The organism is Sphaerisporangium sp. NPDC005288 (assembly GCF_040607475.1).
GTDB classification, from domain to species: Bacteria; Actinomycetota; Actinomycetes; order Streptosporangiales; family Streptosporangiaceae; genus Sphaerisporangium; species Sphaerisporangium rhizosphaerae.
In genome coordinates, this window is sequence record NZ_JBEXGT010000002.1 from 229,039 (window position 1) to 286,709 (window position 57,671).

Annotated in this window: 44 protein-coding genes (2 of these 44 only partly in view); 18 read left to right on the plus strand and 26 right to left on the minus strand. The window is 71.7% G+C overall.

The features are described from left to right. The 3 genes in view from ABZU32_RS02960 to ABZU32_RS02970 are tightly spaced (each overlapping or abutting the next) and all read left to right on the plus strand, a layout consistent with a single transcriptional unit that may run on beyond the window. Positions 1-420, plus strand: the end of a protein-coding gene (locus tag ABZU32_RS02960; RefSeq protein ID WP_354916301.1) for a YihY/virulence factor BrkB family protein. The gene continues 585 nt to the left of window position 1, outside the view; 420 of the gene's 1,005 nt are visible here — the last part of the coding sequence; its start codon lies off the left edge, out of view; it ends in the stop codon at positions 418-420. Continuing rightward, a complete protein-coding gene (locus ABZU32_RS02965; RefSeq protein ID WP_354916304.1) occupies positions 417-1,259 on the plus strand; it encodes a phosphatase PAP2 family protein in 843 nt (280 codons plus the stop codon). Before ABZU32_RS02960 ends, ABZU32_RS02965 begins: the two co-directional genes overlap by 4 nt. Next, entirely contained in the window at positions 1,243-1,983 is a 741-nt protein-coding gene (locus ABZU32_RS02970; RefSeq protein ID WP_354916307.1) for a phosphatase PAP2 family protein, read from the plus strand. Before ABZU32_RS02965 ends, ABZU32_RS02970 begins: the two co-directional genes overlap by 17 nt. An 85-nt stretch (positions 1,984-2,068) precedes the next feature. On the opposite strand, the gene ABZU32_RS02975 is transcribed toward ABZU32_RS02970, so the two are convergent. From ABZU32_RS02975 to ABZU32_RS03005, 7 genes are all read right to left on the minus strand, one after another. Next, the gene (locus ABZU32_RS02975; RefSeq protein WP_354916310.1) at positions 2,069-3,859 is read right to left on the minus strand and encodes an ATP-dependent DNA helicase RecQ; all 1,791 of its coding nucleotides are present in this window, start codon (positions 3,857-3,859) and stop codon (positions 2,069-2,071) included. A gap of 176 nt (positions 3,860-4,035) precedes the next feature. Then, positions 4,036-5,697 (minus strand): PH domain-containing protein, encoded by a 1,662-nt coding sequence (locus ABZU32_RS02980; RefSeq protein ID WP_354916312.1) that lies wholly within the window; start codon positions 5,695-5,697, stop codon positions 4,036-4,038. Beyond that, positions 5,694-6,191 (minus strand): PH domain-containing protein, encoded by a 498-nt coding sequence (locus tag ABZU32_RS02985; RefSeq protein ID WP_354916314.1) that lies wholly within the window; start codon positions 6,189-6,191, stop codon positions 5,694-5,696. Before ABZU32_RS02985 ends, ABZU32_RS02980 begins: the two co-directional genes overlap by 4 nt. Before the next feature lie 86 nt (positions 6,192-6,277). Next, entirely contained in the window at positions 6,278-8,629 is a 2,352-nt protein-coding gene (locus ABZU32_RS02990) for a glycoside hydrolase family 3 N-terminal domain-containing protein (protein ID WP_354916317.1), read from the minus strand. Between the two features lie 134 nt (positions 8,630-8,763). Then, a complete protein-coding gene (locus ABZU32_RS02995) occupies positions 8,764-9,330 on the minus strand; it encodes an NlpC/P60 family protein (RefSeq protein ID WP_354916320.1) in 567 nt (188 codons plus the stop codon). 204 nt (positions 9,331-9,534) lie between these two features. Further along, positions 9,535-11,913 carry a glycoside hydrolase family 9 protein gene (locus ABZU32_RS03000; protein WP_354916324.1) on the minus strand — a complete coding sequence of 793 codons (2,379 nt, stop codon included), beginning with the start codon at positions 11,911-11,913 and terminating at the stop codon, positions 9,535-9,537. A gap of 243 nt (positions 11,914-12,156) precedes the next feature. Beyond that, a complete protein-coding gene (locus ABZU32_RS03005) occupies positions 12,157-15,060 on the minus strand; it encodes a glycoside hydrolase family 48 protein (RefSeq protein ID WP_354916327.1) in 2,904 nt (967 codons plus the stop codon). Positions 15,061-15,638: 578 nt separating this feature from the next. Between ABZU32_RS03005 and ABZU32_RS03010 the strand changes: the two genes are divergently transcribed. Continuing rightward, entirely contained in the window at positions 15,639-16,586 is a 948-nt protein-coding gene (locus tag ABZU32_RS03010) for a DUF6158 family protein (RefSeq protein ID WP_354916330.1), read from the plus strand. Positions 16,587-16,697: 111 nt separating this feature from the next. Here the strand turns inward: ABZU32_RS03010 and ABZU32_RS03015 are convergent, their stop codons facing one another. From ABZU32_RS03015 to ABZU32_RS03045, 7 genes are all read right to left on the minus strand, one after another. Beyond that, the gene (locus tag ABZU32_RS03015) at positions 16,698-18,032 is read right to left on the minus strand and encodes an ice-binding family protein (protein WP_354916333.1); all 1,335 of its coding nucleotides are present in this window, start codon (positions 18,030-18,032) and stop codon (positions 16,698-16,700) included. Positions 18,033-18,555: 523 nt separating this feature from the next. Then, positions 18,556-20,232, minus strand: a complete 1,677-nt coding sequence (locus ABZU32_RS03020) for a cellulase family glycosylhydrolase (protein WP_354916336.1) — start codon at positions 20,230-20,232, stop codon at positions 18,556-18,558. Positions 20,233-20,797: 565 nt separating this feature from the next. Then, positions 20,798-22,276 (minus strand): protein kinase, encoded by a 1,479-nt coding sequence (locus ABZU32_RS03025; RefSeq protein WP_354916339.1) that lies wholly within the window; start codon positions 22,274-22,276, stop codon positions 20,798-20,800. 10 nt (positions 22,277-22,286) lie between these two features. After that, a complete protein-coding gene (locus ABZU32_RS03030; RefSeq protein WP_354841646.1) occupies positions 22,287-23,294 on the minus strand; it encodes a LacI family DNA-binding transcriptional regulator in 1,008 nt (335 codons plus the stop codon). Between the two features lie 774 nt (positions 23,295-24,068). Continuing rightward, positions 24,069-24,497: a large conductance mechanosensitive channel protein MscL gene (gene mscL, locus ABZU32_RS03035; RefSeq protein ID WP_354841649.1), complete on the minus strand. Its 429-nt coding sequence runs from the start codon at positions 24,495-24,497 to the stop codon at positions 24,069-24,071. 286 nt (positions 24,498-24,783) lie between these two features. Then, the gene (locus tag ABZU32_RS03040) at positions 24,784-24,975 is read right to left on the minus strand and encodes a DUF397 domain-containing protein (RefSeq protein WP_354916342.1); all 192 of its coding nucleotides are present in this window, start codon (positions 24,973-24,975) and stop codon (positions 24,784-24,786) included. A gap of 139 nt (positions 24,976-25,114) precedes the next feature. Beyond that, entirely contained in the window at positions 25,115-25,960 is an 846-nt protein-coding gene (locus ABZU32_RS03045) for a helix-turn-helix transcriptional regulator (protein ID WP_354916344.1), read from the minus strand. A gap of 383 nt (positions 25,961-26,343) precedes the next feature. Here ABZU32_RS03045 and ABZU32_RS03050 point away from each other — a divergent pair, with 383 nt between their 5' ends. The 4 genes from ABZU32_RS03050 to treZ all read left to right on the plus strand — a co-directional run bounded on the left by ABZU32_RS03050 (position 26,344) and on the right by treZ (position 33,241). Further along, positions 26,344-26,655: a hypothetical protein gene (locus ABZU32_RS03050; protein ID WP_354916347.1), complete on the plus strand. Its 312-nt coding sequence runs from the start codon at positions 26,344-26,346 to the stop codon at positions 26,653-26,655. Positions 26,656-27,078: 423 nt separating this feature from the next. Then, complete coding sequence (gene glgX / locus ABZU32_RS03055) at positions 27,079-29,184, plus strand: glycogen debranching protein GlgX (protein ID WP_354916350.1); 2,106 nt, start codon at positions 27,079-27,081, stop codon at positions 29,182-29,184. A gap of 54 nt (positions 29,185-29,238) precedes the next feature. Further along, the gene (treY, locus tag ABZU32_RS03060) at positions 29,239-31,464 is read left to right on the plus strand and encodes a malto-oligosyltrehalose synthase (RefSeq protein ID WP_354916353.1); all 2,226 of its coding nucleotides are present in this window, start codon (positions 29,239-29,241) and stop codon (positions 31,462-31,464) included. A gap of 52 nt (positions 31,465-31,516) precedes the next feature. Further along, a complete protein-coding gene (gene treZ, locus ABZU32_RS03065; protein WP_354916356.1) occupies positions 31,517-33,241 on the plus strand; it encodes a malto-oligosyltrehalose trehalohydrolase in 1,725 nt (574 codons plus the stop codon). 79 nt (positions 33,242-33,320) lie between these two features. Here the strand turns inward: treZ and ABZU32_RS03070 are convergent, their stop codons facing one another. Further along, positions 33,321-33,860: a sigma-70 family RNA polymerase sigma factor gene (locus tag ABZU32_RS03070; protein WP_354916359.1), complete on the minus strand. Its 540-nt coding sequence runs from the start codon at positions 33,858-33,860 to the stop codon at positions 33,321-33,323. 165 nt (positions 33,861-34,025) lie between these two features. After that, the gene (locus tag ABZU32_RS03075) at positions 34,026-35,021 is read right to left on the minus strand and encodes a MerR family transcriptional regulator (protein ID WP_354916362.1); all 996 of its coding nucleotides are present in this window, start codon (positions 35,019-35,021) and stop codon (positions 34,026-34,028) included. A 122-nt stretch (positions 35,022-35,143) separates the two neighbouring features. Here ABZU32_RS03075 and ABZU32_RS03080 point away from each other — a divergent pair, with 122 nt between their 5' ends. Together ABZU32_RS03080 and ABZU32_RS03085 are read left to right on the plus strand one after the other, a co-directional pair. Further along, positions 35,144-36,430 (plus strand): deoxyribodipyrimidine photo-lyase, encoded by a 1,287-nt coding sequence (locus tag ABZU32_RS03080; RefSeq protein WP_354916365.1) that lies wholly within the window; start codon positions 35,144-35,146, stop codon positions 36,428-36,430. Continuing rightward, on the plus strand, positions 36,431-36,733 hold the full coding sequence (locus tag ABZU32_RS03085) for an MTH1187 family thiamine-binding protein (protein WP_354841681.1): 303 nt from the start codon (positions 36,431-36,433) through the stop codon (positions 36,731-36,733). Positions 36,734-36,759: 26 nt separating this feature from the next. On the opposite strand, the gene ABZU32_RS03090 is transcribed toward ABZU32_RS03085, so the two are convergent. The 4 genes from ABZU32_RS03090 to ABZU32_RS03105 form a co-directional block, all read right to left on the minus strand. Beyond that, complete coding sequence (locus tag ABZU32_RS03090) at positions 36,760-37,452, minus strand: FMN-binding negative transcriptional regulator (RefSeq protein WP_354916368.1); 693 nt, start codon at positions 37,450-37,452, stop codon at positions 36,760-36,762. Positions 37,453-37,538: 86 nt separating this feature from the next. Continuing rightward, positions 37,539-38,681 carry an ABC transporter permease gene (locus tag ABZU32_RS03095; RefSeq protein WP_354916371.1) on the minus strand — a complete coding sequence of 381 codons (1,143 nt, stop codon included), beginning with the start codon at positions 38,679-38,681 and terminating at the stop codon, positions 37,539-37,541. Beyond that, positions 38,678-39,673 carry an ABC transporter ATP-binding protein gene (locus tag ABZU32_RS03100; RefSeq protein ID WP_354916375.1) on the minus strand — a complete coding sequence of 332 codons (996 nt, stop codon included), beginning with the start codon at positions 39,671-39,673 and terminating at the stop codon, positions 38,678-38,680. Before ABZU32_RS03100 ends, ABZU32_RS03095 begins: the two co-directional genes overlap by 4 nt. A 3-nt stretch (positions 39,674-39,676) precedes the next feature. Then, positions 39,677-40,489: an ABC transporter permease gene (locus tag ABZU32_RS03105; protein ID WP_354916378.1), complete on the minus strand. Its 813-nt coding sequence runs from the start codon at positions 40,487-40,489 to the stop codon at positions 39,677-39,679. Positions 40,490-40,553: 64 nt separating this feature from the next. Between ABZU32_RS03105 and ABZU32_RS03110 the strand changes: the two genes are divergently transcribed. Then, positions 40,554-41,573, plus strand: a complete 1,020-nt coding sequence (locus tag ABZU32_RS03110) for a winged helix-turn-helix transcriptional regulator (protein WP_354916380.1) — start codon at positions 40,554-40,556, stop codon at positions 41,571-41,573. A gap of 107 nt (positions 41,574-41,680) precedes the next feature. Beyond that, positions 41,681-43,330, plus strand: a complete 1,650-nt coding sequence (pgm, locus tag ABZU32_RS03115; protein ID WP_354916383.1) for a phosphoglucomutase (alpha-D-glucose-1,6-bisphosphate-dependent) — start codon at positions 41,681-41,683, stop codon at positions 43,328-43,330. A 200-nt stretch (positions 43,331-43,530) separates the two neighbouring features. Here the strand turns inward: pgm and ABZU32_RS03120 are convergent, their stop codons facing one another. Beyond that, positions 43,531-44,178 (minus strand): hypothetical protein, encoded by a 648-nt coding sequence (locus tag ABZU32_RS03120; protein ID WP_354916386.1) that lies wholly within the window; start codon positions 44,176-44,178, stop codon positions 43,531-43,533. Between the two features lie 172 nt (positions 44,179-44,350). Between ABZU32_RS03120 and ABZU32_RS03125 the strand changes: the two genes are divergently transcribed. Both ABZU32_RS03125 and ABZU32_RS03130 read left to right on the plus strand, forming a co-directional pair. Then, positions 44,351-45,070, plus strand: coding sequence for a response regulator transcription factor (locus tag ABZU32_RS03125; RefSeq protein ID WP_354916389.1), 720 nt, complete (start codon positions 44,351-44,353; stop codon positions 45,068-45,070). A gap of 10 nt (positions 45,071-45,080) precedes the next feature. Beyond that, a complete protein-coding gene (locus tag ABZU32_RS03130) occupies positions 45,081-46,979 on the plus strand; it encodes a HAMP domain-containing sensor histidine kinase (RefSeq protein WP_354916392.1) in 1,899 nt (632 codons plus the stop codon). A gap of 135 nt (positions 46,980-47,114) precedes the next feature. Here the strand turns inward: ABZU32_RS03130 and ABZU32_RS03135 are convergent, their stop codons facing one another. The 5 genes from ABZU32_RS03135 to ABZU32_RS03155 form a co-directional block, all read right to left on the minus strand. Next, positions 47,115-47,792, minus strand: a complete 678-nt coding sequence (locus tag ABZU32_RS03135) for a uracil-DNA glycosylase (protein WP_354841707.1) — start codon at positions 47,790-47,792, stop codon at positions 47,115-47,117. Positions 47,793-47,895: 103 nt separating this feature from the next. After that, on the minus strand, positions 47,896-48,798 hold the full coding sequence (locus tag ABZU32_RS03140) for a carbohydrate ABC transporter permease (RefSeq protein WP_354916395.1): 903 nt from the start codon (positions 48,796-48,798) through the stop codon (positions 47,896-47,898). Beyond that, entirely contained in the window at positions 48,795-50,099 is a 1,305-nt protein-coding gene (locus ABZU32_RS03145) for a sugar ABC transporter permease (protein ID WP_354842354.1), read from the minus strand. Before ABZU32_RS03145 ends, ABZU32_RS03140 begins: the two co-directional genes overlap by 4 nt. Before the next feature lie 257 nt (positions 50,100-50,356). Then, a complete protein-coding gene (locus ABZU32_RS03150; protein WP_354916398.1) occupies positions 50,357-51,682 on the minus strand; it encodes an ABC transporter substrate-binding protein in 1,326 nt (441 codons plus the stop codon). An 83-nt stretch (positions 51,683-51,765) separates the two neighbouring features. Continuing rightward, a complete protein-coding gene (locus ABZU32_RS03155; protein ID WP_354916401.1) occupies positions 51,766-53,025 on the minus strand; it encodes an ABC transporter substrate-binding protein in 1,260 nt (419 codons plus the stop codon). 132 nt (positions 53,026-53,157) lie between these two features. On the opposite strand from ABZU32_RS03155, the gene ABZU32_RS03160 reads away from it, so the two are divergent. The 4 genes from ABZU32_RS03160 to ABZU32_RS03175 form a co-directional block, all read left to right on the plus strand. Next, the gene (locus ABZU32_RS03160; protein WP_354841717.1) at positions 53,158-53,664 is read left to right on the plus strand and encodes a PadR family transcriptional regulator; all 507 of its coding nucleotides are present in this window, start codon (positions 53,158-53,160) and stop codon (positions 53,662-53,664) included. A gap of 33 nt (positions 53,665-53,697) precedes the next feature. After that, on the plus strand, positions 53,698-54,468 hold the full coding sequence (locus ABZU32_RS03165) for an ABC transporter ATP-binding protein (protein ID WP_354916404.1): 771 nt from the start codon (positions 53,698-53,700) through the stop codon (positions 54,466-54,468). 203 nt (positions 54,469-54,671) lie between these two features. Then, complete coding sequence (locus tag ABZU32_RS03170) at positions 54,672-56,936, plus strand: FtsX-like permease family protein (protein WP_354916408.1); 2,265 nt, start codon at positions 54,672-54,674, stop codon at positions 56,934-56,936. A 164-nt stretch (positions 56,937-57,100) separates the two neighbouring features. Next, positions 57,101-57,671, plus strand: partial view of an SAM-dependent methyltransferase gene (locus tag ABZU32_RS03175; RefSeq protein ID WP_354916411.1) — the 5' portion only. It continues 284 nt past the right edge of the window; the window shows 571 of its 855 coding nt (coding positions 1-571); it begins with the start codon at positions 57,101-57,103; its stop codon lies off the right edge, out of view.

Sequence of the window (57,671 nt, forward strand, 5' to 3'; positions counted from 1 at the left end):
TGGAGCGACACGGCCCTCACGGCCTGGACGCTGCTGCGCTGGCCGGTCGGCTTCCTGCTGGCGCTGCTGTCGGCCTCGGTGCTGTTCCGCGCCGCGCCCCGCCGCAAGCAGCCCGGCCACACCTGGCTCGCCGCCGGAGGCGTCGTCGCGCTGACGCTGTGGCTGCTGTTCACCTGGGGGCTGACGTTCTACATCGAGCACACCGGTTCGTTCGGCACGACCTACGGCCCGCTGACCGCCGTGATGGCGCTGCTGCTGTGGTCGCTGCTCAGCTCCGTCGCGCTGTTCCTCGGACTGTCGTTCGCGGCGCAGCTCGAAGCGTGCCGGGGCGGGGTCGGGGACCCCATCGTCCCTGACCCCGGACCGAGCGGGACCGAACACCGCACGGGAGGCGACAAGGTGGGAGAAAGACGGTCATGAGCATCTTCACAACCGGGCGCCGGCTCGGGCACGCGATCGCCGATCAGGCCCGGCCGAAGGGACGCCGGCACGGCTGGGCCCGCAGGCGGATGGACAAGGACGCAAGGCTCGGGCTCCGCCTGAGCCTGGCCTCGGGAGCGCTGTTCCTGGTCCTGGTCCCGTTCACGCTCCTGCTGGTGCTGGTGAAGACCTCCTTCGGCCCGCTCAACCGGCTGGACGAGGGCGCGGCGAACTCCCTGCACGCCTACGCCGTCGACCACCCCGCGTGGGTGAGCTTCCTGCGGCTGTGGACCGACGTCTTCGGTCCCGGGCCGTGGCGGATCGTGGTCGGGGCCGCCGCGGTCTGGCTGGTCTACAAGCGCGCCCCCCGCCTGGCCGCCTGGGCGGTCACCACGATCACCGTCGGCGGGCTGCTCGGGCTGGCGCTCAAGGTGGTCGTCGCCCGCGCCCGGCCCCACCTGCCCAACCCCGTGGACCTGGCGCCCGGCTCCTCGTTCCCCTCCGGGCACGCCGTCAACGCGACGCTCGGCGTCGGCATCGTCCTGCTGCTGGTGATGCCGCTGCTCTCCCACCGGCAGCGGGTGGCCGCCTGGGTCGCGGGCGCGATCATCGTGCTCGGCGTGGCCTACACGCGCGTCGCGCTCGGCGTCCACTGGGTGAGCGACGTGGTGGCGGGCGTCGTGTTCGGCGCCGCCGTCGTCGCGGCGACCGCCGCGGCCTTCGAGACCTGGCGCCGCGACATCGGGCGCCGACCGGCCGAACCACACCGCGAAGGCGTGGAGCCGGAGGCTATGCAGGACATCTCAACGAAGGGAACTGCGCATGGTCACCGACACTAGAGTGGTGGCGAGCCGGGACACGGGCTGGTCACAGACCGCCGCGTGGACGCTCCGCCTCCTCCTCGCGCCTCTCGCGGTGCTGGCGGTGGTGACCCTCGGCGTCGGATGGCTCATCATCAAGCCGTTCCACAGCGAAGTCGCCGGCGAGATCGCGGTCAACCAGGGCTTCGCGGCCGACCGCACCCCGCTGTTCAACACGCTCACGCACTTCGGGTCGATGCTGTCGGACACCCCGGTGATCGTCGTGCTCACCGCGATCGCCGCCCTGACCTTCCGCTTCGCCTTCGGGCGCTGGCGCGAGTCGGTCTTCATCATCCTGGCCGTCTGGTCGCAGTCGATCGTCTTCCTGCTGGCCACGGTGTTCATCCAGCGCCCGAGGCCGACCGTCCAGCACCTGGACCCGGCGCCGCCCACCTCCAGCTTCCCCTCCGGGCACACCAGCGCCGCCGTCGGCTTCTACTGCGGGATGGCCCTGGTGCTCACCCTGCACGCTCATCGCCACACCGTGCTGAAGGTCCTGTTGTGGACGGTCGGCCTGGCCGCCCCGCTGATCGTCGCGGTCTCCCGGCTCTACCGCGGCATGCACCACCTGACCGACGTGAGCTGGGGCCTGGTCCTCGGCTTCGTCTGCCTCGCCGTAGTCGCCCACGCCATCCTCGGCACCCCCCTGCTCCCCGGCAGGAGATCCACCACCCGCCCGATCCCGGCCCCGCACGGCGGCTGACCCGCACCGCCGCGTAGCGAAGAAGACCCCCTGCCGTGTCCGTGGACGCGGCAGGGGGTCTTCTTCGCGAGGCGACGAGAAAGGTTCAGGGGACGGGGACGAGGAGGTTCTCGCGTTCTACGGCTTCGAGGGAAAGGGTTTTGTAGCCGACCTCCTCGAACAGGACCGTGACGCGGTCGGGTTCGCGGCTCATGACGACGCCCGGGCCCCACTCGCTGTGCCGGACCTTGGCGTGCATGGCGAAGGGCGTCTCGCCGGCGTGTTCCTCGGGGATGTTCTCGGTGGCCGTGCCGGCGCGGCAGGTGTCGCAGTTGCCGCAGGCTCGCTCGTACGGCTCGCCGAAGTACTCCAGCAGCGTCCGCCGCCGGCATCCGGTGGTCTCGGCGTACGCGCGCATCATGTCGATGCGGGACTCGTCCACCCGGCGCCGGGTCGCGTCGAGCTCGGCCGCCCGCGCCGCCGCGTCCTCGGGCGAGGGACCGTCCTCCACGGCGCGCAGGTCGCCCCGCTCGGTCACCGTGACCGCGCCCGTCCGCTCCAGCAGGTTCACCACGCCGGTCAGCTTGGAGGAGCCGACGTCGAGCAGGTCGCGCAGCTCCCGCGCCGGGACCACCCCGCCGTGCTCGCCGACCAGCGTCGCCACCCGCACCAGCATCTCCTCGTCGACCCGGCCGCCGGCGAAGAACCTGCGCAGGCCGAGGTCCTCGGGCCGGTAGAACAGTACGGCCGAGGCCGGCTCCTGGTCGCGTCCCGCCCGGCCGATCTCCTGGTAGTAGGAGTCGAGCGAGTCCGGCGGGTCGGCGTGCAGGACGTACCTGACGTCCGGCTTGTCGATGCCCATGCCGAAGGCCGAGGTGGCGACCACCACGTCCAGATCGCCGTCACGGAACAGCTCGTGGACCCGGTGCCGGTCGGCGGCCTTCATCCCCGCGTGGTAGGACTCGGCCCGCCGCCCGGCCTCGCGCAGCGCGGTGGCGTACTCCTCGGCGGACCGGCGGGTCGCGACGTAGATCAGGCCGAGGCCCGGACGGGCGGCGGCGTCCTCGATCAGGGCGCGGCGCTTGTCCTCCTTGCCGACGAACCTGCGCACCTGGAGGTCGATGTTCGGCCGGTCGAAGCCGCGCACGACCAGTTCGGCGTCCGGCAGGCCGAGAGAGGTGAGGATGTCGTCGCGCACCAGCGGCGCGGCGGTGGCGGTCAGCGCGACCACCGGCGGGTGGCCGAGCCGCTCGATCGCCTTGCCGAGCCGCAGGTAGTCGGGGCGGAAGTCGTGCCCCCACGCCGAGACGCAGTGCGCCTCGTCGATCGCGATCAGGGACGGCCGCGCCTCGCGCAGCCGGTCGATCACCTCGGGCTTGGCGAGCTGCTCGGGGGACAGGAACACGAACTCGGCGGTGCCCGCGTGCACCTGGTCGAGCGAGGCGTCGCTGGTGCCGCCGGACTGCGCCGAGTTCACCGCGACCGCGCCGCCCGCGTCGGCCTCGGCCAGCCCGGCGACCTGGTCGCGCTGCAGGGCGATCAGCGGGGAGACCACCACGGTCGGCCCGTCCAGCAGCAGGGCGGGGATCTGGTACACGGCCGACTTGCCGCTGCCGGTCGGCATGACGACCAGGACGTCCCGCCCGGCGAGCAGGTGCTCCATCGCCTCGCGCTGGCCCGGCCGCAGGTCCTTCCACCCGTACGCCTCGCGGGCCACCGTCCGCAAGCGCCTGCCGTCACGGCCGGAGGCCCTGCGCAGCGCCGTCCGCAGCCGCTCGCTCACCGTGATCCGGGTCTTGCCGCTCCCCGCCTTCGGCTCGGCCTTCTCCGAGGCCGCCGCGCGGGTGCGCCCGCCCTTCCCGCCGGACCCGCGGTCGCTACCGGGCTGTCTGCTCATGAAGGCTCGCTCCCCCCTCATCGTTCACCGGCCGCGACCCGGCGTTCACCGGTCGCGGCCGTCGCGGCGCCGTCCGCGGGCCGCACCCACCAGTGCCCCCGAAGGGGCCTCTTAAGCCGGTGACCGGCGGGTTCCACGGGGCGGCCGGGGATGGTCGACGCGCGAGGGACCGGCGGCTACCGCCGTGCCGGAGGGGACGCCGCCTCCGCGCCGCCCGGCGCGGCCGCGTCCTCCTGCAAGAACGGGGTCAGCAGACCGGGAATTCCCTGGTCGGCGAGGCGCAGGGCCTCACCGAGCTCGACGTCCCACACGCCGTACCCCTGGCGGCCGGCCGCCGTGGTCGCGGTGAGGGTGGCCAGGCCGGCGCGCCGCTGGAAGAACGACCTGCGGATGTTCCAGCCGATGACGCCGTCCAGGTCCAGGGCCACGCGGCGGCGCACCAGTGTGCCCCACCGGGTGACCAGGTGGCCCGGCGTCAGCGCGTGGCCGAGGGCGCGGTAGCGGTCGGCCGCGAGAGGCACGGTGGCGACCGTGCCGAGCAGGGCGAGCTGCCAGGCCCAGGCGGGCCACCCGTCCCACTCCCACAGCGCCGCGAGCGCCGCCGTCACCGGCAGACACACGGCGAGCGCCCGCGTGAAGCGGCGGCGGAGCGCGGCCGGGCCGTGCGGGGTGAGCTCTACCGCCAGCGGACCCGCGGTGCCGATCACCCGGCCCGCCACCGCCACGGCCTCCGCGCGCGGGGCGGGGGGCAGCAGCATGGAACCGCCGCGCTGCGCGCCGCGCCCGACCCGCAGGCCGGTGGCCACGGCGATCAGCCGCGCGCCGCCCGCCACGCGCAGCGGCAGCGGCTCGCTCACCTCGATGCCGCGCAGGCGGCGCTCCTCCAGGGTGGTGGCCCGTGTGGTGATCAGCCCGCGGGTGACGTGCAGCGTGCCGCCCGCCGTGCGGGTCAGGCGGAACCGCCAGAACGCCAGCACGTACCCGAGTGTGGAGGCCACCGCGACGAACACCGCGAGCATGGCCACCACGGCGGTGACCTGCGCCCACAGCGCCTCCTGGCCGAGCCGGTCGACGACCTGCCGCACCGGGCCCACCTGGAGCAGGTCCACGTTGCCCTCGTTCGCGATGCGGGAGAGGAAACCGGCGAGCACACCGGCGGTGATCAACCCGGACATGGTGAACGGCCCGTAGCGGATCCACGCGGGGTGAAGAGCCGCCAGCTCGGTCTCCGCCGCCGGGCGCCGGAGCCGCGGGACCTCCCGCGTCCCGGTTTCACGGCCGCCGGTCAGGTCACGGCCGTCCGGCGGTCCGGCGGGGATCGTCCCCTGACTCCCCTCGGCGGACGCCGCGTCCGCGGGCGGGCGGTGCAGGAGCTCCTCGCGCAGCCGGGCGACCTCGTCGGCGCGCAGCGCGTCCAGGCGCAGGGCGCCGCCGCGCTTGGTGTCGGTGCGGCCGGTGCCGATCTCCACCCGGGCCAGCCCCAGGAGGCGGTGCAGCATGTGGGAGGTCGCGTCCACGGTCCTGATGCGGTCGCGCGGCGCGGTGAGCACCTGCCTGCGCAGCAGGCCCTTGCGCACCTGCACGTACTGCGGGGTGACGCGGTAGGTGGTGGTGAACCACCGGAGCGTGCCCAGCACCAGCGTTAGCGCCAGGCCGGCCAGGCCCCACAGGCGCCCTCCCTGGTCGCCGCGACTGAACCCGGCGAACAGCAGGCCGACGAGGGCGGGCGTGTTGCGGATGGTCTCCTGCACGGGGTGGACGAGCAGCATCCGCCGGCTCAGCCGGCGCCACGGCGCCTCGTCCTTCGTGCTCGCCTCGTCTCTTCCCGAGGTGCTCACGTCGCGTCACCCGTCGTCGCCTCGGTGCGCGCGGTGAGCTCGTCGACCAGGCGACGCGCGGTGTCGCGGCCGAGGCCGTGGACGCGCAGCGGGCCCGCGGCCGAGGCGGTGGTGACGGTGACGTTGACCAGCCCGAACAGCTGCTCGAGCGGGCCGCGCTCGCTGTCGACCGTCTGGATGCGGGAGATCGGCGCGATGCGCCACTCCTGCCGGAGCCAGCCCGACTGGGTGTAGACGGCGTCGGCCGTCGTCTCCCAGCGGTGGACCTTGTAGCGCCACCAGGGCATGACGGTCACGTGGGCCACGGCGAGCACGGCCGTGACGGCGAACGCCACGACGTGCGGGCCGCGGTCACCGTCGTCGAGCAGCAGCCAGGCCACCTGCACGGCGGTCAGCACGAGCCACCCGAGGACGGCCCGTACCGTCCAGAACCAGATCGCGGTGCGGCTGACGCGGTGCCGGGGCGGCCGGAGGGAGAGATCAGCGGATTCCACGTCTCTACTCTGGCAGCACCACGGCACTGCGTCGCAGTGGGCACCATCCGGAAATCAAGCAGACAAATGTCATATACCGCCGAACGTCATGCCAGGGCGCACTGGGTGTTGTTGAGCGTGAAGGCGGCGGGGGCGGTGTTGGTTCCGCTGTAGGAGGCGCCGAAGCCGAAGGAGGCGGAGCCGCCGGGGGAGATGGCGCCGTTCCATCCGCCGTCGGCCGCCGTCACCTGACGGCCGTTCTGGGTGACCCGGGCGTTCCAGGCGTTGGTGACGCGCTGGTCGCCGGCGAAGGAGAAGGCCAGGGTCCAGCCGTTGACCGCCGCGCCGGTGACGCTGATCGTCACCTCGCCGTTGAACCCGTTCTGCCACTGGCTGGTCACCTTGTAGGCCACCTTGCACCCGAACCCGCCACCGGAGGTGGGCGTGGGTGTCGGCGTCGGGGTGGGAGTCGGCGTCGGGGTGGGCGTGGGTGTCGGTGTCGGAGTGGGTGTCGGGGTGGGGGTGGGTGTCGGTGTCGGAGTGGGTGTCGGGGTGGGGGTGGGTGTCGGGGTGGGCGTGGGTGTCGGCGTGGCGGTGGAGTACGTCAGGCCGTAGCCGTAGTCGAACAGGGCCGGCTTGCCGTCGCCCGCGTTGATGGGTTCCTGGGAGAACTGGCGCATCCACGTCATCGGCAGCTTGCCGGTGGGCGCGTAGTCGCCGAACAGCACGTCGGCGACGCCGCCCCCTTCGGTGCCGGGCAGCCACGCGGCCACCAGCGCCCGCCAGCCGTCGATCTGCGCGGCGATGTCCATCGGCCGCCCGGAGACCAGGACCACGATCACCGGCACCCCCGAGGCCCGCAGCCGCGACAGCGTGGCGAGGTCGGTGCTGTCCAGGGACAGCGACGACGGCCGGTCGCCCTGGCCCTCGGCGTACGGAGTCTCGCCCACCACGGCGATCGCGGCCCGGTAGGAGGAGTCGATGCCGCTCCCGTCCCGGTTGTAGGTGACGGTCGTGCCGGACCCGGCCTTCTCGCGGATGCCCTGCAGGATCGTCGTCCCGGTGGTGGTCGCGCCGGAGGACCCCTGCCAGCTGATCGTCCAGCCGCCGCTCTGGTTGCCGATGTCGTCCGCGCTCTTGCCGGCCACGAAGATCTTCCCGCCGGACTTGGCGAGCGGCAGCACGTTGCCGTCGTTCTTGAGCAGCACCTGCGACTTGCGCACCGCCTCGCGGGCCAGCGTCCGATGGGCGGCGCTGCCGACCGTGGAGGTGTAGGAACGGTCGGTCAGCGGCTTCTCGAACAGGCCGAGCTCGAACTTCTTGCGCAGGATGCGCCGGGTGGCGTCGTCGACGCGCGCGGTGGAGACCCGGCCGGCCTGCACCTCGGCCTTGAGTAGCGAGATGAACTTCTTGTAGTCGTTGGGCACCATCACCATGTCGATGCCGGCGTTGACGGCCGTCCTGACCTCCTCGGCGGTGAACCCGGACTGCCCGTCGAGCTGGTCGATGGCGGCCCAGTCGGTGACCACGAAGCCGGTGAACCCGAGCTCGCCCTTGAGCACATCGGTGATCAGGTAGCGGTTGCCGTGCATCTTCTGGCCGTTCCAGCTGCTGAAGGACACCATGACCGATCCGACGCCGCGGTCGACGGCGGCCTTGAACGGCGGCAGGTGGATGGCGCGCAGGTCGGCCTCGCTGATCTGGGTGTCGCCCTGGTCCTTGCCGCCGGTCGTGCCGCCGTCGCCGAGGTAGTGCTTGGCGGTGGCCAGCACGGAGGCGGGCCCGTTGAGCGCGGAGCCCTGGAAGCCGTCGACGATCGTCGTCATCTGGCTCACCAGCTGGGGGTTCTCGCTGAAGGACTCGTAGGTGCGCCCCCAGCGGTCGTCGCGGGCGACGCACACGCAGGGCGCGAACGTCCAGTCCACCCCGGTGCCCGAGACCTCCTCGGCGGTGGCCCGGCCGACGCGCTGGGCGAGGTCGGGGTCGCGGGTGGCGCCGAGCCCGATGTTGTGCGGGAAGATCGTCGCGCCTCCCACGTTGTTGTCGCCGTGCACCGCGTCGACCCCGTAGATCATCGGGATGCCGAGCGGGGTGGACAGCGCCTGCCGCTGGAAGTTGTCGTACATGTCGGCCCAGCCGGTGGCCGAGTTGGGGGAGGGCGCGGACCCGCCGCCGGAGAGCACCGAGCCGATGCGGTAGGTCGCGACGTCCGACACCGGGTTGAGCACGGCCCGTTCGGCCTGGGTCATCTGGCCGACCTTCTCGTCCAGGGTCATGCGGGACAGCAGGTCCTCCACCCGGGCGGAGACGCTCAGGCCGGGGTCCTTGTACGGCGGGTCGGCGAGCGCGGTGGCCGCGTGCGGCCGGTCGACGACGCCGAACGCGGCCAGGGCCAGCATCGCGACGAGGGTCGTCCTCAGGATCTTGCGCGCGTGGCGCGGCCGTGACACGGCGGTCATCGGTTCCTCCTCGATGTCGCCGTGACGGTAAGAAGCCGCCGCGCCGCAGGTCAACCGGGCGACCCGTCCACCCCCGGTGACCTGCGGGAACGCCAGAAACTTTCAGGTGGGGGCCGGCGTCGTCGCGGCCCGCGTCAGCCGTCGTAGCGGTAGTAGCCGGCCAGGTCGGGAAGCAGGCCGACCGGGTCGGTGCGGATCGTCGTGCCGGTGCGCAGGGCGTTGATCATGCGGCCGGCACCGATGTAGATGCCGACGTGGTGCGTCTTCACGGTCCGCTTGCGGATCTTCCCGTAGAAGACCAGGTCGCCGGGGCGCGCGGCGGCGGCCGGGACCTTGCGCAGGCGGCGGACGTGGTCGTCGGTGGTGCCGCCGCCCAGCACGTCCTCCTTGTAGGCGAGCTGGTACACCCACCGGGTGAGTCCGGAGCAGTCGAGGCCCTTGGTGGTGGCGGCGGGGCACGGCCGGATGGAGCCGCGGTAGCCCTGGCAGGTGCCGAGCGAGGGGCCCGGCCGGGCGCCGTGGCCACCGCCCCAGACGTACGGCACCGGCCCGCCCGGCCAGCGCGTCTGCCTCTGGCCTTCCTGGATGGCCATGGCGATGGTCACCACCCGGTTCGGCTCGCCGCCGACCAGCAGGGGAGCCGACCCCGCGGCCAGGACGAGAACGCCCGCGATGACGGCCGCGCGGACAGCCCGTGCCACGTGAACCCCCCGTTCCGCCGGTTACACGTCCTCACCATTCTCATCAAGCCGGTGGTAGGTGTTGGCGGATGTCCGGAAATGTCACCTCAGGGACACCTTGTGCGCCGCACGGCGAACGTCATGAGGCCCGGCCGGGCCCGTTGCAGGGCCCGGCCGGGCTGTGGTCTCGCGCTCCCAGGGCATATCGAGACCACGTATGGGGGGTCAGGCGGGCGTGCAGGTCACGGAGGAGGGGACTCCGCTGCCGCCGTTCGCCGTGAAGCCGAACGCCGTCGACCCGCCGGCCGCCAGGCCGCCGTTCCAGGAGAGGTTCTTCACCGACACGCCCGACCCGGACTGGGTGTAGGTCCCGCTCCAGAGCTGCGTGATCGTCTGGCCGCTGCTGGGGAACGTCCAGGCCACGGTCCAGCCGGTGATCGCCGCGCTGCCGCTGTTGCGCACGGTCACGTCGGCCTGGAAGCCGCCGCCCCAGCTGCTGGTGACCTTGTAGGCCGCCGCGCACGCCTTACCGGCCGTCGGGGTGGGCGTCGGGGTCGGAGTGGGCGTGGGCGTGGGAGTGGGAGTCGGGGTCGGCGTGGGAGTCGGCGTCGGCGTCGGCGTGGGAGTCGGCGTGGGAGTCGGCGTGGGAGTGGGGGTCGGGGTCGGCGTGGGGTCGGGGCCCGAGCCGGGCGCGTTGCCGTAGATCTTGGTGCCGCCCGAGTACACCGGGATGTTGGTCACGGTGACCGGCGTGGCGCCGGGGGTGGTGGCGACGCCGGTGTAGGACCAGTCGTTGGTGGGGTCCCACGACCCGGAGGAACTGGCGATGCGGAACTGGGCCTCCCGCCGCGACTCCGACTGCCCGGCGGGCGCGATGGTCGTGCCGGAGCAGTCGATCGTGACGTAGTAGACCTTGCCCGAGTACTGCGTCGGCCCGGTCGGCGCCTTGCACTGCGTGTAGGCCGAGGCCAGGGTGATCTGGCTCGGCGTGGTGTCGCCGTCCAGGGTGAAGTAGTAGCGGAACGACCCGTCGGTCAGCGCCCGCGCGGGCCAGGCCGAGTGGTTGACCAGCAACGCCTTGATCTCGGTGTAGGTGGAGCCGGTGGAGTTGAGCGACGCCTGCAGGTAGATCTCCGGCCCGTCCGGGGTCTCGGCCACCGGGAAGTTCGCGAGCGGCGTGCCGCCGTACTCCTTGTACAGCCGGGCGAGGGCGCCGGTGAAGGCGGCGTTGTAGTCGGTCGCCACCTCGTTCATCACGTAGTCGCTGCGGCTGTCGGCGTAGGCGTCGTCGTTGGACTTCGGCCCGCCGACCAGAGCGCCGTACAGGATGTGCCTGCTGTCGGCCGGCTCGTTGAGGCTGTTGGACCACGACCCGTGCGCGGTGCGGTGGTGGGGGTTCCTCGGCGGGTTCGCGCCGAAGCCCACCATGTAGGAGGACCTGCGCGGGTTGTCGCCCAGCGCGTAGTTGATCTGCCGGACCCCGAAGTCGTGGTAGCGGGTCTTGCGCGTGGCGTCGCTCAGCCAGTCGCTGTAGACCAGGGCGGCGAACGCGGTGTTGGCGGCGTAGCGCAGCGAGCCCCAGGTGTCCAGCACGGCCTCGCCGCCGGGGGAGTAGTTCACCTTGGCGCCGTTGACGCCGACGGTCCACCAGTCGAGCCAGCGGTTGGCGTCGTCGACGTACTTCTGCTTGCCGGTCAGCTTGGCCAGCAGCACGTACGCGCCGTAGGACTTGTCGTCCCAGGCGATCGTCCACTTGTAGGAGCGCGTCGTGCTCTGCGGCTCGGTGCCGAGGTTGTCGTAGTAGGTCTCCGCCTTGCTCAGGTAGGAGGCGTCGTTCGTGGCGCGGTACAGCCAGATCGCGCCCCAGACCAGCTCGTCGTTGTAGCCGCTCCACGACTTGTAGTAGCTCGCCGCGTCGGTGATGCAGTCGCTGTACACCTTCCTGACCGTGTCGGCGAAGGTGTACAGCTGCTTGGCGTGCGTGAGCAGCGTGTCGGCATAAGTCGGGTTCGTCGGGCGGAAGACCATGGAGGAGGCCGCCATCGCGGCCGCGGTCTCACCCGCGAGGTCGGAGCCGCCGCAGGAGGCGTCGATCTTGTAGGCCGGGCGCTCCATCGGCATCACCTCGGCCGGACCCCACCACGCGTGGTCGGTCCCGCCGTTGCCCACCTGGCCGTACAGCACGTTCGACGACGGATGGGCCTTGATGAAGTAGTCGTTGACCCACTTGAGGTTGTCCAGCAGGTACGTCAACTGGCCCGAGCTCTGGTAGGCGTCGCGGTACTCCACGGCGCCCCAGGCGAGCATCGTCGTGCTCGCCGCCATCGGGAGGCCGAACTTCACGTGGTCGCCGGCGTCGTACCAGCCCCCGGTGAGGTCCAGTCCGGCCGAGCGGCCGTCGTTCATCCCCGAGTCGCCGCGCCAGGTGACGCGGTTGCCGGCCGGCAGGTCGCCCGACCGCTGGGCCTCGTAGAAGAACAGCGACTTCTGCAGCGCCTCGCCGTAGTTGAAGGTGGCGGCGGCCGCCGGTGAGGAGAACACAGGGAAGAGCGTGGCCGACGCGGCGAGGATCGCCAGGCCGGTGAGCGCGCGTCTGAGGGACATCGATCGCCTCTCGAGCCGGGGAACTGGTGGAGCCGATATGGGTGCGCCGCGGGGGCGGTGGTGGTCGGCGGGGGTGCGACGGGGGTCAGGCCCGCCGCACCCCGCTGTACCGGGGGGCGGCCGCGGTCAAGGCGTGCCGCGCCCCTTCGGCCGGGGGTGCGACGGCGTGTCAGGCGCCGCCGCACCCGCGGGGGCCGGGGTGCGGTGGCGTGTCAGGCGCCACCACACCCGCGGGAGGCCGGATCAGGGGAACAGTCGGCCGTACTCGGCGAGGGCGACGGCGACGTCGACCTGCGCCCAGAAGCGGTGGTAGTTGAACGTCGGCGCCGGGCCGGTGCCGTCCAGGTAAGCCTGGACCTTCGGCCAGTCCGGGTCGTTCTTGTACCAGCTGCGGATGGAGATGAAGGTCGAGCTGGAGTTGATCGTGTCGCCGTTCGGCATCTTGCCGCTCCAGCCGGACGGGACGTAGATCGGGTCGTCGAGACGGTTGTAGTCCGACTTGGTCTCCGGCACCGACACGCCCTTGCTGTCCTGGTCGTTCGCCCAGATGCCGTCGAGCAGAGCCTTGGCCATGTTCTTCGCCGCGGTGTTGTTCGCCTTGGCGGCGTAGTACATCAGGACCTTGGCGTAGGAGCCGGCGACGCCCACGTCAGTGGTGTAGTCGGCGATCGACACGTGCAGGCTCGCGTTCGACCCGGGGCTGGAGGCGTTCCAGGTGTCGGGCTGGCCGGTCCACTTCAGCGTCGAGGGGATCTGGAAGGTCCCGTCGGAGTTGATCGTGGTGTTGGCCATGGCCCACGCGACCCACTTGTCGAGGATGGCCTTGGCGGTGGTGTTGCCGCTGGCGTAGTACAGCTCGGCCACGCGCTCCAGCGACCACGCCTGGAAGCCGAACCACTGGTTCGACGGCGGGTCGTGGTAGACCGGCTGCCAGTCGTAGGCCATGCCGTAGAAGGTCGGCGTGCCGGACGGCGGCGCCGCGTAGTGGCCCTCCCAGCTGTTGGTCGCGCCACCGGCGATCGCGCCCTCGGTCGACTGCAGCCAGCGGTAGAACTCCAGCTGACGGGTCAGGCTGGTGCTCCAGTCGGTGACGGCGGTCGCACCCTTGGGCTTGAGCGCGTCCACGTTGGACAGGGCCCAGGCCGCGAGCGGGTTCTGGTAGCCGGAGTGGTTGTGGCTGGAACCGATGCGCCACGCCCAGCCGGCCGAGGTGTCGGTCGCGCCGCCCCAGGCGTAGTACCAGGACAGCAGGTAGGCCGAGCTGTCCTTGCCGCTGCCCGCCGCGCAGGAGGTGCTGGTGCAGCCCTGCTTCTTGAAGTACTTGTCGTACATCGCGTAGCGGAGGTAGTCGCCCATCTTCGCGGCCTTGGCGACGGTGGCCGAGATCTGGGAGTCCTTGCCCTGCGCCTTGGCCCAGGTGTAGGCCCAGTACGCGGCCTGGACGGCGCGCGCGTCGGCGTCGGGGGCGTTGGTGTACTTCCACTGCTTGGCGTAGGACGCGTCACCGGTGAACAGGTCCAGGTAACCGTTCGGGCCGCCGAACTTCATCGTGTCGCAGGACGGCTGGGGGATGGTCTCGAAGACCGACTCCTCCGGGCCGCGCTGGTAGGTGTTGATGTAGGCCGGCTTGGTGGTGCCGTCGCCGCAGCGGCCGAAGCCGTAGGTGTTGTCGACGTCCAGCAGCCAGTGCATGCCGTAGATGTCCTTGTTGCCGTACGCGCTCTGCAGTTCCGACGCGATCGGGTCCTTGCCGACCGAGACGCCGCTGTCGAGCTTGGACGGGTACTGCGAGATGTTGTTCCACTCACCGGCGTAGGTGGCCGGCTTGCTGGCGTCGTAGAACGAGTTGGTGGGCTGGTCCTGCTGGGACGGGATGATGTACTTCTCCATCGTCGCCCAGGCGTTGTTGAAGTTGGTCCACGTGCCGGTGACCTGGCCGTACACCGCCTCCAGCCACAGGAAGTAGCTGAACGCCTCGGAGGTGGTCTCGTGACCGTGGTCCGGGGCCTCGACCATCAGGGTCTCCACCGAGTGGTAGGGGACGCCCTGCGGGGAGAAGTACCCGTTCGACGAGTCGTGGATCTTGTTGTACATCGTGGTGAAGCGGGTGATGTACTCGTTGCCGCCGCTGGTGCCGTCGTTGTCGGCCTCGGTGGCGGCCACGGAGGCGGAGGTCCAGCCGCTCGCGGTCGAGGTGAACGTCGCGGTGCCGGCCGTGGTGTCGGAGTCCTCGGCGGCCGCGATGCGCACGGTCTGCGGGGTGTTCCAGTTGGAGGTGGTGAACGTCAGCGACGCGCCCGAGGAGATCGTGAGGTCGGCGTCACCGCCGCTCGCCTTGGCCGTCGTCACGGTCACGCTGCTGGAGGGCTGGCGGGACAGGCTCACCGTGTAGGTCGCGGAGCCGCCCTCGGGAACCAGGAGCGAGCTCGCGCTGGTCACGATGCTGGAGGTCTGCGTGCCCGACACCGTGATGCCCACCGGAGAGGAGGTGGTCGTCGCTCCGGAGTTGTCGGTCGCCTTCGCGGTCAGCGAGTAGCTGCCGGCCGCGACGTTGGTCCAGCTGTAGGTGTACGGCGAGCTGGTGTCGGTGCCGATCAGCGTGCTGCCCTGGTAGAAGTCGACCTTGCTGACCGTGCCGTCGGAGTCGGCGGCGCTGGCGGCGAGGTTCACCGTGGCGGGCGCGGTGTAGGTCTGGCCCGCGGTGGGCGAGGTCAGGCTCACCGTCGGCGGCTGGTTGGTGGGGGTACCGCCACCGTTGCACGTCGTGCCGTTGATGGTGAACGACGTGGGCTTGGAGTTGGTGCCGGTGTGGGAGCCGTTGAACCCGATGCCGACCGACTGGCCACTGCCCACGTTGCCGTTGTAGCTCATGTTCGTGGCCGTGACGTTCGCGCCGCTCTGGGTCCAGTTGGCGCTCCAGCCCTGGGTCACGCGCTGGCCGTTGGCGAAGGTGAAGCCGAGCGACCAGTTCGACCAGGCGTCACCGTTGTTGGTGATCTTGACGTTCGCGGTGAAGCCGTTGTTCCAGTCGCTGGTGCTGTAGTCGACGGTGCAGGCGACGGCCGCGGATGCCGGTACGGAGGCCAGGACGGTGAACAGGCCCGCCACCAGGCTGGTCAGCGCCAGCCACACGGCACGTCTTTTCATCCGTGACCGTGGGAGCGCTCCCGCTCCTAAGGATGTTGTTGACATTCTGGAGGTACTCCAAAGTGATGAATGGCGATGGACGGTACAGAAGTTGGCACAACGTCAGGTCTCGTACCGGGTGGTGCAGAAGTGGACTTATGGGAGCGCTCCCACCATGGATTCTGCTGGGTACACCAAAGATGTCAATGACATGTCAGGCGGATTTCAGGCGACGGACGCCTCTGGCGTCGCCAGCCTGCCCGTTCTTAGCTTCGCCTTATGTCGGCGGGCGGAGCGCTGTTGAAAGTTTCAACTGGTCATGAAGCGCCGTGAACGGGTTTCCCGGCCGTCCGCCGGGCAGGCCGGGGAGTGGCGGCCGGAGCTTTCCCTGGGTGGGTGCGGGGCAGGTCGGACGGGTGCGGCGGCCCATGTCACGGCCGGAAATGATCGTTTGGTCGTGACGCCGGCGTGGGGGCGTCCGCTCGGCTCGCCGCCCCGGTCCGGGACCCACGGAAATGATCACGACTGGATGCCTGGTGTGAGATATCCCGCTTTGTCTGAAGGTGACGGTTTTGGGCCTTTGGGTACAGGGTGGAGTCATGAACAGAGTCGATCCGAGAAACCTGAGCGTGCGAGATCTGCGCGCCGAGCTCCAGGAGCTCGAGGAGTCATGGATGGAGACGCTGCTTCGCGGTTCCGAGGATGCCGTGGACGACTTCGCGTCACGCACGCGGGAGCTCGAGGAGGAGTTCGACCGCCGTCAGCGGGAGCGAGCCGGTGAGCCCGCCCCGACCAGCCAGGATGCCGGACTGAGCGGCCAGGACCCCGCCCCGATCAGCCAGGACCCCGCTCACACCAGCCAGGACCCCGCACTGAGCGGCCAGGACCCCGCACTGAGCGGCCAGGGCCCCGCTCAGACCAGCCAGGACCCCGCACTGAGCGGCCAGGACCCCGTCTCGGGCGGCGAGGACGCCGTGCCGGGCGGCCGGGAGAGCGATCTGCGGCCGGTCGCCGGGCGCGAGCCCGAGCGGACGGCCTCCCAGGCCATGGGCGGCGAGCCCCGCGGGGAGGCGCAGGACGGGTTTGGCCCGGACGTGGACGCCGAGTCCCGCCGGGAGGCGCAGGGCGAGCTTCGTCTGGACGTGGACGGCGCTCCGGCCGCTCCGCCGGCTCCGCCGTTCCCCCACGAGGCCGTCTCCACTCCGGTCGCGTCACCGGCCGTCCCGGAGGCCGCCCCGTCACCGGCCGTCTCCGAGGCCGCCCCGTCACCGGCCGCTCCACCGGTCGGCCCGGAAGCGGCAGTGTCGCCGGCCGGGCCGGAAGCCGCTGTGTCGCCGGCCGTCCCTGAGGCGGCCGTCCCTGAGGCGGGCGTCCCGTCGGACGGGTCGCCGGCCGTCCGTGAGGAGCCGGCGGGGGCCTATCGCGGGTGGGACGGCGCCGGTGTCGCCGGGGACGGCGGTCGCGGCCGGGCCATCCGGCCGGGCAGACGCCGCAGAGACGGCGTCCCCGCCGTCCGTGAGCAGCGGTCGCCGGGCAAGGTGGCCTGACCCAGAGGTTCTCCCACAAACGTTCGGGGCCCGTCCGAGGAGATCGGACGGGCCCCGCGAGCGTTCAGGCGGTGTCGTCAGCGGATGTCGCGGATGTCACCGAAGGTGTCGTCAGCCGGTGACACCCAGAGCCGGGCGCTGCCGCGCCTGGGCCTGAGCCTGGGAGCGTGCCTGCGAGCGGGCGTGAGCCTGGCCGTGGCCCTGGTGCCGGTGCCCACCGTGGGCCTGGCCGCCCTGATGGCCGCGGTGACGGTCGCTTCGGGAATGGTGGCGGTGTCCGCCGCCCTCGCCGAGCACGCCGGTGATCGTGCGCACGTTGGCGAACTCCACCAGGCGGTCGTCGTTCCTGTTGTGGTGATGACGGATGTTGCGCGCCCTGTCGTCCACCTTTCTGTCGTCCGCGCGGACCTCATGCCTCCCCTTGGCGGCGCTGTCGTCCTCTTCCTTCTTCTCCACCTTCTCCACGCAGATCTCGGGGCAGGCGCCGCCGGGACCGAGGTCCTGGTGGATCGTCGCCGAGAGGCTCGAGTCGAACGACGCGCTGCCGGGGAACAGGGCGGTGATGGAGTGCGGTCCCTCCTCGAGGGCCGGGGGCACGAGAACCGCCTGCCCGGTGGCGTCCAGCGGGGCGGCGCCCCGGCTGATCCCGTCGGCGAGGAACACCACCTGGCCGGTCGGCGGGGCCGTGCCGTTGGTGCGCACCGTGGCGGTGAGGCTCAGCGGGCCCCGGTGGCCGGGGTCGGAGCAGGAGGTGGTCAGCGTGACCGTCGTCCTGCCCCCGCAGATCGGCCGCCTGATCCGGGCGTCGTTCAGCGCGACGCCGGCGCCGGTGCGCGCCAGCACGCGGCCGTTCACGATCGCCCTCGTGCCGATGTCGACCCCGGCGCCGGCCAGGACGGTGCCGTCGAGGACCGCGCCCGCGCCGATGATGGTCCTCCCGACGACCCGCCAGAAGACGTTGCACGCCCGCGCGCCGCCGGTGAGGGTCACCGTGCTCCCCGGCAGGGCGTTCAGCGAGCCGGGGCCGGAGGTGCGGAAGATGAAGACCGCGTTGGGGTCTCCGTGCGCGTCCAGCGTCAGGTTGCCGGTGATCGCGAAGGAACCGCCGGTGGAGTCGTACACCCCCGGCCCGCGGGTGGTCCCCCCGAGCTGTGGCGGCACGGTGGCGGTCGCGACGCGGCTCGCCGCGTCGTTGTAGGCGGTGGACAGCGCCGTCTGGGCGAGCGCGGCGATGGGGTCGCCCGCGTGGGTGACACCGATCACCCTGCCGGGCGGGAAGCCGGTGACGGCCGCCCCCGGGCTCACCCCGAGGTTCCCGGTGACGAGCGAGGGGCCGGTGTTGTGCACCGACGTTCCGGCCAGGAGTCCGAACGCGGCGGCCGGGCCCAGCGGCACCGGCGCCGTGGCGGCGCTCGCGGCGTGCGGTGTCGCGATGACGGCTCCCATCGCGACCAACGCGGGGAGGGCCGCCGCCAGCAAGGAACGAACGAAATGTCGTGCCCCCGCACGAGAACGACTGCCATTGTTCATGAAGCGGTCCTTTGCTTTTGGTATCGCTATGAGAAAACGCATTGCCGATGATGCGTCTGGAGATCCTCACGGTACTGATCGTTGGACCCGCTATCCTCGTGCGACATGCGGATGATTTAATTCCGACGCCATCTGCGGATAAAATGGAAAAGTGTCCCGTTGCCGGTGGAAGGGCGCCGTTTCCGGCAACGCCGCTAAGCGCGCCGCGGGGTGAAATGGGCGGGGCCCGCTCCGGTGGGAGGGCGGTGGCCGAATCGCCGGGGAATGCCCGTGGAAAAGAGCGGAATCCGGACATGAGAAAGGCGGGCGGGCGCGTCGCGCGCCCGCCCGCCGTTCGGCCGGAGACGGGTGTCCCGTCCGGGGCCGATCTCACCAGGGAGGGTCTCCCCGGCTCACGGCCGCCGTCGTGCGGCGCCCGCGACCGGGGACGATCGTCGTTTCAGGAGCAGACGAAGGATGCCGGGGCCGGCGTCGAGGGGCCGTTGGCGGTGAAGCCGACGGCGACCGACTGTCCGGGAGCGATGCTGGGGGCGTAGCTCGGCGCCTTCGCGGTGAAGGTGGTCCCGCTCTGCGTGAGCGTGGCGTTCCAGCCGCTGACCAGGGTGACGCCGGAAGGCATCGCCCAGGTCACCGTCCAGTTGTTCCAGGCGGAGGTCCCGTTGTTCTTGACGGTGAGCTGGGCCTGGAACCCGCCCGACCAGGCGTTGGTGATCGTGTACGCCGTCCCGCAGGCGCCGGCCGTCGGGGTCGGGGTCGGGGTAGGCGTGGGAGTGGGAGTGGGAGTCGGCGTAGGAGTGGGCGTCCTGGTCGGCGTGGGCGTGGGGGTGGGAGTGGGAGTGGGGGTCCTGGTCGGCGTCGGGGTGGGGGTCCCGGTGCCGCCGCCGACCGGCGGGATCAGGTAGGGCTGCAGAATGCTCTGCTTGGCCTGGTCGACCGTGGCCCAGTCGTCCTTCAGGATGCCGCCGGTGTCGCCGGAGTTGGGGTTCCAGGACCAGTAGGTGAAGGACATGCCGTTCACCCCGGTGCCGGTGTACTTCATCAGCTCCTGCAGCCACACCTTGTCGGTGTTGCTGGCCAGCGTGGTGCCGAACTCGCCCATCATGATCGGGGCGATGTTCTCCTTGTAGAGGTAGCCGAAGAACTTGTCCCAGATGGCGGGCATGTTGGCCGGGTAGTTCGGGTCGTCGAACCACGTCTGGTGGAACACCGAGGTCGCGTACTCGTGGGGGGAGTAGACCAGCCGGTTGGCCACGTTGAGCCGCACGGGGTAGTCCCTGGCCTTGGAGAGGTTGCCGCCCCACCAGCCGCAGGGCTCGTCGGGGATGTTGTCCCAGGCGTTGGCGTTGCCGCCGCTCGGGCAGCTCACGCCCTCGACGAAGATGAGCCAGTTGGGCTGCACGGACAAGATCGCGTTGCCGGCCCGCTCCGCGGCGAGCCGCCAGTCGCGGGCGGTGTCGCCGCAGCCCCAGCACGAGCCGGTGCTCTGGGGCTCGGTGCCGTCGGCGTGCGGCTCGTTGTGCAGGTCGGCGCCGATGACGGTGGTGTTGCCCGCGTAGTGCTGCGCCAGCGACTTCCAGTCACTGATCCAGGTGCTCTCGGGGACGGCGCTGGTGTACCAGAGGGCGGTCTGGCCGGCCGAGGTGGGCCGGTGCCGGTCCAGGATGATGCGCATCCCCTTGACGCCCGCGTAGTCGATCACCTTGTCCAGGATCTGGATCGGCGACAGGCCGACCAGGTCGGGGTTGGAGTAGGTGTTCACGCTGGTGGCGACCGCGCCGGGCTTGATGGCGTCGTCGGAGAACGGCACCCGGATGGTGTTGTAGCCCAGGCTCGCCATGAGGTCGAGCTGGCTCTTCCACGGGTTGTTGGCCCACAGGCCGTGGAAGGTCTTGTTGTCGGTCTCCATGCCGAACCAGTTGATGCCGGTCAGCCGGACGGTGGCGCCGGTGCTGTCGACGATCTTGTTGCCGTTGGTGTGCAGGTAGCCGGTGCCGGTGCCGCCCGCCGCCGCGGCGGGTGCGGAGCCGAAGGTGACGGCCAGCACGGTGGTGGCGGCGGCGGTCGCGACCGCGGTGACGGCCGCCTTCCACCTCGTGCCGATCGATCGAGATGTCATCAGGTTTCCTTCACGACTGAGGGGAGCGCGACGGCCGCTTACGGCACGGCCGTTCTGTACGGCCAGGTCGCGCACGTCATGCTTCGGCGCGGTTTTCCGGCCCGTCAACCGGGAGCGGAGAAGGCGCCTCGCTGACCTGCGTAGCCCGTTGTAACTTTCATCGTGGAAGGAGTGCCTCTGAGGGCGAATCGGGGCCCAAGAGGGCCCAGAGTCTTGGGAGCGCTCCCACTCCGCTCCCGGCCGTTGCCCCCTTCCAGCGGGCTTCCGGGCGCCGGCCCGGCCCCGTGTTTGTCAAGACATCCTTGTCAAGGTGGTGAACTCCGGCGGCGCGGCGGCGATATTGCACGCCTCACGGCGCGCCGCGCGCGGGCTTATCCGGAGAATATTGTTGTCCATAAAAGGCGGCTTTTATGGATTAGCCGGTCTGGTCGCTGAACGGCCGCCGGTGCGCGGGCCCGGCGGCCGTTCGGCGTACGGTGGACCACCCGACGCGGTGGATCACCGGACGCGGGCGACCCGGACGACGCGATGATCCGGAGCGCGGTGGTCTGGTGGACGCGGTGGCTCAGGCGCTGCGCTGGAGGGCGGCGCCGATCAGCGTCAGCCCACGGTCCAGCTCCTTGCGCACGTCCGGCGTGAGACCCCCTTCGCGTTCCCGGTCGTCCAGCTTTTTGCGGACCTTCGTCAGCCCTCTGACCGGGTCGTCCGGCGACTTCAACAGGTTGTGCACCACCTGCCGCAGGTCGAGGGCGACGTCGGAGCGGATGGCCCCGAGGTACTCCCCGGCCTCCAGCGTGGCGTCGAAGCGTCCCACCGCCTGGGTGAGCGTCGGCGCGGCCGGCCGGGCGCTCGCCGGGACGCCCGTGCGCTGCCGCTCGGCCGCCGTCGAACGTGCCGGGACAGGCGGCGCCTTCGACGGTGCGGGCGGCTCGGGGGCGAGCCGGGTGAGGGTCGGGACCGGCGAGGCGCCCGCGCCACGCCCGTCGCCGGAGATCGGCTCGTCGAGCGCGCCGGAGTGCCGGGAGGCGGACGCGCTCGCGGTTGGTGTCGGTGTCGCCGGCGCCGCGTCGGGCGGCCGGGTGGTGACCGACGCCGTGACGGGCGGTCGCCCGTTCGGCTGGATCCACAGCAGGGCCGCGGTCCAGGTGGCCAGCATGACGGCCGCGATGGAGGCCATCCGTGCCCGCCGCACCCAGGTCGCCGTCTCCCGTCCGGCGGTCAGGAACGCGCTCAGCGAGGCGGTGAGCGTCTCTGCCACGTAGTGGGCCGTCGGCCGGTCGCCGGGGTCCTGGGCGAGGCAGCTCGCGCAGAGGTCGGCCACCTCCTGCGGCAGGCCGGGCGCGCGCGGCACGGGCGGCGGACCGGTGCGGTGCGCCGCCTCCAGCGCCTCCCACGTCGTCTCCGGGTAGGGGTGCTCGCCGGTGAGCATCGCGTACATCAGCACACCGAGCGCGTACACGTCGACGGCGGGATGGACGCTGGAGCTCGTGAGGCGTTCCGGCGCCACGTAAGGAGGCGTGCCGAAGTCGGCCAGCCTCTGGTCGACCTCCTCCCCGACGAACGCCGCGATGCCGAAGTCCAGGAGCTTGGCGCCCTCCGGAGTGAGCAGCACGTTCTCCGCGGTGACGTCCCGGTGGACGATGCCGCGCTGGTGGGCGGCCGCGAGCACCATCGCCACACGGGCTGCGATGACCGCCGCCTCCCGCCAGGGCAGGGGGCCCTCCTCGCAGATCCGCTCCGACAGCGGCCGCCCGTCGAGCAGGCGCATCACGACGTACGCGGCGAGCCTGCCCCGGGCGGTGACCGTTTCCCCGTAGTCGTACACCTCGATCGCGTCCGGGTGGATGAGGCGGGCGGTCGCCCGCGCCTCCCTCCGGATCAGGTCTCGCCCGCCGTGGTCCCCGCCGACGCAGCCGTCGAGAACCTTGATCGCGACGGTACGGTGCAATGACTGGTCGAAGGCCCGCCAGATGGCGGACATCCCCCCGGAGGCGATCTGCTCGACGAGCCGATAGCGGCGCGTGAGCACATCGCCTTCCTGCATGCCCCCCGAATCAAGTTGATTCACGTACCACCAGCTCCGTGGGAAGTATGGGGTTGCCGTGCGGGACGTCATCCTCCGAAGTGATCGACATGAGCAGCATCCTCGCGGCGAGCACCGCCATCTCCTCGACCGGCTGCCGCACAGTGGTCAGCGTAGGCGAGGTGTGCCGGGCGAGGGGAGCGTCGTCGAACCCGACCACGGCCACGTCGTCCGGCACCCGCCGGCCCGCGCGCCGCAGTGCCTGCATGGCGCCGGCGGCCATCGGGTCGGAGGCGGCGAACACCGCGTCCAGGTGCGGCGACCGCTGCAGCAGCCACTGCATGGCGTGCGCCCCTGAGGCATGGGTGAAGTCGCCGTAGGCCACCGGGACGTCGTTCATCCCCGCCGCGTGCAGCGTCCGCAGGAAACCGTCGAGGCGGTCGCGGGCGCCGGGCAGCGTGGGCGGCCCGGCGATCACGGTGATCGCCCTGCGGTTGGTGAGCAGCAGGTGTTCCGCCGCCTGACGCGCCCCGTCCATGTTGTCCATGTCGACGAACGGCAGCTCGATGCCGTCCGGTGGACGGCCGGCGCTGCGAACCGCGATGCCGGACGCGGCCAGGGTGACGGCCAGAGGATGTCGCTCGCGGGCGCCCGCGAGCAGGACGCCGTCGAAGGAGCCCGTCACCAGCGGTGGGGCGGCGATCGTCGAGGTGGCCGGGGTGGCGTTCATCACGACGAACGGCACTCCATAGCTGGTGAACACCTCGTCCGCCGCCGAGAGCAGCCGTGCGTAGAAGGGTTCGGAGAACATGCGCTGGGTGTGTTCGCAGATGACGGCCGCGACAAGCTGGTCGGACCGCCGGGCGGACGTTCCCCGCGGCGCACGATGCCGTACGTAACCAAGACGTGACATGGCGTCGTGGACCTGACGGCGAGTGGAGGTGCTCACGCGGACGGAGCCGGTGAGCACTCGTGAGGCCGTGGCGGGGGAGACCCCTGCTTCGGCTGCTACCTGGGCAAGCGTGGGCTGGTCAGCCATCCGGCTTCCTCCGCTTTCAAGGTATATCGCGAAGGCGTGGGAGCGCTCCCATTACAATAACAGTGTTTCTTGCGTGTCAACAGATGTTTCCGGTAAATGTTCCACGCCCGGTCTGGAGGCGATGTTACGGACATATTCCATGCGAAGAAAGGTCCCTGTCAGAGATTCCTGCTCGGCAGGGGTCGGACGGGCGGCCCGGCGGGGCGGCGGCGGGGAGCGCCGTAGGCCACAGACCTGCTCAGCCACCCTCGGACATGCCTCTGACCGCACGGGCGAGAGGCCCGCGCGGGCGCAAGTGTTACCGCAGCGTTACCTCAAGTCTCTGGCGGGTGGTTGTTCCGTTCCATCCGGCCTGAGACGTCTATCGGCGTTAGTCGCTCTATGGGTGATATGGGCGGTTGGTTGCTCTAAGAGGGCTTTAGTGGCTGATGTCCTTCATGCCGCAGGCATTGGCGATCAGCTCGAAGAGGTCTCGAACGGGTCGCCGGCGGGATGGGCGTCACCGAGGAAGCGCTCGGCCCGGCGGGGCCACCCAGAACCGGTGGTGGCCCACTCCACGGCCCCGCGGGCCGGCTCGGTGCTCCTGCTGCGTGCGTCACCCGGCGTGTCCCCCACTCCGACGGCGCCAGGTCCAGGATCGACACAGGGACGCTCGACCCGCCACGGGCGACACCAGGGTCAGATCACTCACAACCCCCACAACCCGCTGGCGATGCCCCCTATTCCGTCGAGGATGGGACGGGTCTCACGCCGATGGGACCACTCCGGCGGGTCTCACGCCGGCGGGCGGTCGTCGGCCGGGACGGTGACGAGCTCGGCGGTGCAGAAGGCGCAGCGGCGCGCCTCGACGGGGATGTCGCTCAGGCACTCGGGGCACTTCTTCTCGGTGCTCGCCTTGTCCCGGTCGAGGTAGGAGATCAGCCGGGTCATCGGCATCACCACGAGCCAGTAGATCACCGCGGCGATGATCAGGAAGGTGAGCAGGTGGTTGACGAAATCCCCGTACTTGAACTGCGCCCCGTTGAGGGTGAAGGAGTACTTGGAGAAGTCGGGGTTGCGCCCGCCGGTCACCGCGCCGATCAGCGGCGTGATCAGGTCGGCCACCAGCGCCTGCACCAGGCCGCTGAAAGTGGCTCCGACGACCACCGCCACGGCCAGCTCGACCAGGTTGCCGCGCATCAGGAACTTCTTGAATCCACCCATCTCAGGGTCCTCCGGGGGGAGTGTCACCGGCTCGGAGCCGGTCGGCTACCCGGCCACCGTCGCGCAAACCCTCGACGGGGTGCGGGCCGGGCCGGCTCGGGGGGAACGACCGGAGCCGGCGACGGCGTCCGGAATTCGTCGCGATGACGATATCCTATTTCGTCGTGGTGACGATATCGAGCGGGTGCCATAAAGGCGGGGGCCGGACAATGGGCGCTGGTCCGGGAAAGCCGGAGGCGGGCTTGTGCCGACCCGCCCCTGGCCTCGGTCCCAAACCGTCTCTTTGCTATTCGGAGAGACTCCGCAGGTCGAACTCGCCTTTCTTGGCGCCGTCGATGAAGGCCAGCCACTCGTCCTCGGTGTAGACGAGCACCGGACTGTCGGGATCCTTCGAGTCGCGGACCGCTATGTGACCGCCGGTGGCGGCGACCTCGACACAATGCTCGGCGTTGCACCGGCTGGCGGAGCGCCATCGCACGTCGTTATCATACGAGGATGATGAGAGCCTCATGAATTCCCCTGATGGTCGTCGAAGTGACAGGATCACCCAGGAGGGATGTCCATATCCGGCATTATGCCACCAGAAGATCATCGAGGCGTCCGTTCACCCCTCTTGATCAGGATCTGTATTTCTGCGAGACTTCCTCGATGAGCGCGCGGGAGGCGCCCTGCCCGAGACCCACGGCGCGCAGATGGCCGATGAGGTCGCGGTAGGCCTGCAGTTCCTTCTCTTTACGGAAGTACTCGATTCGCCCGCCGACTTCTTGATATATGACGTCGGGAATGGGGTCGGCCATCTCGAGCAGCGTGAAGGTCTCGTTCAGCCCTTTGTGGGAGCCCGCGCTGAACGGGATGACCTGCAACGACATGCGGTGGCGCCCCGAGAGCTCCAGCAGGTGCGACAATTGTTCGTACATTACCCTCTCGTCGCCGACCCGGCGGTGGAGGGCCGACTCGTCGACGATGATGTGCAGGCGCGGCGGGTCTTTCTTGTGCAGGATGTCCTGCCGGCGCATCCGCAACTCGACGCGCTTGGCCAGGGTTTCGGCGCTTATTCTGCCCGCCACTCCCTTGATGATGGCGCGGGCGTAGCCGGACGTCTGCACGATGCCGGGAAATATGCCGGTGTCGTAAGAGAAGATCGCGACGGCGTCCGCCTCGTGGCCGATGTAGGCGCGGAATTTCTCGTCGGGGTATTCCTCCCACCACTCCGACGCGCGCGCCTCGCGGGCCATCGCTATCAGGACGGCCGCCTCGGCCGGGTCGGCGCCGTAGATGGCGCACAGATCGCGCACGTCCCGCGGGATGACGCCGCGCGCGGCGGTCTCCAGACGGCTGATCTTGGCCACCGAGCACTCGAGTCTCTGCGCCGCCTCTTTCATGGTGAGACCGGCGTCCATCCGCAGCGCGCGCAGCCGGGTGGCGACCTCATGGTGTCGGAGCGACGGATTGATCCCGGCCATGACCTGCTCACCTCGCCTCGGCGCGGTGATCGCCTTCTCGGATGCGCGGTCACCGCTGATGCCGAGTCTCCTCCGTACTGTTAGGGCGCACACTACTCATGCCCTATGGGCAGCAAGGTGTTCGCCGGAGATACTTTCCTGTGGCAATTGCCAATGGCGGTTGCTCTTGGCATCAACCCGGGTAAACGTAAGGTTAGCCCCTACAGAGAGGACGTCACTCCCTAAGAGCCGCCTCCTCGCGGGGTGGCCGTCCCCTGCGGGAGGGGGAGGGCCGGGCCGCGAGGCGGGCGGCGGACGGGTGGCGTTCCCGGGGGTGCGTTGAGGCCGGGTCCGGTGGTGGGGGCATCGACCGGCTCCCGACCACCGCGAGAGGACCGATCCCTATGAATGTGAGCCCCGCCGGGATCGCCACCACCCTGTGGACCCACATACGCGAACACGCCCTCGCCCGTAACTGGGAGCTCAGCGACGCCTTCTTCGCTGAGATCGACGGCTTCGCGTGGGTGCAGGGATGGGCGATCGTCCGGCGCCGGACGCGCCACACCTACCGCGACCCCCGGTTCGACCGGGTGGTCGTGTGCTGCACCTGCGGGGGGAACGGCAGGGGGGAGAGCGGCCGTCCGTGCCGCACCTGCAAGGGGGAAGGGCTGCTCAACTTCTTCGAGCCGCCTCCGGCCGCCAGGAAGAGCGCCTGACCCGGTACGGCGCGACCGTGCCGGGGGCCTGACGCCGCTCCGGACCGCGCCGCCGGCCCGCCGGGTCGCCGTCCAGTCCGGCCGGATCGCCGCCCGCATGGGCCCCGCGGCGGCCGACTCCAGGTGTTCCTGTGGTCAGGGTTGTTTAATGTGCCGCGCCTGCGGCAGGTCCCCAGCCGTGACCGAGTCGTGTGACCGCCCTGTTACCGCCCGAGTGTCCCCGACGGCCTCGACCTGCGGGTCAAGTAGCCTGGCACGGACTGCGCGGATCGCACGGGTGACAGGGTCGGCGCGGTGTCGCGGACAGCAGGTCACATTCATACAGCGCACGATGTCCTCCTGCGAGAAGTGATCTGGCGCACTGAGCTGCGCTGGTCGGCATGGTCAGGAGAACATGGGGCAAATCCCTATCCGGGTGGTGACATGATCGAGATTTGGCCCGGCGACCCCTATCCGCTCGGGGCTACATACGACGGCGCGGGCACGAACTTCGCGCTCTACACCGAGGTGGGCGAGCGTGTGGAGCTCTGCCTCTTCGACGAGGACAACAAGGAGGAGCGCGTACCCCTCACCGAGTGCGAGGGTTTCGTGTGGCACGGATACCTGCCCGGCATCGGCCCGGGCCAGCGCTACGGCTACCGCGTCCACGGGCCCTACGATCCGGCGCGCGGCCAGCGCTGCAATCCGAGCAAGCTGCTGCTCGACCCCTACGCCAAGGCGATCGAGGGGGGCGTGAAGTGGGACCAGGCCGTCTACGGCTACCGCTTCGGCGACCCCGACAGCCGCGAGGACACCGACTCGGCGCCGTTCGTGCCGAAGTCCATCGTGGTCAACCCGTTCTTCGGGTGGGGCCACGACCGGCCGCCCGCGACGCCGTACCACGACACGGTGATCTACGAGGCGCACGTCCGCGGCCTGACGATCCAGCATCCCCGCATCCCCGAGCGCATCAGGGGCACCTACGCCGCGCTCGGGCACCCGGAGATCATCGACCATCTGACGGGGCTCGGGGTGACCGCCGTCGAGCTGATGCCGGTGCACCAGTTCGTCACCGACGACACCCTTCAGCAGCGCGGGCTGACCAACTACTGGGGCTACAACACCATCGGCTTCTTCGCCCCGCACAACGCCTACTCCAGCTCCGGCGAGCGGGGCGGGCAGGTGCTGGAGTTCAAGGCCATGGTCAAGGCCCTGCACGAGGCGAACATCGAGGTCATCCTCGACGTCGTCTACAACCACACGGCCGAGGGCAACCACCTCGGGCCGACGCTCAGCATGCGCGGCATCGACAACGAGGCCTACTACCGGCTCGTCGACGACGACCAGCGCTACTACATGGACACCACCGGCACCGGCAACAGCCTGCTCATGCGCTCGCCGCACACGCTGCAGATGATCATGGACTCGCTGCGCTACTGGGTCATCGAGATGCACGTCGACGGCTTCCGCTTCGACCTCGCATCGACGCTGGCCCGGGAGCTGCACGAGGTCGACCGGCTGTCGGCCTTCTTCGACCTGGTCCAGCAGGACCCGGTGCTCAGCCAGGTGAAGCTGATCGCCGAGCCGTGGGACGTCGGGCCGGGCGGTTACCAGGTGGGCAACTTCCCGCCCCGCTGGACCGAGTGGAACGGCCGCTACCGCGACACGATCCGCGACATGTGGCGCGGCGAGCCGGCCGCGCTCCCGGAGTTCGCCTCGCGGCTCACCGGCTCCAGCGACCTCTACCAGGACGACAGCCGGCGCCCCGCGGCGTCCATCAACTTCGTCACCTGCCACGACGGCTTCACGCTGCAGGACCTGGTGTCCTACAACCACAAGCACAACGAGGCCAACGGCGAGGGCAACCGCGACGGCACCGACGACAACCGGTCGTGGAACTGCGGCGAGGAGGGCGCCGCGGGCGTGGCCGTGGAGGCGCTGCGCGAACAGCAGAAGCGCAACTTCCTCACCACGCTGTTCCTGTCGCAGGGCGTGCCGATGCTCTCCCACGGCGACGAGCTGGGCCGCAGCCAGCAGGGCAACAACAACGCCTACTGCCAGGACAACGAGATCAGCTGGGTCGACTGGTCCGACATCAAGGAGAACTGGCTGCTGCTGGAGTTCACCCAGCGGCTGGCACGGCTGCGGCGCGACCACCCGGTGTTCCGGCGCAGGCGCTTCTTCTTCGGCCGCGCGGTCCGCGGGTCGGGCGACGACCTGAGCGACATCGCCTGGCTCACCCCCGGCGGCGGCGAGATGGCCGACGCCGACTGGCACAACGGCTACGCCCGCTCGCTGTGCGTGTTCCTCAACGGGGAGGCCATCACCGAGCCCGACCGGCGCGGCCGGCGGGTCGTGGACGACTCCTTCCTGCTGATGTTCAACGCCCACCACGAGACCATCCAGTTCACGATCCCCAAGGACTTCGGCGACGCCTGGGTCCCGGAGATCGACACCGCGGTGCCGATCGCCATCGACACCAAGCTCTACCGCGCCAAGGAGGAGGTGCCGGTGGAAGGCCGATCGGTGCGGGTCCTGCGCCGCGCCTGACCACGCCGCGCCCGCTCCGGCATGCCCGACGAGACACCCGCGAAGGAACACGACGTGACCGAACCGGCCAAGCCCACGGCGACCTACCGGCTCCAGCTCACCCCCCGCTTCGGGTTCGGGGAGGCGAAGGCCCTGGTCGGCTATCTGACCGAGCTGGGCGTGAGCCACCTGTACCTCTCGCCGATCCTGCAGGCGGTGCCCTCGTCCGAGCACGGGTACGACGTGACCGACCACACGCGGGTCAGGGCGGAGTTCGGCGGGGTGGAGGGGCTGCGGAGCCTGGCGGCGGCGGGCCTGCCCCTGGTCGTGGACATCGTGCCGAACCACATGACGGTGCCCGTCCCCGAGTCGGGCAACGCCCGGCTCTGGGACGTGCTGGCGCACGGGTCGCGGGCCGGGTCGGCGCGGTGGTTCGACATCGACTGGCAGGGCGGCGGCGGCAAGGTCGCCATGCCCGTGCTGGGCGACGAGACCGACCTGGAGGCCGAGGTGGTGGCCGACGGCGACGTTCTGCGTTACTACGACCACCTGTTCCCGGTGCGGCCGGGCAGCGGCGGGCGCCTGGCCGACCAGCACTACCGGCTGGTGCCGTGGCGGCGGCCGCCCGGCTACCGGCGGTTCTTCGACGTGTCCTCGCTCATCGGCCTGCGGGTCGAGGACCCGGAGGTGTTCGAGGCGACGCACGAGGTGATCCTGTCGCTGGTCGCCGAGGGCGTGATCAGCGGGCTGCGGGTGGACCATCCCGACGGGCTGGCCGACCCGCGCGGCTATCTCGCCCGGCTGCGCGAGCTGGCCCCGGTGTGGACGGTCGCCGAGAAGATCCTGATCGACGACGAGCGGCTGCCGGACGACTGGGCGTGCGACGGCACCACGGGGTACGACGCGCTCAACATGGTGACCCGGCTGTTCGTCGACCCGGCGGGCGCCGAGCCGCTGGTGGAGCTGTTCGTCCGGCACACCGCCTTCCCCCGCGACTACGAGACGGTGCGCTACGAGGCCAAGAAGCAGGTGCTGGCCCAGTTCTTCACCGGGGAGGTCGAGCGGCTGACCCGGGAGCACCCCGAGCTGCGCGAGGCGATGGTCGAGCTGCTGGCCGCCATGCCCGTGTACCGCGCCTACGCGGTGCCCGGCGAGCGGCCGCCCGCCGAGACCGTCCGGCTGCTGCGCGAGGCGGGGGCGCGCGCGGCCCGGCACGCCGACCCGGCCGCCGTCGAGCGCGCCGTCGAGCTGGTCCTGTCCGGCCCCGCCGAGACGGTGACCCGCTTCCAGCAGACCTGCGGCCCGGTCATGGCCAAGGGGGTGGAGGACACCGCCCTGTACCGCTGGTACCCGCTGGCCTGTCTCAACGAGGTCGGCGGCGAGCCCGACCGGTTCGGCGTGCCGGCCGAGGAGTTCCACGCCTACTGCGCCGGCATGGCGCCGTACACGATGACCACGCTGTCCACCCACGACACCAAGCGCTCGGAGGACGTCCGCGCGCGGCTCGCGGTGCTGTCGGAGCTGCATCAGGAGTGGGCCGAGGCGGTCGCCGGCTGGTCCGAGCGGGTGTCCTTCGACCCCAAGCTCGACTACTTCGCCTGGCAGAACCTCATGGCGGCCTGGCCGATCAGCGTGGAGCGCTTCAGCGACTACCTGTACAAGGCGGCCAGGGAGGCCAAGACCTCCATCTCGTGGATCAGCCCGGACGCCGCCTACGAGAAGGGCGTGCGCGACTTCGCGGCGCGGGCGATCGACGTCTGCGGGCCGTCGGTCGCGGCCTTCACCGAGCGCGTCGACCGGTACGCCAGGGTCAACTCCCTGGGCCAGAAGCTCGTGCAACTGATGATGCCGGGCATCCCCGACGTGTACCAGGGCAGCGAGACCACCGACTTCTCGCTGGTCGACCCGGACAACCGGCGGCCGGTGGACTTCGCCTACCGGCGATCGCTGCCGGCGGCACCGGACACCGGTAGCTGGGACGCCGCCAAGTTCCTGGTGACCACCTCGGCGCTGCGGCTGCGCAAGCGGCTCGACGTGGCGGCCCCCTACGTCCCGATCTCCACCGGGGAGTCCGGCCCGGGACGCGACCACGCGATCGCCTTCGCCCGTGGTGACCGAGCCGTGGCGGTGGCCACCCGGCTGCCCGCCGGCCTTTCGCGCCGCGGCGGATGGGGTGGTGCCACCCTCACGCTGCCGCCGGGGCGCTGGCGCGACCTGCTCACCGGCGCCCGGCACACCGGCCGCATCCCATTCGCGCACCTTCTGGGGCGTTATCCCGTGGCGTTGCTGGAAAAGGAATAGCAGGCGAGCCCCGCCGATGCGGCGGGGCCGCGCCGAATCCACGGGGAGGAACATGTTCGAGGTCTGGGCGCCCACGGCCGGCCGCGTCGAGGTGGAGATCGACAGGTCCGAACGGCATCCGATGGTCCGCGGCGAGGGCGGATGGTGGTCGGCGGAGGTGCCGGGCGCGGGCCACGGCACCGACTACGCCTTCAGCGTCGACGGCGGCGAGGCGTTCCCCGATCCGCGCACCCGGCGCCAGCCGTACGGCGTCTTCGGGCCGAGCCGCGTCTACGAGCACGACCGGTACGCCTGGGGCGACCGGGCCTGGCGGGGGCGCCAGCTTCCCGGTTCGGTGATCTACGAGCTGCACGTCGGCACCTTCACCCGCGAGGGCACCTTCGACGCGGCGATCGGCAGGCTGAACCACCTGGTCGCGCTCGGCGTCGACTTCGTCGAACTGCTGCCCGTCCCGCCCGTTCCCGGGCGCCACAACTGGGGCTACGACGGGGTGGACCTGTACGCCGTGCACGAGGAGTACGGCGGGCCGGACGGTCTCAAGCGCTTGGTGGACGCCTGTCACCAGGCGGGCCTCGGCGTGCTGCTGGACGTGGTCTACAACCATCTCGGCCCCTCGGGCAACTTCCTCGCCCAGTTCGGCCCCTACCTCCACGAGTCGGCCTCCTCCTTCTGGGGGCAGGCGGTGAACCTGGACGGCGCGTGGTCGGACGAGGTGCGCCGGTACTTCATCGGCAACGCGGTGCAGTGGCTGCGCGACTACCACATGGACGGCCTGCGCCTGGACGCCGTGCACGCCTTCCACGACAAGCGGGCCGTGCACTTCCTGGAGGAGCTCGCGACCGAGGTGGACGCGCTGTCGGCCGCGCTCGGACGGCCGTTGACGCTGATCGCCGAGTCCGACATGAACGACCCCCGCCTTGTCACCCCGCGCGAGGCGGGCGGGTACGGCCTGGCCGCGGTCTGGGACGACGACGTGCACCACGCCCTGCACTCCGCGCTGACCGGCGAGCGCCACGGGTACTACTGCGACTTCGGGCCCATGGACGTGCTGGCCAAGGTGCTCACCTCGGCCTACCTGCACGACGGCACCTACTCCACCTTCCGCGGGCGCACCCACGGCCGGCCCGTTGACCGCCTGCGCGTCCCCGGGCACCGGTTCGTGTGCGGCCTGCAGAACCACGACCAGATCGGCAACCGGGCCATGGGCGACCGGATGCCGTCCGAGGCGCTCAAGGTCGGCGCGGGCCTGCTGCTGACCTCGCCGTTCACCCCGATGCTGTTCATGGGCGAGGAGTGGGGCGCGAGCACGCCGTTCCTGTTCTTCACCGACCACATCGAGCCGCACCTGGCGCAGGGCGAGAGCGAGCGCAGAGAGCGGGAGTTCCTCGGGCACGGCTACGACGACTGGGGGTCCAAGGCGCCCGACCCGCAGGACGAGGCCACCTTCCACCGCTCCAAGCTCGACTGGGACGAGCCGTCGTCGCCGGCGCACGCCGAGTTGCTGGCCTGGTACCGCGACCTGATCGCCCTGCGCAGGTCGTGTCCCGACCTGGCCGATCCCCGGCTGGACCGGGTGGCGGTGGAGGTGAGCGAGGAGGGCCGCTGGATCGTGGTCCACCGCGGCGCGCACCGCGTGGCGGCCAACCTGGGGGACGCCCCGGTCACGGTCCCCGTCGCGAGCGGCGCCGTCCTGCTGGCCTCCGACCCCAAGGTGGGCTTCGCCGACGAGGGCCTGTCCCTGCCGCCGCACACCGTCGCCATCGTCCGTCCCGCCTGACCGGGCGGGACGTGCCGTCCCGGCCGGGCGTGGGGAGCCCGCCCGGCGCCGGGCGGCTCGTCAGGGGGTGGCCGGCGGTTCAGGCGGCGGCCGAGGACAGGATCGTCGACAGGCGGCGCAGGCCGCGCGCCGTGCGGGCCTTGACGGTGCCGAGGGGCACGGCGAGCCGTTCGGCGATCTCGCGCTGGGTGAGGTCGGCGTAGTAGGCCAGCTCGATGGCCTCGCGCTGCGGGCCGGGCAGCACGGCGAGCGCCCTGCGCAACTGGTCGCGGCGGCCCAGCGTGTCGGCCATGTCCCGGCCGTCCCCGCCGGATGGTTCGATCACGCTCTCCAGGGGGACGGTCGTGAGCGTGCGGACCCGCAGGTGGTCGATGGCGCGGTTGCGGGCGATGCCGAGCAGCCACGCCTCCAGGCTGCGGCCGGGGTCGTACCGGTGGCGCGAGCGCCAGACCTCGGAGAAGACCACCTGCCGGACGTCCTCGACGTCCTGCGGGGGGACGAATTTGCGCAGGTAGGAGGCGACCAGCCCGGCATGGGCGCGATAGCACTCCGCCAGCGCGGCCTCTTCGCCTCGCGCCAGCCGTACGCCGAGCGTGCCCGCCATGACAACCCACCTCACGGTCGAAAACCTATTCATAACTTATTCAATGTGCCCGTCGTCGCCCGCACAACCAAGAGCGGGCATGCGCGTTCCACGACTGGGCAAAGCCGGAGCCGGTGCGGTGGAGAGGTGTCGCGGTCAGGGACCGAGGGCGGCGCGCCCAGGCACCGCAGGACGGCGGGGTCAGGGGCCGAGGACGGCGCGGATCCGCGCCTGCGCCTCGCGGAGCGAGGCGACGCGGGTGACGCCCGGCGGCAGCCCGCCGTCCCACCAGCCGGGGCCGCCGACGAAGATCCGGCTGGCCGGGCGCAGCGCCGGCAGGGAACGCAGCGGCGCGGGGTCGCCCGTCGTGCCGACCTGGGACCAGACGAACACCGCCAGCGGCCCGACGCGCCGCATCGCCTCGGCCAGCGCGGCGTAGGGGGTGCGGGCGCCGAGGACGCGCGTCTCCAGGCGGTAGGCGGTGGTCAGCGCGGCGGCGAGCGCGTGCACCGGCAGAGTGTGCTGCTCCTCCTCCGCGCAGGCCAGCAGGACGGGACGGGGGTGGACCGGCCGCTCGGGCCGCGCGGACCGCCGGATCAGCGCGCTCAGCAGCCGCTCGGAGAACAGGTGCTCGATCTCGATGCCGGCCCCCGATCTCTCCTGACGCCGGGTGATCGCCGCGAACACCGGCTGGACCAGCCGCTCCCAGGTCCAGACGACCCCCTGCCGGTCCAGCGCGGCGTGCAGGCACGCGGTGACCGCGTGGTCGTCCAGGTTCAGCACGGCGCGGGACAGAGCGGTCACGCCCGGGACCGCCGTGTCCCGCGGCGGCGCCTGCGCGGCCCGTTCCTGGGCCGGTACGACCGTGCCGGGGTGCCCCGGCGCCTGCGCGGCCCGCTCCTCGGGGGGCGCGGCCGTGCCGGGGTGCCGCAGCGCCGACCGTGCGGCCTCGGCCGGGGGGACGCCCGCCTTGACCAGCCGGCTCATCTCCTCAAGGCGCACCAGGTCGGCGGCGTCGTAGCGGCGGTGCCCGCCGGGGCTGCGGTGGCTCGGGCCGATGCCGTAGCGCAGGTTCCAGGTGCGCAGGGTGGGCGCCGGCACGCCCAGACGCCGGGCGACCGCGCCGATGCCGAAGCCCGGTGACGCCTCTTCCGGCGGCTCGCTCTCGGTGCCCCGCCGGCCGCTCTCGTCGTCCATCCGTCCGCCCGCCTCACCGCCCGCCGCGGGCGGGGCAGCGGGGCGCCCTCCTTGCCTGGTACTTCGCAATGACGGGCGCCGCTGGACGCAACCGGCCGCGGTGATCGCGCGAAGGCACAGGTGTGGAGACCGTCATCATGCTGCTCACCAGAGATCTTCGTGTGCACGACCACCCGGCGCTGGCCGAGGCCTGCGCGCGGGCCCGGTCGGTGGTGCCGCTGTTCGTGCAGGATCCGGCGATACGGGCGCGCGGCCGCCAGAGGTTCCTGAACGAGGCGCTGCAGGACCTGCGCGCGTCGCTGCGCGCGCGTGGCGGCGACCTGGTGGTGCGCCGGGGCGACCCGGTGGAGGAGACGATGCGGCTGGCCGCGGAGCTGGGGGCGGAGGCCGTGTTCACCTCCGCCGACGTCAGCGCCTACGCCCGCCGGCGCGAGCGCCGCCTGGCCGAGGCGTGCGCCGCCCACCGGCTGCTCCTGCGCCTGTTCCCGGGCGTCACCGTGGTGCCGCCCGGCGCGCTCCAGCCCACCGGCGGAGACCACTATCGCGTGTTCACGCCGTACTGGCGGGCCTGGTCGGGCGCCGCCCGCAGGCCCGTCCTGCCGGCGCCGGACGCGGTGAGCCTGGCCCCGGGCGTGGAGCCGGGGGAGCTGCCGCCTCCCGGCCCGCCGCACGGCATGCTGTCGGGCGGCGAGACGGCCGGGCGCGGGCGGCTGGAGCACTGGCTGGCGCACGGCCTGGCCGGGTACGCCGAGGGCCACGACGACCTGCCGCGCGAGCGGACCTCGATGCTGAGCCCCTACCTGCGCTTCGGGTGCGTGTCGCCGTCGGAGGTCGCCGCGCGCGCGGAGGGCCGGCACGGCGGCGACGCCTTCGTGCGGCAGATCTGCTGGCGCGACTTCTACTACCAGGTCGCGCTCGCCTTCCCCGACCTGCCGCGGCGCGACTACCGCGAGCGCCAGGTCGACTGGAACGATGACGGGGAGGCCGCGCAGGCGTGGCGCGAGGGCAGGACCGGGCTGCCGATCGTGGACGCCGGAATGCGCCAGCTCGCGGCCGAGGGATGGATGCACAACCGCGCCCGGCTCATCACCGGCTCCTACCTGACCCGGCGGCTGAAGGTCCACTGGCGTATCGGCGGCGAGCACTTCGCCGACCTGCTCCTGGACGCCGACATCCCCGACAACTGGGGCAACTGGCAGTGGGTGGCCGGCACGGGCAACGACACCCGGCCGAACCGGGTGCTCAACCCCGTCCGGCAGGCCAAGAAGTTCGACCCCGACGGCGAGTACGTCCGGCGGTACGTCCCCGAGCTGGCCGGCCTGCCGGCGGAGGCGGTCCACGAGCCGTGGAAGCTGCCCAGGCCGGTACCCGGCTACCCGGCGCCGCTGGTCGCCCTCGACAATGGATAGATGATCGTAGCCTTCTCGGTGACCCCCCTCGGCGTGGGCGAGGGCGTCGCCGAACCTGTGGCGCGGGCCGTCCGCGTCGTCCGCGAGAGTGGCCTGCCCAACAGCACCGACGCGATGTTCACCACCGTCGAGGGCGAGTGGGAAGAGGTGATGGACGTCGTCAGGCGCGCCGTCGAGGCCGTCGCCGAGGTCGCGCCGAGGGTGAGCCTGGTGCTCAAGGCGGACGTGCGCCAAGGGGTGAGCGACGCCATGACCTCCAAGGTCGCCTCCCTGGAGCGCCACCTGGAGCAGGGCACGGCCTGACGTGTCCTGACGCGGCCGGGCAGGGGTCAGTCCTGGGCCGCCGCCTCGCGCAGAGCCGCCGCCTCCCGGGTGGTCTCCGCCTCGCGCATGGCGGCCGCCTCGCGCATGGCCCCGGCCGTCGCGCGGTCGGACTCCGAGCCGTCGAGCAGGCCGGCGACCACGCCCTCGACGTCGTCCCGGCCGCGGTTCTGGTTGAGTTTCCACTTGGCCTCGATGCGGGTGATGACGACCTCGACCCCCACGATGGCCCGCAGTTGCCCCTGGATGTAGGCATCGGGGGCGTCGTCCACCGACCACGGCGCCGGGCGCCGCGACTCGTGCTCGTCGGTCAGGCGCCTGACCAGCGCCCCGGTCCAGGCGGGGTCGTCGTGGGCGACCAGCCGGCCGTAGACGTGGGCCGTCACGTAGTTCCAGGTGGGCACCACCCGGCCGTGCTCGCGCTTGGCGGCGTACCACGACGGGGACACGTAGGCGTCGGGCCCCCGGACGATCACCAGCGCCTCGGTGCCGCCGCCGGCGTGCCGCCACTGCTCGTTGTTGCGGGCCAGGTGCCCGAGCAGAGCCCCGTGCTCCCCGGCGGAGGGGTCGAACACGAACGGCACGAGGGTGGCGACCATGCCGCCGGGGGTCATGGTGATCAGGTCCGAGGCTCCGGCGCGCCCGAGCAACTCGGCGACGGCGGCGGGGCCGGGGGCGGCGAAATGCCGGGGGATGTACATGGTCACTCCGGGCGTCGCGGGTGGTGGGCGGAGCCGGCGGCCAGGGTGCCGGTGGGGGTGGACGGCGCCGATCGCTCTGGCCGCGATCAGAATAGTTTGAGGCGTCCCGTGCGCTGGGCGGTGGCCTCGCCCAGACGCAGCGCCACGACGGCGGCCAGCACCAGCAGCGCCGAGAGCGCGCCGAGCGCCAGCAGGTCGGGCGCCAGGCCGGCCAGAGTGCGCCCGTCGAGCAGGGCGCCTCGCACGACGACCAGGCTGCCGGTGAGCGGGAGCACCGAGCCGGCCGCCCGCACCCATCCCGGCAACGCGAACAGCGGCAGGCGCACCCCGGCGGCGAACCACATCGGGTCGTCCAGCAGCGTGTAGAGGAACGCCGAGTCCCGGGAGAAGATGAGCAGGGAGTTCAGGAAGGCCCCCCAGGCGACGGCCGGCACCAGCAGCGCGAGGAAGACCACGGCGTACATGGCCGGGTGGGCGACGTGGACCACGTCCAGCACGGTGAACATCGCCACCATGAAGCAGGTGAACAGCCACACGTTCTGCACCAGCGCGCCGAAGCCGTTGGCCACGACGATGGCCAGGCGGTTGGCGGGGGACAGGAACAGCAGCTCCAGCGTGCCGGTCACCCGTTCGAAGGAGAAGTGCCAGGCCGACTGCACCAGAGAGAAGAAGAAGGCGAACCCGAGCGTGCCGGTGGCCAGGAACGCCAGCAGCCGTCCGGGGTCGGCGGCGAGCGGCCAGCGCTCGGCGATCCCGGGCGTCGCCGCGAGCGGGCGCACCGTGTAGTAGGTGGCCGCGAGCTGCATCAGCGGCCAGATCAGCATCGAGAACACCACGAGCTTGCTGCCGAAGACGCGGCGGTGCTGCTTGAGCGCCTCGGCGGCGAACACCCTGCCCATGTGCCGGGCCGCCGCCACGGCGGAGATCCTCTCCGAATGGACGGCCTGCCCGTCGGCCGTAGTGCTCCTGGAGGGGGTGGCGTGCCCGTCTGAGGGGGTCTTCGCCGAGGGGCTCGTGGGCTCGTGCGCCGTGATCCTCTTCTGCCGGCGGCGGGGCGCCCGGATCACGGGGTGGCCTCTCTCGTGCGCGGGTCCGGGGTCGCCGGGCGGGCGCAGCCCGTACAGCAGGGCCTCGTGCGGGCGCAGGGCGGAGTGCGGCAGCGCCTCGCGTGGTTCGCGGTGCTCCTCGCGCGGTTCGCGCCGGTTCTCGCGCGGTTCGCGGTCGTTCATGCGGTGACCAGCCCGGCCTCGTCGTTGAGGGTGAGGATGGCGTCCTCCAGGGAGGGCTCGGCCACCTCCAGCCCGGCCAGGGTGCCGCCCGCGTCCACGATCGCCATGGTCAACGGGCCGGCGATCTCGTCGGGATGGCTGAGCGAGACGGTCATGTCGCCGTTCTCGGCGACCTCGACGTCGGCGCGGGCGCCGAGCCGCCCGGCGAAGGCGGCCACGGCCGACTCCACCTGCGCGGAGTGCCCGGCGACGGTGACCCGCACCCGGCGGTGGCAGCCGGTCCGCGCGGTCAGCTCAGCGGGGCTGCCCTCCGTCAGGTGCCTGCCGTCCCCGATGACGTACACGTGCCGGCACAGCTCCTCGACCTCGGCCAGGTAGTGCGAGGTGAGCAGCACGCCTTTGCCCTCCCGGGCGAGCCGGGCGACCACGCGGCGCAGGTCGCGGGCGATGGGCGCGTCCAGGCCGAGGGTCGGCTCGTCCAGCAGCAGGTAGGCGGGGTCGTTGATCAGTCCGCGAGCGATGGACAGCCGCTGGGCCATGCCGCGCGAATAGCGTTCGACCACGGTGTCGGCGGCGGCGTCCAGCCCGACCAGGGCGAGCAGCTCGTCGATGCGGGGACGCAGCACGCCGCGCGGCACGTCGTAGAGCTGGCCGAAGTACCACAGGTTCTCCCGGCCGGTCATCCGGGCGTAGACCATGCGCTCGCCGCCCGCGATGAGGTTGATCCGGCGGCGCACCGCGTTCGGGTCCCTGAGCGGGTCGAGGCCGTCCACCCGCACGGTGCCGGAGGTCTGGCGCAACAGTGTGGCGATGATCTTGATGGTGGTGGTCTTGCCCGCGCCGTTCAGCCCGAGCAGGCCGGTCACCCGGCCCGGCGGGATCGCCAGGGTCAGGCCGTCCACCGCGGTGGTGACGGCGCGGCCGGAGCGGCGGCGCACGATGCCGGCGCGGCCGGCGCGGAACTCCTTGCGCAGGTCCTCGGTCTCGATCATGGTTCAGTAGCTCCTCTCCATCGCGCGCCGTTCGGCGCGCGGCAGCCACAGCAGTCCGGCGACGCCGTAGGCGCAGCCGAGGGCGAGGGCGACGGCGAGCCGGCCGGGCGGCGCGCCCGTTCCGCTGGTGAAGACGCCGCGCACGACGTCCATGGCCGCGGTGGTGGGCACCGGCTCGCCGAGCCACTGGAGTGCCGCCGGCAGGTCCTGACGGGGGAAGGTGAAGCCGGACAGCAGGGCGATGGCGAAGAACACGGTGTTCTGCGTGATGTGCGCCTCGCCCGCGGCGATCATCGCGGCGCTCAGCACCATGGACATGCCGAACACCGCCACGGCCAGGGTGAGCAGCGCGGTCAGGGCGCCCGCGGCGCCGCTCGCCGACGGGCGCACGCCGAGCGCCAGCGCGCAGGCGAGCAGGACGGCCACCTCCAGGACGATGGCGGTGAAGGCGAACGCGGCGAAACCGAGCAGGTAGGGCAGGCGGGCGGCGGGCGCGACCAGCAGCGCTCCCATCGTCCCCTCGCGCTGCTCCTGGATGAGGGCCTTGGCCACCCACAGGACGCCGTGCGTGGTGAACATGAACGCCGCGGCGCCGACGGTGATGTATCCGAGGTAGTCGGCCGAGCCGGTCGTGGCGGCGAAGTCGCCGGCCACCCGGCCGCCGCCGATGGCCGCGAGGCCGAGGTGGGCGAGGCCGACGGTGAACACGCCGAGCATGAGCGTGCCGATGAAGTACGACCACGGATAGGCGCGCCTGGTGATCGTCCAGGTGCGGAGAAAGGTCGCCCAGAGGACGCGTGCCGGGGGGCTGAGCATATAAGTCTCCTTTAGAAACTGATTAGTTTCTATCAGAGACCCGCTGAGGGCGTAAAGTGGCCGCATGGCACGGGAACCTCGCGGGCACGATCTCCAGTGCGCGATCGCGCAGGCCGCCGCGGTGATCGGCGACTGGTGGAGCCTGCTGATCGTCCGCGAGGTGACGCGGGGCCACCACCGCTTCGAGGAGCTGCTCGCCGAGCTCGGCATCTCGCGCAAGGTGCTGACCGAACGGCTCCGGCACCTCGTCGAGCACCAGGTGCTCGACCGGCGCCCCTACCAGAGCGGCCCGGCGCGGTACGAGTACGTCCTGACCGGCACCGGGCGGGCGCTCGCGCCGGTGCTCATCTCGATGCAGGACTGGGCCGACCGCTGGCTGCTCGCCGACGGCGCCCTCACCGGCACCGCCGAGCCCGACAGCGCCGAGGCCGGCCGCGTCCACGGCTTGCTCGGCTCCCGCGTCCCCGACCCGCTCGCTCTCCCTGCCACCCTCCCGCCGCCGGACGCCCGGGTGCCCGCGGGCGCGTCCGGGAGGCCCGGCGGTGAGACGTCCCCGGTGCCGGCGGGTGCGTCCGGGAAGCCTGGAGGTGAGGCGTCCCCGGCGCCGCTGGACGTGGTGGCGGACGCCGCGGCCACGGTGCTGTTCGCCTATCCGGCGACCGGCGTTCCCGCGCCGCTGCCGCCCTACTGGGGCTCGCTGCCGGGCGCGGTCGGCTGCACGCTGGAGAACCGGCTGTTCCGCGACGTCCAGCCGGCCTTCGCCGCCGAGGGCGTCGCCGTCCACGGCGTCAGCACCCAGCGCCCCGACGAGCAGGAGGCCTTCGCGCGGGCCGAGGGGCTGACCTTCCCGCTGCTGTCGGACATGGACGCGCAGTTCGCCGCGGCGCTGCGGCTGCCGACCTTCCGCGCCGGGCAGACCCTCCGCCTCAAGCGCCTGATCCTGGTCGTGGACCGCGCCCGGACGGTGCACCACGTGATCTATCCCGTGCTCGACATCCCCGCCGCCGTCGAGGAGGCCGGCCACGCGGCCATGAAGATCGTCTCGGCGGCGCGGGCGGGTGATGGGGCGCCGGGCGGCGCTTGAGTACCATCGGCCGCGAGGCGCCATCCATGAGCGGAGATTCCCGGATGAACGGGATCTCGCGCGGGTAGTGCCCCCCTGACCGTAGAGCGGTGAGACGAGGAGTTCTCATGGTGCACGAGCGCGCTGGGCAGCCGGCGCAGGCATCCGACCTGGTGGACGTGGCCCGTCTCGTGACGGCGTACTACAGCCTGCGCCCCGACCCCGGCCGCGCGGAGCAGCGGGTCTCCTTCGGCACCTCGGGTCACCGCGGGTCCTCACTGGCCACGGCCTTCAACGAGGAGCACATCCTGGCCACCAGCCAGGCCATCTGCGAGTACCGCGCGGCACAGGGCACCGACGGCCCGCTCTTCCTCGGCATCGACACCCACGCGCTCTCCGAGCCCGCCCGGGTCTCGGCCCTGGAGGTCTTCGCCGCCAACGGCGTGACCGTCCTGATCGACGACCGGGACGGCTACACCCCGACGCCCGCGGTGTCGCACGCCATCCTCACCCACAACCGCGGCCGCACCTCCGGCCTGGCCGACGGCGTGGTGGTCACCCCGTCCCACAACCCGCCCGCCGACGGCGGCTACAAGTACAACCCGCCGAGCGGCGGCCCCGCCGACACCGACGCCACCTCCTGGATCCAGGACCGGGCGAACGCCCTGATCGCCGACGGACTGAAGGAGGTCCGCAGGATCCCCTACACGCGGGCCCTGGCCGCCGACACCACCGGGCGGTACGACTTCCTCGGCGCGTACGTCGACGACCTGCCCTCGGTGATCGACGTCGAGGCGATCCGCGGCGCGTCGGTGCGCATCGGCGCCGACCCGCTGGGCGGCGCCAGCGTCGCGTACTGGGGCGAGATCGCCGATCGGCACGGGCTCGACCTCACCGTGGTCAACCCCGAGGTCGACCCGGCCTGGCGGTTCATGACGCTCGACTGGGACGGCAAGATCCGCATGGACTGCTCGTCGCCGTACGCGATGGCCTCGCTCATCGCCGGCCGGACGGCCTTCCAGGTGTCGACCGGCAACGACGCCGACGCCGACCGGCACGGCATCGTGACCCCCGACGGCGGGCTGATGAACCCCAACCACTACCTGGCCGTCGCCATCTCCTACCTGTGGGCCCACCGTCCCGGATGGCCGTCGGGCGCGCGGGTCGGCAAGACCATGGTCAGCAGCGGCATGATCGACCGCGTGGTGGCCGACCTCGGCCGTGAGCTGTACGAGGTGCCGGTCGGCTTCAAGTGGTTCGTCGGCGGGCTGCTCGACGGCTCGCTCGGCTTCGGCGGCGAGGAGAGCGCCGGCGCGTCCTTCCTGCGGCGCGACGGCTCGGTCTGGACCACCGACAAGGACGGCATCATCCTGGCGCTGCTGGCCTCGGAGATCGTCGCGGTGACCGGCCGGTCCCCGAGCGAGCACTACGCCGACCTGACCGCCCGGTTCGGCGACCCGGCGTACGCGCGGGTGGACGCGCCCGCCACCAGGGCGCAGAAGGCCGTGCTCGCCCGGCTGTCGGCCGGCGACGTCACGGCGGACACGCTCGCCGGCGCCCCCGTCACCGTCGTGCAGACCTCGGCCCCCGGCAACGGGGCCGCCCTCGGCGGGATCAAGGTCGCGACGGCCGACGCCTGGTTCGCCGCCCGCCCGTCGGGGACGGAGGACGTCTACAAGATCTACGCCGAGTCCTTCAAAGGCCCCGAGCACCTGGCCGAGGTCCAGGACGAGGCCCGCGCCCTGGTCGGCGCCGCCCTCGACCGCGCCACCTCCTGAAGGCCCCCTGGGGGCCCGCCCCCCTGGGGGCCCTCACTATGGCCGGCGCGCGGGCCGGGTGCCTGCCCGCGCGCCGGGGTCACGCTGCCGGAAGCGGCGCACGTCCGGAACGGGTCACGTGACCTGAACGGCCGCGCGGGCCGGAATGATCTCATGGCCTGAACGGCCGCGCGGCCGTAGGGGTCACGTGGCCGGAGGGGTCACGCCGGGCCGGGGGTGATGGCCGCGCCGCCGCCGAAGCCCTTCGCGCGGCACTCGTTCTGGATCTTGTCGATGTCCACGTCGTCCCCGGGGAGCTCGTCGTAGGTCCAGCCGAGCGCGTTGGGGTCGGAGGCGGGGGCCGGGACCAGGTGGACCTTGAAGCCGTACTCCTGCATGCACTTCACCTGGACGCGCACGGAGGCCGCGTAGTGCGGGTTCTGCTTGGGGTCCAGCTCCGGCGGCAGCAGCGGGACCTTGTCCTGGCACGCCTTGCGCGCGGCCTGGTAGGCGGACTCCTGGGCCGGGGTGTACGTGCCGGTGCTCTGCGGCATCCCGTTGTCCTTCAGGCACTCCGCGTACGCCTTGCGGTACCTGTACACCTCCTCCGTGGTGCTGTCGAGGCGGAGCTGGGGACGCTCGCCGTGTGCGTCCCCGGCGCGCGGCGCGGCGCTCGACGGCGCGGACGCGGCAGGGGCCGCGGCCGGGCCGGCGGAGGCCGCCACCGGGGCGGGGCGGGGGTCGCGTGCGGCGGCGGAGGCGTCCGCGCAGGCGGCGGTCACCAGGCACAGTCCGGCGAGCGCCGTCGCGGCGAGCGCGCCGCGCCTCGCCGGGCGGCGGCGGAGCTGGGTGGGAGCGGTGTGATTCATGGGGCAGACCCTGCACGCCGGATATGAGGAACCTGTCAGGGACCGATCAGCTTCCGGTGGCGCCGGCCGAATGTCAGGAAGGTGTCAGCAGGTGGTGGTCATCCTGTGAGCTGCGGGAGGGCCGTGACGAAGCGGGGGAAGGGCGTGGGCCCGCTCGCCTAAGCTCGGCGATATGTGCGCTTATGTCGTGGTCGCGGAGGACGACGTCAAACAGGCCGAGCTGGTCCGCCGCTATCTCGAACACGAGGGCCACGAGGTCGTCGCCGTGCACGACGGCCGGGCCGCGCTGGACGCCGTCCGCGACCGTGCCCCCGACCTGCTCGTGCTGGACGTCATGATGCCAGGAGTCGACGGGCTCGACGTGTGCCGCGTGCTGCGCGCCGAGTCCGACCTGCCGGTGCTGATGCTGACCGCCCGCGCCACCGAGGACGACCTGCTCCTCGGCCTGGATCTCGGCGCCGACGACTACATGACCAAGCCGTACAGCCCGCGCGAGCTGATGGCCCGGGTCCGCACGCTGCTGCGGCGCACCCGGACGGCGGCCGCCGCCGCGCCGTCGCCGGCCGCGCCGCTGCGCGCGGGCGGGCTCAGCGTGGACCCGGCCCGCCACGAGGTGCGCGTGGACGGCGCGCCCGTCGAGTGCACTCCCGGGGAGTTCCAGCTGCTGGAGCTGATGGCGTCCCAGCCGGACCGGGTGTTCACCCGGCAGCAGATCCTCGGCCACCTGCACGGGTTCGACCGCTACATCACCTCCCGCACGGTCGACGTGCACGTCATGAACCTGCGCAAGAAGATCGAGCCGAACCCGCGCGCGCCCGTGCGGCTGGTCACCGTCTACGGGGTCGGCTACAAGCTGGCCGCGGTGGGCGGGCGGTCATCGGGTGATGCCTGAGGCGCCCCGCGTGATCCGGCGAGGCGGCCGGGTGCCGCCGGAGGCGGGACGGGCCGCGCGTGAGGTGCCGTTGCGGCGGAGCCTGCTGGTGCGGCTGCTGGCCGTCTCGGTGCTGGTGTCGCTGTGCTCGATCGCGGCGACCGCCTGGCTCACCGTCCGCAGCACGAGCGTCGCGATCAGGCAGGAGCAGGGCCAGGCGCTGGCCGATGACGCGCGGGTGTACGACGCGCTGCTCGGTTACGCGGCCGGCCACACCTCCTGGGACGGCGCCGGGCCGACCGCGGGCCGTCTGGCGGCGCGCATCGGACGCCGGATCACGCTGACCACCGAGGACCGCAGGACCCTCCTGGACTCCGACCGCGGCCCGCTCACGCTGCCGGCCCGCCCGGCGGCCGTCATCGAGCCGCTCGCCATCGACACCGCCCTCGCCGACACCGCCCTCGCCGCCGGCGCGTCGTCGGGCCGCATCGACCCGCGCGCCGTCGGCCCGTTCCGGCTGCCCGCGGGGGAGCGGCGGCGGCTCCGCGCCGCGGCCGAGCAGCGGGTGAGCTGTCTGCGCACGGTGTTCGGCGCCCCCGCGGAGATCGTGTACGGGCCGAGCGGCCGCCCGCGCGTGGAGACCCACGACGTCGGCCCCGGCCTCGGCACGCGGTGCGGCAGCCAGGCGCTGGACAGGCCCACTCCGACCGAGGCCGCGGCGCTCGGCCGGCTCACCAAGCTGGTCAACACCTGCCTGGCCCGCCGCCGGGCGCCGGAGGTGCGGCTGGGCCTGGACTTCACCTGGACCCCGCTGCCCGGCCCCGTCCCGCAGATCCCTCCCGCGCGGGTGGCGGCGGTCGCGCGCGCCGCGTCGAAGGCGGGCGCCGCCCCGGTGTCGGGCGAGTACGTGCCCGGGTGCATCGCCGCGAGCCGCCGCGAGCAGCTCGCGCCGTACGTGGCGCCGACCGCCCTGCTGTTCGTCAGCAGCCGCGGCGCGGACGCCTCGACGATCTTCGATCTGTCCCCGGCCAACCAGACGCGCATCGCCGGGGTCGCCGCGCTGGTGCTGCTGACCACCGTGACCGTGACCGCGCTGGCCGGCGTCCGGCTCGTCCGGCCGCTGCGCGCGCTGACCGGCGCGGCGCGGCGCATGGAGGAGGGGGACGTCACCGCCCGCGTCGCGGTGACCGGCGGGGACGAGATCGGCGCGCTCGCGGCGGCCTTCAACGCCATGTCCGAGCGGCGCGAGCGGCTGGAGGAACTGCGCACGGCGATGGTCAGCGACGTCGCCCACGAGCTGCGCACCCCGCTGAGCAACATCCGCGGCTGGCTGGAGGCGACCCAGGACGGCATCGCCGACCCCGACGGGGCGCTGGTGTCCTCGCTGCTGGAGGAGGCCCTGCTGCTCCAGCACGTCATCGACGACCTGCGCGACCTCGCCGAGGCGGACGCCGGCGAGCTGGCGCTGCACAAGGAGCCCGTCGAGCCGGCCGAACTGCTGGAGCAGGTGGCCACCATGCACCGGGAGACGGCGAGGGCGGCGGGCGTCACGCTGTCGGCCGAGGTGGACGGCGAGCCCGCGCTGGTCGCCGACCCGGTGCGGCTGCGCCAGGCGGTCGGCAACCTGGTGTCCAACGCGCTGCGGCACACCCCCGCCGGGGGAACGGTCGCCCTGCGCGCCCGCGGCGGGGACGGGCAGGTGGTGATCGAGGTCGCCGACACCGGGTGCGGCATCGCGCCGGAGGACCTCGCGCGGGTGTTCGAGCGGTTCTGGCGCGCGGACAGGTCGCGCAACCGGCGCACCGGCGGCAGCGGGCTCGGCCTCGCCATCGTCCGCAAGCTCGCCGAGGCGCACGGCGGCTCGGCCACCGTCGTGAGCGAGCCGGGCGCCGGCTCGGTCTTCACCCTCCGGCTCCCGGCCGGCGGCTGACCCGGACGAACCCCGCCCGCCGTGGCAGGCGGGACGGAGGTCACCCGGCCGGATGGCTGAGGGCAGGGGCGGTCAGGGGCGGTATCGCCGAGGTCCGGGGCGGTCAGGTGGCGGGATCGCGGGAAGGCGTGGCCGTCAGGGGAGCTTCCACTCGACGGGGGTGGCGCCCTGCTGCTCCAGGAGCTGGTTGGCGCGGCTGAAGGGCCGGCTGCCGAAGAAGCCGTTGCGGGCCGACAGCGGGCTCGGATGCGCGGACTCCACGCACGGCACCGGGCCGAGCATCGGCTTGAGCGAGCGGGCGTCGCGGCCCCACAGGATGGCGACCAGCGGAGTGCCGCGGGCGACCAGGGCGTGGATGGCCTGCTCGGTGACCTGCTCCCACCCCTTGCCCCGGTGGGAGGCGGGCTTGCCGGGGGCGACGGTGAGCACCCTGTTGAGCAGCAGCACCCCCTGCTCGGTCCAGGGCGTGAGGTCGCCGTTGGAGGGCTGCGGGTGGCCGAGGTCGGCGGTGTACTCCTTGAAGATGTTGACCAGGCTGCCCGGGATCGGACGCACGTCCGGGGCCACCGAGAAGCTCAGGCCGACGGGATGGCCCGGCGTCGGGTAGGGATCCTGCCCGACGATGAGCACGCGCACCTGGTCGAAGGGCTGCTGGAAGGCCCTGAGCACGTTCTGCCCGGCGGGGAGGTACTGCCGGCCCTCGGCGATCTCCTGGCGGAGGAAGTCGCCGAGCGTCGAGATGCGCTGGGCGACCGGCTCCAGGGCGGAGGCCCACCCGGACTCGACGACTTCGGTTAATGGACGAGCGGTCATGCCGGGATCTTAGCCGCGTGGCGGCGCCCCCGAGTGCCCTTCCCGGCCGACCGGCGAGCCCGGGTGCCCGTCTGCCCCCGCGAGACGGGCACCCGGAGGGCGGTCACTTCACCGAGCCGGCGAGCAGGCCCTGGACGAAGTACCGCTGGAAGGAGAAGAACAGCACCAACGGGATGATCAGCGACAGGAAGGCGCCCGGCGCGAGGATGTCGACGTTGGTCCCGAACTGCCGCATCTGCGACTGCAGCGCCTTGGTCATCGGCTGGGCGTCGGTGTCGGCGAAGACCAGCGCGACGAGCAGGTCGTTCCACACCCACAGGAACTGGAAGATGCCGAGGGAGGCGACCGCCGGCTTGGCCAGCGGGAACACCACCGTTGCGAAGATCTTCCACTCCGCCGCGCCGTCCATGCGCGCGGCCTCCAGCAGCTCCTTGGGGATGCCGACGAAGAAGTTGCGCAGCAGGAAGATGGCGAACGGCAGCCCGAACGCGACGTGGAACAGCACCACGCCCGGGATGGAGCCGAAGATGCCCACCGCCCCGTACATCTTGGCGATCGGGATCAGCGCGATCTGGATCGGCACCACCAGCAGGGCGATGACCACCATGAACAGCGCGTCGCGCCCGGGGAACTCGATCCAGGCGAACGCGTACCCCGCCATGGCGGCGAACCCGATGACCAGGATGGTCGCGGGCACCGTGATCGCCACGGTGTTCCAGAACGACGAGGTGAACCCGGTCGCCAGCAGGTTGCCGTAGTTCTCGAAGGTGAGCTGTGCGGGCTTGGTGAAGAAGGTCCACCATCCGCTGGAGTTGTTGTCGGTGTCGCCGCGCAGCGACACCACCAGCAGGCCCAGCGTGGGCAGCAGCCAGAACAGGGCCAGCACGATCAGGACGAGCTGGACCAGCCCGCCGCCGGCCCGGTCGATGATCCGGGAGAGCATCCCGCGCCGGAGCGCGCCGGCGTTGCTGGTCGTGCCAGGCTGGGACGCGGTGAGGGTCGTCATGCCTGCTCCCTCCGGAACCGCCGGATATTAATGATCATGAATGGCAGGACCAGCACGAGCAGGAAGATCGCCAGCGCGCTGCCCAGTCCCTGGTTCCCGCCGCCGCCGAAGGAGACCCGCCACATCTCCAGCGCGATGACGTTGGCGTTCGGCTGCACCGATCCCGGGGCGATGACGAAGACCAGGTCGAAGACCTTCAGGGTGTTGATGATCATCGTGACCAGGACGACGAGCAGCACCGGGGACAGCAGCGGGATGGTGATGCGGCGGAACACCTGCCACTCGGTCGCGCCGTCGATGCGGGCCGCCTCCAGGGCGTCACGCGGGATGGCCGACAGGCCCGCCGCGATCAGCACCATGGCGAACCCGGCCCACACCCAGATGAACGCGCCGATGATGGCCGGAGTGATCAGTGCGGGGCCGAGCCAGGTGAGCCCGCCGAACGGCTGGGCGAAGTTCGACTGCGGCAGTCGCACCTGGTAGGAGCCTGCGGGGAGCCCGGAGAAGTGGAAGGTGCCGTCGGCCGCCGTCGTGGCGGTGGCCTTGACCGCGCCGCCCGAGACCGCCTCGACGGTCACCTCGGGCATGCCCTTCTCGTTGCCGTCGATCTGGTTGACCGTCCCCCCGCCGGGGGTGAAGTCCAGCCACACCGTGCCGGACAGCTCTCCGGGCGCGGCGGCGGCGGGCTTGGCCTTGGCGGCGCCCGCGGGCAGGGCGTCCGGCTTCATGCCCACCAGCGGGATGATGACCTGCTGCCCCGCCTGGGCGGGCTGCCGGGTGAGCACCGCGCCCTTGTCCGCCACCACCGGCGCCTGGTCGTTCTCCCGGGGACGCGCGCCGGGGTAGCCGCTGCTGGAGGCGAACACGTCGTGCACCGAGGTGATGATGGCGTTGGCGACGCCCTTGTCGGGGTCCTGCTCGTAGACCAGGCGGAAGATGACGCCGGAGGCGAGCAGCGACACCGCCATGGGCATGAACACGACCAGCTTGAACGCGGTCGCCCAGCGCACCCGCTCGGTCAGCACCGCGAAGATGAGGCCGAGGACGGTGACCAGGCTCGGGGCGACGACGACCCAGATCAGGTTGTTCCTGATCGTGGTGAGGGTGCCCGAGTCGCTGAAGATGGCGCCGTAGTTCGAAAGGCCGACGAACGTGCCGCCGTTGGCGTCGTACAGGCTGCGGATGATGGAGTAGATGATCGGGTAGACCACCCAGGCGCCGAGCAGGACGAACGCCGGGAGCAGGAACAGCGCGGCCGCCTTGGGCGAGGGGCCGAGGTTGCCCGAGCGGCCGTAGGCCACCTTGGGCACGGCGTTGCCCGTGGCGAGCTCCGGCGGCGCGGCGCTCGTCGTGCCGTCCTCACCGGAGGCCACGTCCTCGAGCGCGGGATGCGCTTTCCCGGCCGGCGCGGCGGGGCCGGTCAGGTCGTTCGCCGTGGTCGGTTCCGTGGTCTCTTCTGGGGTCTCTTCTGGTCCGGGGGAGGCCCCGCGGGCGACGACCTCGTCGTCGCCGCGCGGGGTCTGCGGGCCGTCCAACCGTTCGGTCACGGCCTGCGTCCCTACTTCTTCCAGGCCTTGGCGGCGTCGGCCTCGAGCTTCTCCTGCGCGCCCTTGATGTCCTTGGGGTCGCGCAGGAAGTCCTGCAGGTCCTTCCACTCGCCCTTGCCGTCGGTGCCGCCGAAGGCGCTCGGCGCCAGGTCGGACATGTCGTACCGGACGGCCTCGCCGGCCGAGATGATCGTCTGCGCGAGCTGCTTGGTCAGCGGGTCAGGGTAGTTGTCGGGCGAGACGTTGCGGTTCGGGGACAGGTAGCCGGGGTTCTTCGCCCAGATCGAGCCGCCCTCGGCGGAGGCGAGGTACTCCAGCAGCGCCATGGCGCCCTTGGAGTCCTTCATCGCCACCGCGACGTCGCCGCCGAGCACCACCGGGGCGGTGTCGCCGGCCTTCGGGAACGGCATGATCTTGGCGTCCTCGCCGACCTTGGCGCCGGACTGGACGGCCGAGGAGGCGACGAAGTCGGCCTCGATCACCATGGCGGCCTTCTTCTGACCGTAGACCTGGGTGGCGCAGGTCGGGAAGTCGGTCTGCAGGGCGCCGGAGGAGCCGCCGAGCATGAACTCCTTCTTGCCGAAGATCTGCGCCATCTTCTCCAGCGCGGTGGTCACCGAGGCGTCGGTCCACGGGATCTCGTGCTTGGACAGCTTGTCGTAGTTGTCCGGGCCCGCGGTGGAGAGGTAGACGTTCTCGAACAGGTCGGTGAGCGTCCAGCCGGAGGCGGCGCAGAGCGCGAACGGGGCGGTGCCGGAGTCCGCCAGCGTCTGGGCGGTCTTGGTGATCAGCTCGTCCCACGTGGTCGCGGGCTGGGCGCCGGCGTCGTCGAAGGCGGGGGCGCGGTACCAGATCATGGACTTGTGCGCGGCCTTGACCAGCACGCCGTACACCTGGCCGCCGGCCGAGCCGAGGCTCTTCCAGTACGGGGTGTAGTTCTGGTCGATCTGGGCCTGCACCTCGGTCGACAGCGGCTTCAGGGCCTTCTGGTCGGCGTACTGCTGCACCAGGCCGGGCTGCGGCAGGACCGCGACGTCCGGCGGGTTGCCGCCCTGGATGCGCGGGCCGAGGTAGGCGCCGGTGTCCTCACCGGTCGAGGCGTAGGTCACCTTGGCGCCGGTCTTCTCCTCGAAGGCGGTGAGCACCTTCTGGAAGTACTTCTGCTCGTCGCCGGTCCACTTGGCCGCGATCTCGATCGTCGTCCCCGCGAGGGACTTGGCGGCCGGGGCGCTGCTGCCGCCGGCGCTGGCGGAAGGCGTGGTCTCGCCGGACTGACCGCCGCACGCGGTGGCCGCGAGCATGAGCCCGGCCACCACCGCAGTCGTCTTGGCACGCATGATGGTGCTACCTCCTGTTGAGGCCCAGAAAGCGAATATCGGATTTTTGGGATGAAGGGATGCGCGGGGGGATCGCCCCCGCTCTATGGGGTGCGAATGATCTCGCTGAGCTGTTGCTTCAGGGTCGCGACGGTCTCGTCGCTGGGTTTCCTGAGGTTGAGCGCGTCGGAGACGGCGCTCGAGATCACCAGGCTGACCTGGTCGTATTTGGAGGAGACCGGCCGGGGCCGGGCGGACATGATGCTCTGCTTGAGCACCGGGAGATACGGATAACGCCTGATGAGGGCCGGGTCGTCGTACAACTCGGCCCACACCGGCGGGAAGGAGCCCTCGGTGAGCACGCTGCGCTCGTTGGCCAGGCCGGTGAAGTAGCGGATGAAGTCCAGCGCCGACTTCTGGTGCTTGGAGTAGGCGCTTATGGCCAGGTTGAGCCCGCCGAGCGTGCTCGACCCCGGCCCGTCGAGGCCGGGCAGCCGGGTCACCGCGAACTTGCCGGCGATGCTGGACCGGGTGGCCGGCCCGTACGCGTGCGGCCAGTTGCGGGCGAACAGCAGCTTGCCCTGCTGGAACGCCAGCCGGGACTCCTCCTCCTTGTAGGAGAGGGACTCCTGCGGGATCCAGCCCTGGCGCAGCCCGCCGACCAGGAAGTCCAGCCCGGTGGCGGCGGTACGGAGGTCGAGGGTGACCCTGGTGCCGTCCGGGCTGAGGATCTCGCCGCCCGCCGACTGCACGGCTTCGGCGAAGTTGACGGTGAGGCCCTCGTAGGGCAGGAACTGGCCGGCGTAGCCGTCCAGCTTGTACTTCCTGCCGAGGCGGACGGCCTGCTCGCGCAACTCGGCCCAGGTCTTCGGCGGTTTGAGGTGCTCGGCGGACAGGATGTCCTTGCGGTAGTAGAGCAGCCCCGCGTTGCTGGTGTAGGGCACCGCGTAGAGCTTCCCCTGGTACAGGGCGGTGTCCACGACCGGCTGCAGCAGCTTGTCCAGGGGGAACATGCTGCGGTCGAGCGGGACGATCCAGCCCGCGTCGGCGAACTCCGCCGTCCAGACCACGTCCAGCCCGAGCACGTCGTACCGCTCGCTCCTGGCCTGGAGGTTGGCCACCATCTGCGCCCGCTGCTCGTCGGCGGCCTCGGGCAGCTCCAGGAGGCTGACCTGCTCCTTGGGGTGCTCCCGGTTCCACTTGTCGATGAGGGGCTGCATGTAGCCGGTGGTGTCGCGCCCGGTGGCGAAGGTCATCGGCCCGGTGCCGTCGGTGCCCCCGGTCTGCACCGCGTCGCCCTCGCCCAGCCCGGCGCAGCCGCTGACCAGCAGCGCTGCGACGAGTACGGGGGCCAGGCGGCGCAACGTGTCCTCCGGATGTTGATTGGGTTACATGCGTGTTATGTAGATGCATGCATGTTATGCATAGCGATAATGTGGACGTCAACGGATTGGTCCGTAACACATAGGTAACGCGAGGCCCGAGGGAGGTGGGGCGTGCGGCTCCAGCTGCTGGCGCTCCTGGCGAAGGAACCTGCCCACGGGTACGAGCTGAAACAGGCGCTCGAACAGATCTTCGGCACCGCCTACCCGTCGCCCAACATCGGGCAGATCTACGTCACCCTCGGCAGGCTCGAGAAGGACGGCCTGATCCGCAGCGTCGACGTCGAGCAGTCCAACCGCCCGAACAAGAAGGTCTACTACTGCACCGCCCAGGGCCGCGAGGCGCTGGACGAGTGGGTCGACTCGCCCACCGAGGGGCCGCGGGTGAGGGACGAGTTCTTCATGAAGCTCGTGCTCGCCCCCATGACCGGCATCGCCGACCGCATGGCGCTGATCAACCGGCAGCGCCGGCATTACCTCGCTATCATGCGCGATCTGGTAGAACTCGCCGAACAGACCGATCAGGACAACCGCCCGGCGCACCTGCTGATCGAAGGCGCCATGCTCCATCTCCAGGCGGATCTCGACTGGCTGGAGCGCTGCCAGGAGGATCTGCTCTGACGAAGTGAACCAAGGAAAAGTGGTGAGTGACCAGTGACCACCGCGCCCCCCGGCCCGCCCCACCCGGCGACGCCCGCGTTGCACACGGTCAACCTGGTGAAGATCTACCAGACCGGCGGCCTGCCGGTGCCCGCCGTACGGAGCGTCGACCTGCGGGTCGAGCGCGGGGAGTTCGTGGCCATCATGGGGCCGTCGGGCTCGGGCAAGTCGACGCTGGTCCACATGCTCGGCGGCCTGGACACCCGCACCAGCGGCGAGATCTGGATCGACGGCCGGCGCGCCGACACCCTCAACGAGAGCGCCTGGGCCATCCTGCGCCGCCAGAAGATCGGCTTCGTCTTCCAGTTCTTCAACCTCGTCGACAACATGACCGTCGCCGACAACGTCGAGCTCCCCGCCCTGCTGGCCGGCGCGTCCCCCAAGCACGCGCGCGAGCGCAGGGAGTACCTCCTGTGCGAGCTGAACCTCACCGACAAGGCCGACTCCGCGCCGGGCCGGCTGTCCGGCGGCGAGCAGCAGCGCGTCGCCCTCGCCCGCGCGCTCGCCAACCAGCCGCAGGTCCTGCTGGCCGACGAGCCCACCGGCAACCTCGACAGCCGCAACACCCGCGACGTTCTGCGCCTGCTCGGCCAGGTCCACCGGCAGGGCCAGACGATCGTCATGGTCACCCATGACGCCCGCGTCGCCGGCCTGGCCGACCGGGTCGTCACCCTCTTGGACGGCCAGGTCGTCGACGACGGCGCCATCGCCCCGGTGCGCCGCCGCAAGGGCGGCCCCGGCGACGTCGTGGAGCTGCGCGGATGAGGCGTGCTCATGGCGCTCGCTGCGCTCGCGCGGGGCGAAGCCGCCCTTCAGCCGGCGCTCTTCAGTCGTCAGCCGGAAGCGCTCGTTCCTCGCACTTCCGGCTTCCTCCCTCAGAGCACCGGCGCGGCTTCGCCCGAGTGGGCGAGCGATATGAACACGGCTGAGGGGCGATCGCGCTCGCTTCGCCCGAGTGAGCCGGTGCTATGAATACTGCCGAGAGGCGGTGGATCAGGGCCGATCTGCGGGCGCGGCGGGCGCAGGCGGTGCTCACCGTGCTGGTGGTCGCCGGCATCGTCACCGCGCTCATCACCGCCGCCACCCTGCTGGAGGACGGCACCAACCCCTGGCGGGGCCTGTTCACGCGGGGCAACGGCGCGCACGTCTGGCTGCACACCAGGGACGCCCCGGACCCGGCGGCGCTCAAGGCGCTGGACGGCGTCACCGACGTGGCGGGCCCGTACCGCAGCGCGCCGGCGACGCTCGTCCAGGGCGGGAAGAAGACGCCCGTCGCTCTGCAGGAGATGAGCGCCGTCCTGCCCTCGGTGGGCCGGCCCGTCCTGCGGGAGGGCCGCTGGCTCGACCCGGGAGACGCCAACGGCGTGGTCGTCGAGCGCTCCTTCGCCCGCGCGGCCGGGCTGCGCACCGGCGGCCCTTTCACGGTCATCGGCCTGAACGGCGCCACGCACGGCCTGCGGGTGATCGGGCTGGCCGAGAGCGGCGACCAGGGCTTCTACCCCGAATGGACGCCGGGCGTCGCCTGGACCCTGGCCGCGACGCTGGAGCAGGTCGAGCCGGCGCTCGGCCGCAGCGAGTCGGTGACCGGCCTTCGCCTGGCCGACCCGGACGACACCTCGCTCATCGTCCAGCGCACGATCACCGAGCTGGCCGGCCAGGTGCAACGCGTGTCGACCTGGCGCGAGGTACAGGCGTCGATGGAGCTGGACAACCGGCTGCTGGGCGTTCTGCTGGCGCTGTTCGGCGTCGCCGGGCTGGTGGCGGCGGCGCTGGCCATCGCGAACGCGACCGGCGCGCGGGTGCTCACCCAGCGGCGCGACATCGCGACGCTCAAATCCCTGGGGTTCACCCGCCGCCAGGTCGTCCGCATGCTCGTCGTCGAGCACGGCACGCTGGGGATGGCCGGCATCGCGGCCGGGGTGCTGATCGGCCGGCTGATCACCGCCTACGCGCTGGCGGACACGGTGGTGGTGCCGCTGTCCTCGGCGCCGCTGCTGGCGATCGCCTTCGGCACGGCGCTGGTGGTGCTGGTCGCGGTCTGGCTGCCCGCCTGGCGCGGCGGCCGCACGCCGCCGCTCCCGGCCGCGCCGGTGACCCCGCCGCGCGGCCATCTGTCGCGCATGGCCCGCCTGGCGCTGCTGGTACGGCTGCCGCCGGCGCTGGTGCTCGGAGCCAGAGATGCCTTCACCCGCAGGCTGCCGGCGCTGCTGACGGCGTTCGGGCTGGCCATCCCGATGATGCTGATCACCATCGGCCTCGGCGTCTGGGCGACGCTGGACGGCTTCAAGGCCCATCCGGAACAGGTCGGCCAGGCCGCCGTCCTGACCGTCCGGCCGGGGAGCGTGCCCGCGACGGACGCCGGCCGGCGCGCGCTGGCCGACGCCGACGTGGTGGCGGCCTATCCGGGGACGGAGGTCGACGCGCTGGTCCCCGGGCAGACGCGCACGGTGCGCACCCGCGCGCTCGGCACGGTCACCGACCCCTACCCGTACTCGGTGGTCGAGGGCCGGCTGTACCGCGACCGGGGCGAGGCCGTGGCCGGGCAGGGCCTGCTCGACCTGCTGCACGTGCGCATCGGCGACCGCACCCGGCTGACCATCGGCGGCACCCCGCTGATCGTCCGCATCGTCGGGCGGGTGCTGGAGCCCGAGCAGGACGGCGAGGTGCTCTCGGTGCCGCTGGACACCCTGGCGCCCAAGGACGCGCTGCCGCCGCAGTACTACAGCCTGGCGCTGCGGCACGGCGCCGACCCGGCCGGCGTGCGCGCCCGCCTGCAGGAACAGGGCCTTGAGGTGTCGCAGGCGGTGAACCCGGCCGACCGGCTGTCGGTGATCCGGGTGATCATCGTGGCGCTCGTCGCGGTGCTGGCGTTGCTGGGGCTGGCCAACCTGCTGACGGCGAGCGCCGTGGGGCTGCGCGACCACGCCCGGGACCTGGCGGTGCTGAAGGCCATGGGCCTGACCCCACGCCAGGTCATGGGCACGCTGGTCACCGGAACAGGGTTGTTGGTGGCGCTCGGGGTCGGCGTGGGCGCGGCGGCGGGGGCGCTGGTCTCCTCCGGCCTGATCGACCTGCAGGGCGCGGCCAGCGGCATCGGCGCGGGCATCGGACGGGCGCCCGGGCCGGCGACGCTGCTGCTGGCCATGGTCACGGCCATCGGGGCGTCCCTGCTGGTGGCCCTGATCCCCGCCCGTAAGGCCGCCCGCGCCAGGGTCCCGGTGACCCCGCGTTAGAGCGGGTCCCGCGATTCGACCGCCGGTGGCCACCCATTCTTCCCGACGTCAGGGTGTTATCGGTGACTCAGTGGCGATATCCAGATAAATCTGGTTGTGCGCGCTAACATATGCCTCGATCCCGGTGCGTTTCGCGGGCCGGTGGAGACAGGGTGGGGATGAGCGTGTCCGATCGTGAAGACTGGAACTGGGCCAAGAGCGACGATGCCGGGCTGCCGCCCGAAATAGACACCTCCAAGCCGAGTATCGCCCGTGTTTACGATTTCTTCCTGGGCGGCAAGGACAACTTCGCCGTCGACCGGCAGATCGGCGAGATGACGCTGAGCATCGTCCCCGACGCGAAAGAGGCCGGCCAGGCCAACCGGCGGTTCCTGCGACGGGCCGTGCACTACTTGGCCGCAGAAGAGGGCATCCGCCAGTTCATCGATCTCGGATCCGGCCTGCCCACCCAGGGCAACGTCCACCAGATCGCCCAGGAGGTCGACCCGGCGGCGCGCGTGGTCTACGTGGACAACGACCCGATCGTCCTCGCGCACGGCCGGGCACTGCTGGCCACCAACGACACCACCACCGTCATCCAGGCCGACGTCCGTGAGCCGGAGGCGATCTACGCCAACGCCACGCTGCAAAGGTTCATCGACTTCAGCGAGCCGGTCGGCCTGCTGATGTTCAGCATCCTGCACCACCTGAACGACGACGAGGACCCGTGGAGCATCGCCGCCCGGCTGCGCGACC

Bases quoted from the DNA above. Each gene is read 5' to 3' on its own strand.
- ABZU32_RS02965 (WP_354916304.1), top strand. From the start codon at position 417: ATGAGCATCTTCACAACCGGGCGCCGGCTCGGGCACGCGATCGCCGAT.
- ABZU32_RS02970 (WP_354916307.1), top strand. From the start codon at position 1,243: ATGGTCACCGACACTAGAGTGGTGGCGAGCCGGGACACGGGCTGGTCA.
- ABZU32_RS02975 (WP_354916310.1), bottom strand. From the start codon at position 3,859: ATGAGCAGACAGCCCGGTAGCGACCGCGGGTCCGGCGGGAAGGGCGGG.
- ABZU32_RS02990 (WP_354916317.1), bottom strand. From the start codon at position 8,629: ATGACCGCCGTGTCACGGCCGCGCCACGCGCGCAAGATCCTGAGGACG.
- ABZU32_RS03000 (WP_354916324.1), bottom strand. From the start codon at position 11,913: ATGTCCCTCAGACGCGCGCTCACCGGCCTGGCGATCCTCGCCGCGTCG.
- ABZU32_RS03005 (WP_354916327.1), bottom strand. From the start codon at position 15,060: ATGAAAAGACGTGCCGTGTGGCTGGCGCTGACCAGCCTGGTGGCGGGC.
- ABZU32_RS03010 (WP_354916330.1), top strand. From the start codon at position 15,639: ATGAACAGAGTCGATCCGAGAAACCTGAGCGTGCGAGATCTGCGCGCC.
- ABZU32_RS03015 (WP_354916333.1), bottom strand. From the start codon at position 18,032: ATGGGAGCCGTCATCGCGACACCGCACGCCGCGAGCGCCGCCACGGCG.
- ABZU32_RS03020 (WP_354916336.1), bottom strand. From the start codon at position 20,232: ATGACATCTCGATCGATCGGCACGAGGTGGAAGGCGGCCGTCACCGCG.
- ABZU32_RS03025 (WP_354916339.1), bottom strand. From the start codon at position 22,276: ATGCAGGAAGGCGATGTGCTCACGCGCCGCTATCGGCTCGTCGAGCAG.
- ABZU32_RS03030 (WP_354841646.1), bottom strand. From the start codon at position 23,294: ATGGCTGACCAGCCCACGCTTGCCCAGGTAGCAGCCGAAGCAGGGGTC.
- mscL (WP_354841649.1), bottom strand. From the start codon at position 24,497: ATGGGTGGATTCAAGAAGTTCCTGATGCGCGGCAACCTGGTCGAGCTG.
- ABZU32_RS03045 (WP_354916344.1), bottom strand. From the start codon at position 25,960: ATGGCCGGGATCAATCCGTCGCTCCGACACCATGAGGTCGCCACCCGG.
- ABZU32_RS03050 (WP_354916347.1), top strand. From the start codon at position 26,344: ATGAATGTGAGCCCCGCCGGGATCGCCACCACCCTGTGGACCCACATA.
- glgX (WP_354916350.1), top strand. From the start codon at position 27,079: ATGATCGAGATTTGGCCCGGCGACCCCTATCCGCTCGGGGCTACATAC.
- treZ (WP_354916356.1), top strand. From the start codon at position 31,517: ATGTTCGAGGTCTGGGCGCCCACGGCCGGCCGCGTCGAGGTGGAGATC.
- ABZU32_RS03075 (WP_354916362.1), bottom strand. From the start codon at position 35,021: ATGGACGACGAGAGCGGCCGGCGGGGCACCGAGAGCGAGCCGCCGGAA.
- ABZU32_RS03085 (WP_354841681.1), top strand. From the start codon at position 36,431: ATGATCGTAGCCTTCTCGGTGACCCCCCTCGGCGTGGGCGAGGGCGTC.
- ABZU32_RS03090 (WP_354916368.1), bottom strand. From the start codon at position 37,452: ATGTACATCCCCCGGCATTTCGCCGCCCCCGGCCCCGCCGCCGTCGCC.
- ABZU32_RS03095 (WP_354916371.1), bottom strand. From the start codon at position 38,681: ATGAACGACCGCGAACCGCGCGAGAACCGGCGCGAACCGCGCGAGGAG.
- ABZU32_RS03100 (WP_354916375.1), bottom strand. From the start codon at position 39,673: ATGATCGAGACCGAGGACCTGCGCAAGGAGTTCCGCGCCGGCCGCGCC.
- ABZU32_RS03105 (WP_354916378.1), bottom strand. From the start codon at position 40,489: ATGCTCAGCCCCCCGGCACGCGTCCTCTGGGCGACCTTTCTCCGCACC.
- ABZU32_RS03110 (WP_354916380.1), top strand. From the start codon at position 40,554: ATGGCACGGGAACCTCGCGGGCACGATCTCCAGTGCGCGATCGCGCAG.
- pgm (WP_354916383.1), top strand. From the start codon at position 41,681: ATGGTGCACGAGCGCGCTGGGCAGCCGGCGCAGGCATCCGACCTGGTG.
- ABZU32_RS03120 (WP_354916386.1), bottom strand. From the start codon at position 44,178: ATGAATCACACCGCTCCCACCCAGCTCCGCCGCCGCCCGGCGAGGCGC.
- ABZU32_RS03125 (WP_354916389.1), top strand. From the start codon at position 44,351: ATGTGCGCTTATGTCGTGGTCGCGGAGGACGACGTCAAACAGGCCGAG.
- ABZU32_RS03135 (WP_354841707.1), bottom strand. From the start codon at position 47,792: ATGACCGCTCGTCCATTAACCGAAGTCGTCGAGTCCGGGTGGGCCTCC.
- ABZU32_RS03140 (WP_354916395.1), bottom strand. From the start codon at position 48,798: ATGACGACCCTCACCGCGTCCCAGCCTGGCACGACCAGCAACGCCGGC.
- ABZU32_RS03150 (WP_354916398.1), bottom strand. From the start codon at position 51,682: ATGCGTGCCAAGACGACTGCGGTGGTGGCCGGGCTCATGCTCGCGGCC.
- ABZU32_RS03170 (WP_354916408.1), top strand. From the start codon at position 54,672: ATGAATACTGCCGAGAGGCGGTGGATCAGGGCCGATCTGCGGGCGCGG.